Annotated in this window: 46 protein-coding genes (1 of these 46 running past the window's edge); 29 read left to right on the forward strand and 17 right to left on the reverse strand. The window is 35.2% G+C overall.

Annotated elements, in window-relative coordinates:
• Positions 1-590: 590 nt before the first annotated feature.
• Positions 591-998: a GNAT family N-acetyltransferase gene (locus RT228_RS05020; protein ID WP_006258392.1), complete on the reverse strand. Its 408-nt coding sequence runs from the start codon at positions 996-998 to the stop codon at positions 591-593.
• A 172-nt stretch (positions 999-1,170) separates the two neighbouring features.
• Here RT228_RS05020 and RT228_RS05025 point away from each other — a divergent pair, with 172 nt between their 5' ends.
• The 4 genes from RT228_RS05025 (at position 1,171) to RT228_RS05040 (ending at position 4,640) form a co-directional block, all read left to right on the forward strand.
• On the forward strand, positions 1,171-1,848 hold the full coding sequence (locus RT228_RS05025) for a response regulator transcription factor (RefSeq protein ID WP_006265733.1): 678 nt from the start codon (positions 1,171-1,173) through the stop codon (positions 1,846-1,848).
• A gap of 3 nt (positions 1,849-1,851) precedes the next feature.
• Complete coding sequence (locus RT228_RS05030; protein ID WP_058699793.1) at positions 1,852-3,144, forward strand: sensor histidine kinase; 1,293 nt, start codon at positions 1,852-1,854, stop codon at positions 3,142-3,144.
• Between the two features lie 144 nt (positions 3,145-3,288).
• Positions 3,289-3,738 carry a PepSY-like domain-containing protein gene (locus RT228_RS05035; RefSeq protein ID WP_006258389.1) on the forward strand — a complete coding sequence of 150 codons (450 nt, stop codon included), beginning with the start codon at positions 3,289-3,291 and terminating at the stop codon, positions 3,736-3,738.
• A 20-nt stretch (positions 3,739-3,758) separates the two neighbouring features.
• Positions 3,759-4,640, forward strand: a complete 882-nt coding sequence (locus RT228_RS05040; RefSeq protein ID WP_006265731.1) for a PepSY-like domain-containing protein — start codon at positions 3,759-3,761, stop codon at positions 4,638-4,640.
• Positions 4,641-4,684: 44 nt separating this feature from the next.
• Here RT228_RS05040 and RT228_RS05045 read toward each other — a convergent pair whose 3' ends face one another.
• The gene (locus tag RT228_RS05045; protein WP_313138484.1) at positions 4,685-6,142 is read right to left on the reverse strand and encodes a LuxR C-terminal-related transcriptional regulator; all 1,458 of its coding nucleotides are present in this window, start codon (positions 6,140-6,142) and stop codon (positions 4,685-4,687) included.
• Positions 6,143-7,050: 908 nt separating this feature from the next.
• On the opposite strand from RT228_RS05045, the gene RT228_RS05050 reads away from it, so the two are divergent.
• Together RT228_RS05050 and RT228_RS05055 are read left to right on the forward strand one after the other, a co-directional pair.
• Positions 7,051-7,485, forward strand: a complete 435-nt coding sequence (locus RT228_RS05050; RefSeq protein WP_006258385.1) for an adenylyltransferase/cytidyltransferase family protein — start codon at positions 7,051-7,053, stop codon at positions 7,483-7,485.
• Positions 7,486-7,727: 242 nt separating this feature from the next.
• Entirely contained in the window at positions 7,728-8,216 is a 489-nt protein-coding gene (locus tag RT228_RS05055; protein ID WP_313138485.1) for an ecotin family protein, read from the forward strand.
• 104 nt (positions 8,217-8,320) lie between these two features.
• Here the strand turns inward: RT228_RS05055 and RT228_RS05060 are convergent, their stop codons facing one another.
• Both RT228_RS05060 and RT228_RS05065 read right to left on the reverse strand, forming a co-directional pair.
• Complete coding sequence (locus RT228_RS05060; protein WP_039330127.1) at positions 8,321-9,253, reverse strand: siderophore ABC transporter substrate-binding protein; 933 nt, start codon at positions 9,251-9,253, stop codon at positions 8,321-8,323.
• A gap of 8 nt (positions 9,254-9,261) precedes the next feature.
• Positions 9,262-10,407 (reverse strand): PepSY-associated TM helix domain-containing protein, encoded by a 1,146-nt coding sequence (locus tag RT228_RS05065; RefSeq protein WP_313138486.1) that lies wholly within the window; start codon positions 10,405-10,407, stop codon positions 9,262-9,264.
• A 166-nt stretch (positions 10,408-10,573) separates the two neighbouring features.
• Here RT228_RS05065 and RT228_RS05070 point away from each other — a divergent pair, with 166 nt between their 5' ends.
• Positions 10,574-11,548: a helix-turn-helix transcriptional regulator gene (locus tag RT228_RS05070; RefSeq protein ID WP_006265728.1), complete on the forward strand. Its 975-nt coding sequence runs from the start codon at positions 10,574-10,576 to the stop codon at positions 11,546-11,548.
• A gap of 139 nt (positions 11,549-11,687) precedes the next feature.
• Complete coding sequence (locus RT228_RS05075; protein ID WP_006261634.1) at positions 11,688-12,620, forward strand: helix-turn-helix transcriptional regulator; 933 nt, start codon at positions 11,688-11,690, stop codon at positions 12,618-12,620.
• A gap of 122 nt (positions 12,621-12,742) precedes the next feature.
• Here the strand turns inward: RT228_RS05075 and RT228_RS05080 are convergent, their stop codons facing one another.
• Entirely contained in the window at positions 12,743-13,633 is an 891-nt protein-coding gene (locus RT228_RS05080) for a DMT family transporter (protein ID WP_313138487.1), read from the reverse strand.
• A 95-nt stretch (positions 13,634-13,728) separates the two neighbouring features.
• Here RT228_RS05080 and RT228_RS05085 point away from each other — a divergent pair, with 95 nt between their 5' ends.
• Positions 13,729-15,150, forward strand: a complete 1,422-nt coding sequence (locus RT228_RS05085) for a PLP-dependent aminotransferase family protein (RefSeq protein ID WP_039330123.1) — start codon at positions 13,729-13,731, stop codon at positions 15,148-15,150.
• Positions 15,151-15,307: 157 nt separating this feature from the next.
• Positions 15,308-16,309 (forward strand): UDP-3-O-(3-hydroxymyristoyl)glucosamine N-acyltransferase, encoded by a 1,002-nt coding sequence (gene lpxD, locus RT228_RS05090; RefSeq protein ID WP_006261631.1) that lies wholly within the window; start codon positions 15,308-15,310, stop codon positions 16,307-16,309.
• 223 nt (positions 16,310-16,532) lie between these two features.
• Here the strand turns inward: lpxD and RT228_RS05095 are convergent, their stop codons facing one another.
• Positions 16,533-17,378, reverse strand: coding sequence for an aminoglycoside 6-adenylyltransferase (locus tag RT228_RS05095; protein ID WP_006261630.1), 846 nt, complete (start codon positions 17,376-17,378; stop codon positions 16,533-16,535).
• Positions 17,379-17,988: 610 nt separating this feature from the next.
• On the opposite strand from RT228_RS05095, the gene RT228_RS05100 reads away from it, so the two are divergent.
• The 6 genes from RT228_RS05100 (at position 17,989) to RT228_RS05125 (ending at position 28,991) form a co-directional block, all read left to right on the forward strand.
• The gene (locus tag RT228_RS05100; protein ID WP_006261629.1) at positions 17,989-20,148 is read left to right on the forward strand and encodes a TonB-dependent receptor; all 2,160 of its coding nucleotides are present in this window, start codon (positions 17,989-17,991) and stop codon (positions 20,146-20,148) included.
• Positions 20,149-20,206: 58 nt separating this feature from the next.
• A complete protein-coding gene (locus tag RT228_RS05105) occupies positions 20,207-21,466 on the forward strand; it encodes a hypothetical protein (protein WP_006261628.1) in 1,260 nt (419 codons plus the stop codon).
• Between the two features lie 433 nt (positions 21,467-21,899).
• On the forward strand, positions 21,900-23,645 hold the full coding sequence (locus tag RT228_RS05110) for an ABC transporter ATP-binding protein (protein WP_006261627.1): 1,746 nt from the start codon (positions 21,900-21,902) through the stop codon (positions 23,643-23,645).
• A 5-nt stretch (positions 23,646-23,650) separates the two neighbouring features.
• On the forward strand, positions 23,651-25,414 hold the full coding sequence (locus RT228_RS05115; RefSeq protein ID WP_006261626.1) for an ABC transporter ATP-binding protein: 1,764 nt from the start codon (positions 23,651-23,653) through the stop codon (positions 25,412-25,414).
• 357 nt (positions 25,415-25,771) lie between these two features.
• Entirely contained in the window at positions 25,772-27,331 is a 1,560-nt protein-coding gene (locus tag RT228_RS05120) for an NAD(P)/FAD-dependent oxidoreductase (RefSeq protein ID WP_006261625.1), read from the forward strand.
• A gap of 766 nt (positions 27,332-28,097) precedes the next feature.
• Positions 28,098-28,991, forward strand: coding sequence for an AbiJ-NTD4 domain-containing protein (locus tag RT228_RS05125; RefSeq protein ID WP_006261624.1), 894 nt, complete (start codon positions 28,098-28,100; stop codon positions 28,989-28,991).
• Between the two features lie 114 nt (positions 28,992-29,105).
• Here the strand turns inward: RT228_RS05125 and RT228_RS05130 are convergent, their stop codons facing one another.
• Positions 29,106-29,996: a DMT family transporter gene (locus RT228_RS05130; RefSeq protein ID WP_006261623.1), complete on the reverse strand. Its 891-nt coding sequence runs from the start codon at positions 29,994-29,996 to the stop codon at positions 29,106-29,108.
• 88 nt (positions 29,997-30,084) lie between these two features.
• On the opposite strand from RT228_RS05130, the gene RT228_RS05135 reads away from it, so the two are divergent.
• The 11 genes from RT228_RS05135 (at position 30,085) to RT228_RS05185 (ending at position 42,759) form a co-directional block, all read left to right on the forward strand.
• Positions 30,085-31,530, forward strand: coding sequence for a PLP-dependent aminotransferase family protein (locus RT228_RS05135; RefSeq protein WP_006261622.1), 1,446 nt, complete (start codon positions 30,085-30,087; stop codon positions 31,528-31,530).
• A gap of 123 nt (positions 31,531-31,653) precedes the next feature.
• Positions 31,654-32,289: a LysE family translocator gene (locus RT228_RS05140; RefSeq protein ID WP_006261621.1), complete on the forward strand. Its 636-nt coding sequence runs from the start codon at positions 31,654-31,656 to the stop codon at positions 32,287-32,289.
• 58 nt (positions 32,290-32,347) lie between these two features.
• On the forward strand, positions 32,348-32,836 hold the full coding sequence (locus RT228_RS05145; RefSeq protein ID WP_006258348.1) for a PaaI family thioesterase: 489 nt from the start codon (positions 32,348-32,350) through the stop codon (positions 32,834-32,836).
• A 108-nt stretch (positions 32,837-32,944) separates the two neighbouring features.
• Positions 32,945-33,658 carry a DNA alkylation repair protein gene (locus RT228_RS05150; RefSeq protein ID WP_006261620.1) on the forward strand — a complete coding sequence of 238 codons (714 nt, stop codon included), beginning with the start codon at positions 32,945-32,947 and terminating at the stop codon, positions 33,656-33,658.
• A 717-nt stretch (positions 33,659-34,375) separates the two neighbouring features.
• Complete coding sequence (gene ilvD, locus RT228_RS05155; RefSeq protein ID WP_006261619.1) at positions 34,376-36,079, forward strand: dihydroxy-acid dehydratase; 1,704 nt, start codon at positions 34,376-34,378, stop codon at positions 36,077-36,079.
• Between the two features lie 292 nt (positions 36,080-36,371).
• Positions 36,372-38,066, forward strand: coding sequence for a biosynthetic-type acetolactate synthase large subunit (ilvB, locus tag RT228_RS05160; RefSeq protein WP_006261618.1), 1,695 nt, complete (start codon positions 36,372-36,374; stop codon positions 38,064-38,066).
• A 12-nt stretch (positions 38,067-38,078) separates the two neighbouring features.
• Positions 38,079-38,591 (forward strand): acetolactate synthase small subunit, encoded by a 513-nt coding sequence (gene ilvN / locus RT228_RS05165; protein WP_006258343.1) that lies wholly within the window; start codon positions 38,079-38,081, stop codon positions 38,589-38,591.
• A 353-nt stretch (positions 38,592-38,944) separates the two neighbouring features.
• Positions 38,945-39,991 (forward strand): ketol-acid reductoisomerase, encoded by a 1,047-nt coding sequence (gene ilvC / locus RT228_RS05170; RefSeq protein ID WP_006258342.1) that lies wholly within the window; start codon positions 38,945-38,947, stop codon positions 39,989-39,991.
• Complete coding sequence (ilvA, locus tag RT228_RS05175) at positions 39,988-41,232, forward strand: threonine ammonia-lyase IlvA (protein WP_006261617.1); 1,245 nt, start codon at positions 39,988-39,990, stop codon at positions 41,230-41,232. The genes ilvC and ilvA overlap by 4 nt, the downstream gene beginning before the upstream one ends.
• Positions 41,233-41,478: 246 nt before the next feature.
• The gene (locus tag RT228_RS05180; protein ID WP_006261616.1) at positions 41,479-42,039 is read left to right on the forward strand and encodes a methylated-DNA--[protein]-cysteine S-methyltransferase; all 561 of its coding nucleotides are present in this window, start codon (positions 41,479-41,481) and stop codon (positions 42,037-42,039) included.
• Between the two features lie 111 nt (positions 42,040-42,150).
• Positions 42,151-42,759 (forward strand): Type 1 glutamine amidotransferase-like domain-containing protein, encoded by a 609-nt coding sequence (locus RT228_RS05185; RefSeq protein WP_006261615.1) that lies wholly within the window; start codon positions 42,151-42,153, stop codon positions 42,757-42,759.
• Between the two features lie 745 nt (positions 42,760-43,504).
• Here the strand turns inward: RT228_RS05185 and RT228_RS05190 are convergent.
• On the reverse strand, positions 43,505-44,215 hold the full coding sequence (locus tag RT228_RS05190) for a LytR/AlgR family response regulator transcription factor (RefSeq protein WP_006261614.1): 711 nt from the start codon (positions 44,213-44,215) through the stop codon (positions 43,505-43,507).
• Positions 44,212-45,252, reverse strand: coding sequence for a sensor histidine kinase (locus RT228_RS05195; RefSeq protein WP_039330111.1), 1,041 nt, complete (start codon positions 45,250-45,252; stop codon positions 44,212-44,214). Before RT228_RS05195 ends, RT228_RS05190 begins: the two co-directional genes overlap by 4 nt.
• A gap of 253 nt (positions 45,253-45,505) precedes the next feature.
• Between RT228_RS05195 and RT228_RS05200 the strand changes: the two genes are divergently transcribed.
• Complete coding sequence (locus RT228_RS05200) at positions 45,506-46,333, forward strand: DUF5694 domain-containing protein (protein WP_059051177.1); 828 nt, start codon at positions 45,506-45,508, stop codon at positions 46,331-46,333.
• Positions 46,334-46,670: 337 nt separating this feature from the next.
• Here RT228_RS05200 and RT228_RS05205 read toward each other — a convergent pair whose 3' ends face one another.
• From RT228_RS05205 to RT228_RS05230, 6 genes are read right to left on the reverse strand one after another with little or no spacing between them, the layout of a single operon-like run.
• Entirely contained in the window at positions 46,671-48,377 is a 1,707-nt protein-coding gene (locus tag RT228_RS05205; RefSeq protein WP_059051181.1) for a bifunctional alpha/beta hydrolase/class I SAM-dependent methyltransferase, read from the reverse strand.
• 23 nt (positions 48,378-48,400) lie between these two features.
• Complete coding sequence (locus tag RT228_RS05210) at positions 48,401-49,690, reverse strand: phosphatase PAP2 family protein (RefSeq protein WP_059051183.1); 1,290 nt, start codon at positions 49,688-49,690, stop codon at positions 48,401-48,403.
• Positions 49,672-50,427, reverse strand: coding sequence for an SDR family NAD(P)-dependent oxidoreductase (locus tag RT228_RS05215; protein ID WP_059051185.1), 756 nt, complete (start codon positions 50,425-50,427; stop codon positions 49,672-49,674). The genes RT228_RS05210 and RT228_RS05215 overlap by 19 nt, the downstream gene beginning before the upstream one ends.
• Entirely contained in the window at positions 50,424-51,458 is a 1,035-nt protein-coding gene (locus RT228_RS05220) for a patatin-like phospholipase family protein (protein ID WP_059051187.1), read from the reverse strand. Before RT228_RS05220 ends, RT228_RS05215 begins: the two co-directional genes overlap by 4 nt.
• Positions 51,446-52,237, reverse strand: a complete 792-nt coding sequence (locus tag RT228_RS05225; protein ID WP_059051189.1) for a phosphatidate cytidylyltransferase — start codon at positions 52,235-52,237, stop codon at positions 51,446-51,448. The genes RT228_RS05220 and RT228_RS05225 overlap by 13 nt, the downstream gene beginning before the upstream one ends.
• Positions 52,238-52,843 (reverse strand): CDP-alcohol phosphatidyltransferase family protein, encoded by a 606-nt coding sequence (locus RT228_RS05230; protein ID WP_059051191.1) that lies wholly within the window; start codon positions 52,841-52,843, stop codon positions 52,238-52,240. It abuts the gene before it with no gap.
• Between the two features lie 380 nt (positions 52,844-53,223).
• Here RT228_RS05230 and RT228_RS05235 point away from each other — a divergent pair, with 380 nt between their 5' ends.
• A complete protein-coding gene (locus tag RT228_RS05235) occupies positions 53,224-54,699 on the forward strand; it encodes a DASS family sodium-coupled anion symporter (protein WP_059051193.1) in 1,476 nt (491 codons plus the stop codon).
• A 99-nt stretch (positions 54,700-54,798) separates the two neighbouring features.
• On the opposite strand, the gene RT228_RS05240 is transcribed toward RT228_RS05235, so the two are convergent.
• Positions 54,799-56,922, reverse strand: a complete 2,124-nt coding sequence (locus RT228_RS05240; protein ID WP_059051196.1) for an outer membrane beta-barrel family protein — start codon at positions 56,920-56,922, stop codon at positions 54,799-54,801.
• A gap of 11 nt (positions 56,923-56,933) precedes the next feature.
• Positions 56,934-57,671 carry the 3' portion of a PepSY-associated TM helix domain-containing protein gene (locus RT228_RS05245; RefSeq protein WP_016649070.1) on the reverse strand. The gene runs 471 nt beyond the window's last position, so 738 of the gene's 1,209 nt are visible here — the last part of the coding sequence; its start codon lies beyond the right edge, outside the window; the stop codon is at positions 56,934-56,936.

Below are 57,671 nucleotides of genomic sequence, written 5' to 3' on the forward strand. Positions count from 1 at the left end.
TTACAGAAAAATTAAACCTAATGGTTACTGTTGCATTTAATACTTGAATCCACCATTGAAAGACAAAAAAAGGCAATATTTATCTAGTTAATATTTAAACTTTTATAAAAAGGCATAGAATTAGCGTGGTTACTGGTTTTGATTTACGCATTTAGCGACTTTTAAATTGAATAATTGTACTTAATGTTAGAATAAATTAGCATTATAATATGTTAATTTATGTGATTCTATAGTGAAAAGTGAATTGTTGATGAAGTGGTTAATAATTATTTGTTATCATAGTGAATACTCTTACAAAAATATATAATTTTGTCACCGTATGAAGGAATTGTGGGGACTTAGTACTTCATGCGATTTTATTCCCTTTCCTAATAAACGCGTTTGCTTTTGGCTAAGTATTGTATGAATAAAAGTCTATAAACGAAATGTTCTTTTGCGTTAATACATTACGGAAAGGGATTTTTTTTAATTATATATTTAAGTATATTTTAATGTACCTACTATCAATAATTTTAAACACTATATTTTAAATAAGTTGAGTACCTCCTCATGAGGTTTTATTGTTTCTATAAAAGTAAATCCTAATCTTGTTAGCAGTTTAATAGAACTCTTGTTATCGGAAGGGTTGTCGCATATAAAGTACTGTATTTAGCATCTTCTCTTATTATCTTGATGATAAAGCTTGTAGCTTCGTAGGCATATCCTAGCCCAATGTAAGTGGGTATGAAGGCAAAACCTATATCGTGATGCTCTAGGTAGTCTCGCTTAATCAGGGAGATTAATCCTATTGGTTTCCCATCCTCTTTTCTATTGACCACCCAGTATTGATACTGTGGGTTATCTAATATACTCTGTATATACATCTGTGCATCCATTGCCGTATAGACATTTCTATTTCCTATATATTTAAGCCATCCAGGAGTATTGACTAATTCTATGATAAAGGAATTGTCAGCATGAGAGAGTGGAGATATCTGTAGTCTATCGGTACTATACATAAGCTAAATCAGTTAAGTGTAAGGCATAACTAAAATAAGATTATTTCTTTAATATAGACAGAGATAATTTGCGTTTAAAAGCTTTATTATTCGTATTTCATTATTTAATCTGATAGAAAGGAAAAACATTAATTAGATAACTTGTATATTCGTAAGTACTAATTGGAGGGATATGAAAATTTTAGTTATTGAAGACGAACAGGAGTTAAGAGATATCATCCGAGAATCTTTAGAAAAAGAGCTTTACTTGGTCGAGGTGGCTAGTAATTATAAGGTAGGGATAGAGAAGTTAGCAGGGTATGACTATGATTGTATTTTGTTAGATATTATGCTTCCCGATGGTAATGGAATAGACTTGTTACGTGAGATCAAATCGATGGGTAAAGCCGACTCGGTTATTATTATATCGGCTAAAGATTCTATAGATGATAAAGTATTAGGCTTAGAGTTAGGAGCAGATGATTATCTCACTAAACCTTTTCATCTATCGGAGCTATTAGCTCGAATAAAGTCAGTGTTGAGAAGAAAGAATCAACAGGGGTTCCAGAGTGTAAAATGGAATAATATAGAGATTTTTATAGATGAGAGAACGGTAGTCGTGCAGGGAAGTACGATGTTGCTTAATAATAAAGAGTTTGAACTATTGTATTATTTTGTAGTGAATGCGAATAGATTAGTGACTAAATCTTCTATTGCAGAGCATATATGGGGAGATAATATGGATGAGGCAGATAGTTACGATTTTGTGTACTCTCAGGTGAAGAACTTGCGCAAAAAACTAAAGAGTCATCACGCGGAAGTAAATATTCAGTCTGTGTATGGAATGGGGTATAAATTAGTGAATGAATAGGGGATGAAACTACATAATTATACACTTAGGTATTTATCCATTGGCATAGTGATAGTTCTTACTGTATGGGTGCTTATCTTCTACGCATTCATGACAGAAGAGGTCTATGATAATATAGATGATGGACTGAAAAACACTAAAAGTGAGATAGTCAAAAAAGCATATAATAATCCTAGTATCACTAGTATACAGTCATTCGGAGCAAGTGGATTCAGAATTACTCCATTAGCGCCAGGAGAATACTCTAGAAAGAATGTATTCACTACAGAAATGATCTATATGGATGTGGATGATAATGAGGAACCTGTGCGTATGCTCACCACTACTTTTGAAGATAAGAATGGAGATAATTTTTTATTAGAGATACGTACCTCTACTATAGAAGCAGATGATTTATTAGGAGATTTTGGTATTGCCGTTGGGGCGTTGTACTTGATGTTGATAATCAGTATATTCTTGATTAACTATTTTATTTTAAGGAAAGTAGTTTGGGGTTCATTTTATAAATTACTAGGTAACCTGAAGAACTATACTATAGGTAAAGAGGTGGTGACGGAAGAGACGAAGACTCCTATCCGAGAATTTACAGATCTACAGCTAGAGATTAATAAGATGATAAGACGTATAGAAAGTACTTTTGAACAGCAAAAAGCCTTTGTGTCTAATGCTGCTCATGAATCTCAGACTCCTCTAGCTATTATGAGTAATAAGTTAGAATTAATGGCTGAAAAAGAAGAGTTGAATGAAGAACAGATGTTACAAATACAATCTATTCATCAGACGCTGAGAAGACTCATTAAGCTGAACAAATCCTTGTTGATGTTGGCTAAAATAGAGAATAATCAATTCGTTAATTATCAAGACGTTAGTTTTAATGATGTCATTAGAGAGATGATAGAAGACTTTGAAGAGTTCTTTGAGTATAAGGCGGTTAGTATAACGGTTAAAGAGGATGAGCAACCTTTTATAGTCAATATGGATAAAGGGCTTTCTATTACGCTAGTGCAGAATTTACTAAAGAACGCATTAACACATAATGTACAAGGAGGAGAGGTAGAGGTAGAGATCGCAAATCATTACTTCAGAATTGGTAATACGAGTTTAATTCCTACTCCATTAGACGAGAACTTAATATACAATAGGTTCTTTAGAAGTACAACGAACGAACAATCTACAGGACTCGGGCTTGCTCTAGTACAGACTATTATAAAAGTAACAGATAATCTGTCTATCAAATATCATTTTGATAACAAGCATTATTTTACAGTATATCACACTGACTATGATTTGAAGTAATAAAGTGCTGTGAATTATAAAGGGGACAATCTATTAGGTTGTCCCTTTGCACTCAATCTATTTCTTTTTAAAAATGTAATTATTCCCAATTCTTTCCAGAATGTGTTTCTAAGTTTGTCATGTAAAACTAAAAAGAGAATTACTATGAAGAGTTTAAAAACATTGTTTGCAGGACTATTTATGTCAGTAGCTTTATTAGCTTCACAATCGACATTAGCGAAAGATGTAATCATCACTAAGAGTGAATTACCTCAGAAAGCAAGTAGTTTTATAGATACTTACTTTAAAGATAAAGAAGTGAGTAAGGTAGAGAAGGATACAGACTTCTTATCTGTGTCATATAAAGTGACATTTACAGATAATGTAGAGGTAGAGTTTGATAAATCTGGTGAATGGGATGAAGTAGATGGTAACACAACTACATTACCTACAGGCTTTATGCTTGCTCCAATCGTGACTTACGTTTCTGATCATTATAAAGGAGAGACGATTACTAAAATAGAGAAAGAAACTCGAAAATATGAAGTGAAATTAAGTAATGGAGTAGAATTAGAGTTTTCAAAAGATGGGAAGTTTAAAAGAATAGATCAATAAATAATTAAAAGAAAAAGAAAATGAAGAAAAGAAAAATTGCTTTAGCCTTAATGTTAGCTGTAGCGCTAGGATTCACAGCATGTAGTAGTGATGATAATGGAAATGACCACAAAGTAGAAAAAATCACAGAAGAGCAATTACCTGCTAATTCTAAGAGCTTTTTAAAGACAGTGTTTCCAAATTCATCTCTTAGACATGCTACTAAAGTAACTACTCCTAATTATTATGGTTCTCTATACACTACACGATTAGACAATAGAGTAGAAATAGATTTTGATAAAGCAGGAAATTGGACAGAGGTAGAAATGGAAGATGACTCTGCTATACCAGTTGAGTTTTTAAAGAGTGAAGTGCCTCATATCTATGACTATATAGTTAAGAATTATAAAGGATTCTCTATTACTGAGATAGATAGAGACATGAAAAGAGGTTATGAAGTAAAGCTTAGTTCAGGTTTAGAGTTGATTTTTAATACTAAACAAGAGTTTGTAGGTGTTGACTTAGATTTAGATAGAGATGAGGAGTTAATCGCAGGTACAGATTTACCACAGAAAGCACAGGATTTCTTAAAAACTCATTTTACAGGAGTAGAGCTTGTCTTAGTGAAGAAAGAATTAGATAGAGCAGGAGATGAGTATAAAGTATATTTAGCGAATGGTGTAAAGGTAGAATTTACTACTACAGGGGATTGGAAAGAGATAGAAACGAAGAGAAATGTAGCAATCCCATCTACGATTATACCTAGTGCTATTAATACTTATATTGTTAAGAACTATAATAAATTCCATATTGAAAGTATAGAGAAAGAGCACAATACTTATCAAGTAGAATTAGTAAACGGAGCACAAGAAATAGAGTTAGTATTCGATCTAGAAGGAAATTTCTTACGAATAGACAATTAATTGATACAGTAATACAGAAAGAGCTACCTTGAAGTAGCTCTTTTTTATTTTCCCGAAAGTAAGGTCTCTTTTAAAAGTAATGCTTGACTCCTAGTTTTTACATCTAGCTTTGTATAGGCATTGCTTACATGATGCTTGGTTGTACTAAGAGATATAGAGAGTTTTTCTGCGATTTCTTGGTTGGACAGACCATCCCATATCCCCATAATAACGTCTATTTCTCGATCAGTACATAGATACTTTTCTTTTAAGACATCTTGAATCGATTGTTCTTTGAAAGTACTTTTTTCTGTGTAATGATTAGGTGTTTTTTCTTTATGTTCTAAATCTTTGTGTGCTTTTTGTGATTGATTAGCCTTAAGGGATTCTAATTCATTTTTAAGAGATTCATGATCTGCTTTAAGCTTCTTTGCTTTGATCCATAAGGAATAACTTGCCAAAGTAAATGCGATACTATAGATTATACGAATCTTATCCTTATCTACAAATGAGAGATAGTAATTACCTGGAAATATAGAAAGATAATACGTCATCGAAGTTAACGCGATTACACTAAATGAATAAGTAATAAAACGAACAGACATATCCTCTTTATAATACTTTAAGACAAGTGCTAAAGTGATTATAGTTGATACTAGCGTACTACATACTATGATGATGAAGTACAGTGAATTATTAGTTTGATAAAGTACTATGCCTAATACAATATACAATAGCACTTGGAAGGAGTAAAAATATTTCAGTTTTGATGGTAATCTCTGGATATCTAAAAAGTAGTATATAAATAATGAGAAAATCAGACAGCTAATAGGTATAGATATTGCTAATATCAGTAACTCATTACACTGTTTGTTATATAAAAAATAGAGTAACCCATCTTCTACTAAATAAATAATAAAGACAGATACGATATATATACAATAAATAAGGATAACTTTCTCTTTAAATAGTGAATATAAGCCAAAGGTTAGCGCTATAGAAAGTAAAAATAAACTATAAAAAACCTCTATCTTGATCATTGTATTAAGCATAATACTTCTATACTCTGCACGCTCAACAAGTATAAAATTCCCATAATGAACATAAGAAGATTTTGACTTAAAATATATTGTATTATGACCAGTGATAAAATGGTTCTCTTGATATTGCGGACTTATTTTTCCACCTTCTAAGTCAGTATTTATGGTTGTTTTTTCCCATAGGCCATTCTGTTTCGCATAAATATTATAATTATTTACGTGAATGGTAGGAAATTGTAATATAAGTGGTTTGTTTAATAAATCTTGAGGGATAGTTATTTTTAACCAAGTGTTTCCTTCTTTATCCTTAGAATATTGTGTAGTTGAGTCATGATCTAGTGCCTCGAATTTTAAGTGGTTTACTATAAAATTAAATTGCTCATTGTTAGTTTGGCTTAAACAATAAGTCGTAGGTGTGAATAGTAGTAAAATTAGTAATATCTGTAATATATTCTTTCTTTTACAACTGTGTAAGGCATTCATGTTTTGTTAGTCAGTGATTTAAGGGGCAAAAATAGTTATTTTTCAAGAATAAAAGTTCACGTCTTGAAGTTTTATGGCAAAGTGAGTTTTTTTTTGAGTAAATCTATCATATTTGTCTTTTTTTCTAAAAAAAAAGATATAGTACTTTAGTACTACAACTATGTTATATTGTTTATTATTAATGTGTTAAATGGTGTTTTTTAGAGATAATTTGGTACTTTAGTATGAAGTGATTATTAGAACCTTTTCCTATATTTGTAATTCAAAACAACAAATTTTTAATTCGGAAAGCTTTACATTTAGCTAGCTCAGTGTAGAGTATTTTGCAAAGATTTTTTCTGAGCAATTGTATTTTCCCCACCTGCAGCACAATCAATTCTTTTCCCTAAGAATTTGTGCTGCAGTCTTTTTTTACCCCCTTTAATGAAAAGGTATATTGGTTAGTGATTGTAGAGAAAATGTTCTAAATACAGGAGTGATTTTTTTGTGATTACTTAGCCAGATACTCTACCTATATTAGCCCTTCCCTAAAAAATATAGCTGTTTTACGGAATTCCTTATTTAAAAAGAGGTAGGACTATTTATCTTTGTGATTGAAGAATCAAAATCAATTGTGGCATTCTGTAGAAAAAAGGTACACTATATGAATAATGTGCTACGTTAAATATTTTGTTATTCTATCATTTTTATAATGTTAGAACTATTTTCTATAAAAAAAACAATATTTAAATTGTTTTAGAATTGTAATATTTGATATTTTTTAATCTTGATTTAACATAAATAGAATATAATTAGTAAATTTGTATCCTAATTTAGGAAAATAAAAAAGGGTACAAGATATAATCTAGTTTATAAATGGTTAATAAATTGTTTTATTACTGTTTAAAAACTAGGCAAAAAAGATAAGTATGAAAATTGGAATAACTTTTAGTGCATTTGACTTATTGCACGCAGGGCATGTGAAGATGTTAGAAGATGCAAAACGTCAATGTGATTTTTTAATTGTAGGATTACAAACTGATCCTACTTTAGATAGACCAGAGAAAAATAAGCCAACTCAGTCTGTAGTTGAGAGATATATTCAACTAAAGGGGTGTAAGTTTGTTGATGAGATTGTTCCTTATGCTACAGAACAGGATTTAGAGGATATCTTAAGATCATTTAAGATAGATGTTCGTATTTTAGGTGATGAGTATCAAGATAAGAATTTTACAGGACGTAAATACTGTGAAGAAAAAGGAATAGAGCTTTACTTTAACAGTAGAGATCACCGTTTCTCAAGTAGCTTATTGAGAAAAGAAGTTGCAGAAAAAGAAAACAGTAAACTAGTGAAGATAGGATAACACTATCCAACTATAAGTTATAAAAAGCACAATTGTTAATTCAGTTGTGCTTTCTTTTTTAAAATAATATGGTAAATCTTTTTAAACGTTGTTTTATTTGAATCAGTTTCTAGATTTAACTATAAATAATACATTATTTAACACGTTGGCTTGTGTTTTTTTTGTAATTTGCTATTAACTAATAACGACAATAACTTTTGTTTTGATATGAAATAAGAGTTGTCAATTAAAAAGAAAAAGAAATGAAAAAAGTTTTAAGTTTAATCGTTGTATTTTTTGGTTTAATGACTGTAACTATGGCACAGACAATCGCAAGAACAGATGTATCTATTTTCCCTGCTCCAGAGAAAGGATATAAGCAAGTAGTAATTGAAGTACCTCACTCTTCTAAAGATGATAGTAAGAAGATCGAGTTTACAGTTGGTAAAATGATGGAGGTAGACGGGTGTAATCATTTTAACTTAATGGGGACATTAGAAGAGAAAGATCTTCAAGGTTGGGGATATAGCTATTTTGTATTCACAACGAAAGGAGATGTAGCTTCTACGATGATGGGATGCCCTGACGCAGCTAAGAGAAACTTATTTGTAAGTGGACAACCTCATTTAACACGTTATAATGGTAAATTGCCTATCGTAGTATACGTTCCAGAAGAATATGAAGTAAGATTTAAAATTTACACTACTGATGGTGATGAGTACCAAGCAAGTGAAGTAAGAAGAAAAAAATAAAACTAATATAAGAGAGAGAATACCTCTTTTATAGAAGAATACAAAAGAATAAAGCCTCTTAAGTAATTTTAAGAGGCTTTCTTTGTAGAATTATTATGGTGGTGTTAATGATAACCTTTGGCAATATCTTCTAAGAAGATTTTAAATGAAGTAGCTCCAGAACCAGATAAGAACCAAGCATCTGGATCTAGATAGATAACTTTATTTTGTTTATAAGCAGTTACTTTTTCTAGTAATGCATTAGTTATTTGAGTAGGTTTATCTGTGTTTTGTACGATGGCGTCTCTATCTATAATAAATAAGATATCAGGATTGTGTTCTAAGATAAACTCACTATTAATCATTTGTCCATGATTATTGGCAATCTCCGTAGTGATATTGGTTGCACTTCTTACACCGAAGTCTTTAAATATAAATCCATAACGCGTATTTTCGTCAAATAAGCGGAAGTTTCCTTCCGAATGGATGATTACCATTGCTTTAGCTTCACTTTTAGCAATAAGGGCTTTTAAATCACTTAAACGAGTGTCTAAATCCTTTGATAACGCTTCTGCTTTTGATTCTACTTGATATATTTTGCCAAGTAGAAGAATATTGTCCTGTATATACTTTAGATAGTTATCTCCTTTATTAGGGATGCCTAACATTAAGGTAGGCGCTATTTTTACCATTTCATCATAATCTGCAGGAAAGGCATTATCCATGAATACAAGGTCTGGACTTAGATTAGCTACTACGTCAAAATTAGGTTTAAATACAGCACCTAAATCTACGATACTCTTATCCTTTTCAAGATGTGATAAATACTTAGGAGTGAACTCTTTTGCCATTCCCTGAAACGGAATTTGCAATTCGTTCATATTCTCCATAATACCTCTTTCTAAGACTGCTACAGTTTTGGGTTGTATAGGTACTTGTACCGTTGTTCCATTGTTTTCTACTTCTATAAAATTAGAAGTTTCTGTTTCTTTTTGACTTTCTTTACAGCCTGTGATGGTTAAGGCTAGTAAAGCAAAAGTTATTAATTGCTTTCTCATAACGATTACTATTTTTTAGATTTTGATTTTTTGTTTCGGCGTCCCCACCATACTAAGAATCCAGTGATAGGAAGACTAGTTGCAATAATACCAGCTATAAACGTAGAGAACTTACCTAGCTGTCCACACCATTGACCCATGTGTATTTGCCAGACTAGATTGTCTACTTTATCGTAGATCTTTTGTTCTTTGCTATCATTGACCATTTCTCCACTGAATTTGTCAAAGTAAATAGCTTCTTTCCCTTCTTCACTTTTTAGACCAGCATTGGTTCCTAAAAAGAAAGGGTATATGCTTACATTGTCATAATTATAAGTCCAGATTCTGATGATTGTTTTATCTGGGTGTAAGTCAAATGCTTTTTGGATTAGAACATTCGTATCATAGAACGCTAAATCTTTAGTCGCTTCATGGTCTCTAGGATAGTCTTGTAAGGTATAGAACCACATTTTACCTTCTCCTCCGAATAGACTTACAGTTCCTTTCATTAAAGGGCTAAAGAAGATAAGTAAACCAGTCATTCCAAGTAGAAAGCAAATAATAGCACTATAGAAACCAAATACATTGTGTAGATCGTAATTCAGACGTTTAAACTTAGCTTTCCATTTAATCTTAAAGCTACTATCTCTAGTCGCTTTTGTCCATTTTTTAGGCCACCAAAGGACTAATCCAGTCAAGGTGCTTAGAACAAATATAATAGTGGAGATTGCGACTATCCAACCTCCCGTTTTACCCATTAACAGATTAGAGTGAAGTTGTGCCATAACATAGAAGAAACTGATAGAGCGATCCTGTTTTAGTACCTCCCCAGTATACGGGTTAATGTAGATAAAACTTAGCTTTCGATCCTTTAGATCAACTGAATTAATAACCCAGCTTTTAGAAGGATCTCTATCTACAACTATATAAGAAAAGCTATGTCCTGGGAATTTTTCTTTGTGTATAGCTGTGATCTCATCTATTTTTAAAGGAACTCCATTAGGCTCTATATAGCGTGCTTCTTTCCCTGCAGACCACTGCATGATTTCATCTCCATATACAATGATAGTCCCTGTAAGAGAGACAAAGACTAGTATAATACCAGCGACAATACTAGGCCATAAATGTAACCAAGCAATGATTTTGGAGAAAGTTGATTTACCTTTTTTCTTCATGAGATAAGTAGACTTATAGTAATAGTGGGGAGTTACCTATAAAGTAAAACAACTATAACTATGTTGTTTAAAAGTTATTTAGATTTAATTCAAATTGTTGTGATGCGAAAATAGTAGTAAATTTGCCTCATCATCTACGCAAAAAGTATTAATAAATCTACGAGTTATGAGTCTTTTATATCAGCAATATCAAGAGGTATTAAAGAATATTCCAAATCGCATTGAGTGGGGAAGCGGCGAACAGTACAAAGAGAGATATGGGCAGTTTACCTTTAAAGGAATTCCTATTAAACAGAAGTTTATTGATCATCCCTACTTTATTATCTCTTATGGAGAGTGGAGTGTACCTACTCCTGTAGATGTCGCTGTTATTAACGAAAAGAGTACTTTTAAACTCATGTTAGAGTTAGAGGGGTATTCCTGTTATTCTACAGCAAGAGAGACGATAGAGGTTCCGCAGGATTGCTTTAATTTGCTTTATGTACCTCGTGTAAATGGGCATTTGAAGTATAAAACAAATAGAAAGGTAGTGGAGGTTCTTTTTGATGAAGACTATTTCGCACAACTAGTTGAGACTAAAATACCTGCTTTGGCTTCTTTTTTAAATTTAGTTAAACAAGGAAAGACGACTACACTATTTGCAAAAGCGAAAACAATCCCTGTAGAGATACATCAGTTATTATTGAATATTTTACAGAGTGATGTTCATCCAGATTTGAAACTAGTTTATTTAGAGACTAAGGTAACAGAACTTTTACTGTTAAGTGTCCAAGAGTCTTTAGAGAGGAAGGTAGCTCCAATAGAAGAAATAAAATCTATGAATGATGCTGATAAATTATTGCATATTAAAACTTGGATAGACAATCATTTCTTGCAAGACATAACATTCTCTATGCTGAGTCAAAAATTCTATATCAATGAATATAAATTGAAGAAGTACTTTAAAAAATACTATGATTCTTCTTTGATTAGATATGTAAGAGATTTGCGTTTTGAGTATGCGTATCAGTTATTATCGTCACAGAAATTCTCAGTCAATAAAGTTGCTGAATTACTTCACTATGAGTATCCTCAGCATTTTGCTATTGCATTTAAGAAGAAGTATGGCGTTCCTCCTAGTACTTTAATTCATAGAAAATAGGAGTGAAGAAATAGGGTGTTGTCCTAATTAAATATTAATTAACGAATATTATTTAGAGTTGATTTAAATTAGGAGATCTTTTTAAGTACCTTTGTCACTTTCAATCAGTAGAATAGTAATAATTCTTTAGTTTGGTATCATGGTTAAAGAGACATTGATAAATGTAGGAGAGCGGTATGCTAGTCATGGCATAAAAGGGAATATACAGTTGTTAGATATGGAAGAGTTACATATTGATCACGTTTCTTTACAGCATAAAACTAGACAACAGAAAGAAGTGTTAAGAGATCAGAAGCACATTGAGCTTTTCTTTTTGTTTCAAGGAGAACACTTTTACCAATCCAATAAAAAACAATGCGTCAATACTTCTACAGGACGTTTTAGTTTTTTTCATCTACCTTATATTGATGGCTCCCTTGCTTTTAACCCTGTTGAAGAAAACTACAGTGCTATAGGCATAGAACTAACATTGCCTTATTTAGAGCGTATGTTTAATGGAGATCTAGAGTTGTTAGGAGACTTTGGTAAATCTTTGTACAGTGAGAGAGAAAGTGCTTTTTCTTCTAACTTAATGATTGTTCCAGAGATGAAGAAGTTACTGTATGACTTAGTCAATAATTCTTATGACGGTATGATGAAGAAGATTTATATGGAGACCAAGATTGTAGAGCTCCTTCTTTTAGTGATTAAGTATAGTGGAGATTATAAATATGAGATGGTAAGTGGTTCACTGACGAGGAGTGATGTTGATAAGCTATATTATGTCAGAGAGTTAGTGAGTAATAATCTTCAGAATCCATATTCTTTAAGAGAGCTTTCTAGATTAGCAGGAATCAATGAGTTTAAACTAAAAAGAGGGTTTAAAGAACTGTTCTCTACTACCATTTTTAATCATCTCTATGATGAGCGTATGGAATTGGGGCAGAAGCTATTGATAGAACAAGACTTGTCTATTGCAGATATCGCTCAACAAGTTGGGTATAAGAATCCAACCCATTTTACAGCTGCTTTTAAGCGAAAGTTTAATGAGTTGCCTAAAGATGTAAAGAGTGGTAATTTTGTTCAGTTTTAAGAATTAAGAGCCAATCCCTTTTTAGCTAAAAATAAACAGTGCAGAAGGAGGAAATATCAAAAGTAAGGTGATTGCTTTTAGTATTGTTCTACACTGTTTGAAGTAGCTAGTAATTGGGGTTACTAACCGAATTTTTTACTTCCAGCTACGCATAGAATAACGCCTACAGTTACTGCAATCATAGCTGTGCTTACCTGTTCGTTTAAAAGGCTTGCTGCAAGAGCTAACCCAAAGAAAGGCTGTAATAACTGTAGCTGTCCTACAGAAGCAATACCTCCTTGTGCTAATCCTTTATACCAGAATACGAACCCCACAAACATACTAAATATTCCTAGATATGATACCCCTATCCATGCTTCTGTGCTTATTAGAGAAGGTACTTCAGGAGCAGTAATCAACATAATTGGTATAGATACAGGAAGAGATAATACGACTGCCCAAGAGATAACTTGCCATCCTCCAAGAGATTTAGATAGTTTAGCTCCTTCAGCATAACTTAATCCACATAATAAGATAGCGATAAGCATTAATATATCTCCTATAGGGGAACTTGTAACTCCTTGCATAAAGGCAAACCCCACTACTAATAGACATCCAAGTATCGAGAATAACCAGAAGATAGACTTTGGTTTTTCTCCACCTCTCCATACCGCAAATACAGCAGTACACATCGGTAAGGTGCCTAAGAATACTAGTGAATGTGCTGAGGTGATATATTGTAACGCTAATGCGGATAATAAAGGAAATCCAATAACCCCGCCTATAGCGACTATAAATAAAGGCAATAACTGTTTTTTAGTAGGTCTTTTTTCTTTAAAGACAAGTAGACATAACAGTGCTAATATACCAGCAATACCTGCTCTAGCTGCGGTCACGAATATCGGATCTAGTTCTAGTACAGCTACTTTTGTAGCAGGCATAGAACCACTAAATAAAAGTACTCCTATGAATCCATTGATCCAACCACTTGTTGAAGTTTGTTGTGCTGAATCAATTACACCAGTCTGTTTCATTTTTCTTATGTTTTATTTTTTAACAAAAATATACTGTATTAGTATGTAGTACAGTATCAATTTTGTAATTTTGAAAGGACACAGTTGAGATTGTTATGGAACAGAATTATTTGTATTTGAATATAGCAGATGCTATTGCTAGTCAGATTAGAGCAGGCGTACTAAGAGAAGGAGACAGACTTCCTTCTGTAAGAATGTTGTGCACAGAACATCAAATTAGTATGAATACAGCCAAACGAGTGTATTTAGAACTAGAAACTCAGGCATTAATAGAGTCTAAGCCTCAGTCAGGCTATTTTGTAAGTAACCTATCCTATACGGATATTCCTTTGCCTCAGCCGAGTAACCCTATCTTTTTAGCAAATAATAAGGAGCCTAAGGAGATTATTCGCAAGGTATATTCTAATATGGGAAATAGAAAGCTGACTTTGTTCTCGTATAGTACATTATATGATGAGTTTTTGCCTTTGGCCAAAATGAAGAAAGAGATTATAGCAGCCTCTAGGTCGTTAGTAGATGGAGGGATAGAATATGATTCTGTACAGGGCAATCTAAATTTGAGGAGAATGATCGCACAGCGTTCTATCACTTGGGGAGGTAGTCTTAAAGAAGAAGATATTATTACGACTAATGGAAGCATGAGCGCTATTTCGTTGTGTTTATTAGCATTGGGCAAACCTGGAGACACCATTGCAATAGAAAGCCCTTGCTACCCAGGTATCTTTCAGCTAGCTATTGATTTAGGATTTAAGGTGATTGAGTTACCCACAGATCCTGTGTCAGGTATTGATGTGCAGTCTCTTAGAGATGCAGTAGAGCATATCGATATGTGTCTATTGATCTCTAATTATAATACCCCATTAGGTAGTTGTATGCCTGATGAGAATAAGAAGGAAATAGTAGAACTCTTAGAGAAACACGATATCCCATTGATAGAGGATGATGTCTATGGAGATATGTATTTTGGTAATCAGCGTCCTAAATGTTGTAAAGCTTTTGATAAGACAGGTAATGTGATCTGGTGTAGTTCTGTATCTAAGACTTTGACTCCTGGATATCGCGTAGGGTGGGTGTCTCCTGGTAAGTATAAGAATAAGATTATGCATCAAAAGTTAGTACATCTAATCTCTACGCCTCCTTTAATGCAAGAAGCTGTAGCTAGTTTTATGCGCTCAGGCAATTATGATAAGCACCTGCGAAAACTTAGAAAAGAGATCTATAGCAATTATCAGAAATATTTGAATACTATTATTACTAGTTTTCCATTGGGTACTAAGGTTAATCGTCCTCAAGGTGGATTATCACTATGGATTGAGTTTGACCCTTCTATTGAGGCGATGGATTTATATGACTTAGCTATTGCGGAGGGCATTAGTATAGCACCAGGTAGAATGTTTACGGTACAAGAACAATTCGAGAACTGTATCAGACTGTGCATAGGCCTGCCTTGGTCAGAGAATGTTGAAGCTAAACTTAAAAGAGTAGGAGAGTTGAGTAAACAATTATTGAGGAAATAAGAAGACTTTCTAGTTTTATAATTTAAGTAATTTTATTTTTTTGAATATAAATATATGTAATTGTTTGTTAAAATAAATGAATATCGTTTTGTGTTGCAATATTTTTTGATTTTATTCGTTTTAATTAAATAAAACTCAAAAACTTTATTTCGCAATTATGAAATTATACTCTTTAACTGAATTGAACGATGTTTTAAATGGCGTTGTTGTAGGAAGTACATTAAGACAGATTAGTACAGCTGAGCAGTTGGAAAAAGCCAAAGAATGTCAAGTCTCATTTATAGGTAATAAAAAATACGAACGCTTATGGGGGGAATCAAAAGCCCCTATTGCTATTGTAAATAAAGATATTTCTATTCTACCAGGTATAGATAGAGCGTTTATTAAAGTAGATAATGTTGATTTAGCATTAGCGAAGTTACTTACACTATTTGCGCCTAAGATGCCTGTATTTAAAGAAGATATTCACCCTAATGCTACGATAGATAGCACAGCAGTAATAGGTGAAGGAGCTAGAATAGCAGCTGGTTGTGTAATAGGTGAAAATGTAATAATCGGAAAAAATGTAAAGATGTATCCTAATGTCACTGTATTAGATGACAGTACGATTGGTGATAATACGATATTGTGGTCTGGTGTCATTGTGCGTGAGCGCAGTCATATCGGACATAACTGTATTTTACATCCTAACGCAGTGATTGGAGCTGATGGATTTGGTTTCTGTCCGTCTCCTGAGTTAGGGTTAGTGAAGATACCTCAGATCGGTAATGTAGTTATTGGTAATTATGTTGAGATAGGAGCGAATTCATGTGTAGATAGAGGAAAGTTTAGCGCTACCATTATTGGAGATGGTTGTAAGATTGACAATCTTGTTCAGATAGGACATAATTGTGAGTTAGGAAAATTCTGTATCATGGCTGGTAATAGTGGTTTAGCAGGTTCAGTTACACTAAAAGACTTTGTGGTGATAGGAGGTAGTGCTTCTATTAAAGATCACGTTACTATCGGGCAGGGTGCTGTAGTAGGAGCTGGATCAGGAGTGACTGGAGATGTAGAAGCAGGTAAGACAGTATTAGGATACCCTGCTCAAGAAGCAAAAACAACGTTGAGACAATGGGCTGCACTAAAGCAATTGGTAACCAATAGAACAAAGAATTAATCTTTTAACCCAAAATACGCAATAGACATATAAACGAAAAGTAATTATACGAAATAGGTCTGAATTAGTGACAAAAGTATACACTAGTATGGTTTAGAGCTAATGAAAAAGCTATGAAGTAGAATGGTTTTGCAGTATTTAGGTTTAATAATAATCTATAAGCGACTAACTGATAAGGGTTAGTCGCTTTTTTTATATACCTCTATTTGTGATGATTCATTTATTAATCTTGATAGATTCTATTGATATACTGTAAGGCATTCGTAGCTTCTTCTACATTTACTTTTAGGACAAGTCGTTTACCTAGTTCTATTTGTAGTTCTTGAAAGAAAGTAGTCATGGTGTGAAAGGCTTCCCATGTATTTTGAATATTAGCATTGCTATAGGTTCTTAATACCTTATTGTAGTCTTCATCGCTTAAGTAGTTTTTAATGAATTTACCTGATTTGCCTATAGAAACGCTAAAATGGTGTTCACTCCCTATTTTCCAAGCTAGTAATTGTAAGAACATAGGACGGACGACAGACTCCATCATATCTTTTGCATATACTCTTTCTTCTCTAGCCAGTCCCTTAGCGACATTAGTAGAACACCACCAAAACTCATTACACACTTCTGTAAACTCCCGTTGAGTAGGGCGTTGTACATGATAGTCAATATCAGAAGACTCGGGTATGTCTTTAAATATTCCATCTTTGTCTAGCCATACGATAGAGAGACTGTCTTTTTTATACTGCTTTAATTGATCTACTGGGAATAGGGTAAGGTCTAATCTACTACCATCTTCATAAATCATTAAATAAGTATACGAAATAGAAGGAATACCCTCTTCGTTACCTAAGTGCATATCATCTGGTAATTGTTGTATGGCAGGCTGTCCAAAGGTTTTGTAGACAATATCCTCTTTCTTGATACTTTCTATATCAGTCACCATATAGATGATATCATAATCTTGGTACTGATCAGGAGTAACCATCGGGTTAGCCCTTGAACCATTGAGAATAACAGCTCTAATGCGGTCATCTTGTTTGGCTAATTGAAGGATCTCTGTTTGTAATGGTGAAGCCATATAGGTGTTTTTAAGACGAATAAGCAAGATAATTAAATTAAAATGATTCACAGTGGTGTTTTTAGGAGTAGAATAAAGTTTTTTAATAGTCTAGCATTGCCACTCAAATACAATGCTATTACTCAATAACTAGAAAATCCATAGATAAGGACGTATATCTCACTTGATCTGCATAGCCATTAAGAAGGAAGTTCTACATAAGGAAGAGAGACTACGAGGAAGTAAATGCCTGTGTGCAGCTCTAATTGAAGATAGTTACTCCTCATTTTTATTCTTCAAAAACAGCAGTGGTCGCATAGTTATCGCATAGTGATGGCATACTGCTCGCATATTTTTGCCTGCTTTTTATGCGACCACTATGGAATCAAACTACGATTAGTATATCATCATAGCTATACACAGGGTATCAGGGGGATAAGTCAACGAATTCTAATGCTGAGTTCTGAAGTACAAGAAGTGTTGTCTTCCTTTTTAATGAATCTAAATAATACTCCTTCTTGCGTCTTTTATATTCCTTTTAGCGTCAGTACTCAGGCAAAGGGATGCCTACTTTTGCCCTATCAATAAGAGAGATAGTCTTCCACAGAGCTATTCTATAAGAGAGATCAAGATGAAAATACCATACCTTACTTTATCCTTAATCGCTGTTTTATCATTTAATTCTAAATCTGTTTTTGCACAGCAAGATACTTTACAAAATACAGGGTTAAATGAAGTGATTATTCAGAGAGAAACCAAAGCCGAAAAAGAAAGTCGTCAACCTATACGTGCTACTGTACTTGATGTAAAAGCGATGAAACAACAGCCGTCTAGTGTGATAGAGCTGATGAACAGAACAGTAGGTGTACGAGTGAGACAAACAGGGGGATTAGGTAATGCTACTAATTTGATGTTGAACGGTTTTGAAGGAAAGGCGATAAAGTATTTTAAGGATGGGGTTCCGATGGATTATTTAGGGAATGCCTTTAGTTATGCTATTGTACCGCCTACGATGATTGATCGCATTGAGATCTATAAAGGGGTGGTACCTGTAGCCTTAGGGGCAGATGCATTAGGAGGAGCAGTTAATATCGTAACGAAAGAGCCTGAAAGTAATCAATCTGTAGATGTATCTTATCAGATAGGTTCTTATAACACTCATAGAGGTACCGTAAACGCTTATTTTCAAGATAAAAAGACAGGCTTATTCGGAGGAGTAAATGCTTTTATTAATTACTCTGATAACAATTATAAGGTCAATGTGCCTTACACTGATCCAGAAACGGCACAGGTAAGTAGAGAAAAACACAAACTGTTTCACAACCGTTTCTCTAATGGATTTGTAGAAGGGTTTGTGGGAGTGAAGAACAAGACTTGGGCAGATGAGTTGCGTTTGACTGTAAGTAGCTTTTACATTAATAAACAGCACAATTACGGGATGACGATGAACTATCCATTCGGAGGAGTGACGAGTAATATGAATTCTGTAGTGCCAACACTTCGCTATCGCAAGGCTTTTTTAGATAAAGACTTGAAGTTAGATCAATTCCTTGTCTATAATACACTGCATTCTAGTTATACAGATACGATTAAAGGGTTTTACGACTGGAGAGGGAAGTTCACTCCAGTACCTAGTAAGAATGGAGAAGCGACTACTAGTGGAAGCATCAAAAAGTTACGTTATTATAACTTCGTATCTCGTACTAATCTATCTTACCGATTAGACAATGGGTTTATAGAGTTAAACTCTGTTTACAATACCTCTACTCGTCGTGGTTCTGACCCTTACGGAGAGAAATTTCCTTTCTCTAAGATAGATATGTTACAGCGTTCTGTAGTATTCCAAAAGTGGATTACAGGGCTAAACTGGAGGTTATACGCCTTAGATGATCGTCTGACGAATGACTTATCGGCGAAGTATTACTATTTGCGTACAGAAGGGTATGAGAGTGCGCATGGAGACACTTCGATGGAGCAGAAAAGATCTAAAACAAAAGGGAACTGGGGAGTATCAGAGTCGTTAAAATATCAGATTAACGATCGTATGTATGCTAGATTCTCAGGAGAAGTAGCCGTACGTCTACCAGAGCAAGAAGAGTTCTTCGGAGATGGAACATTCACGCGTACCAATTTTGCTTTAAAACCAGAAAAGAGTTGGAACTATAATCTAGGATTTAACTATAACAATCAAACCAACTTCATGACAGAGGTCAATGTGTTCTACAGAAGAACACATGATATGATCATGCTGTTAAACACGGGTATTTTTGGTAGTTACGAGAACATAGAAAAGATAAAAGGAGTTGGAGTAGAGGTAGATGCAGCATATTCTCCATTAAAGTGGTTGAGACTGTCTGGTAACGTGACATATCAAGACTTTAGATTATATGATAAAGAAGACAAGACGTATGAGGGTTCTCGTCTGAGAAATACACCTTATTTCTTTGCTAATCTTGGTCTGCGTACTTCACATGACAATGTATTCAAGGCAGGAGACAAGTTCTCGTTTTATTACAACTACAGTTTTGTAAAGGCTTATTACCTAGACTTTATTCCTAAAGAATTTGAACCTAGTGGTTTCTTAGGATTATGGGGAAAAGCACAAGTTAATGCAGAAGCTTATGTGATCCCTGATCAGAATTTACATTCTACAGGAGTGGTGTGGAGTTATTCACCTAAACTGTCTTTCGGTTTAGAAGCTAAGAACTTGTTTAACAGTGAAATATTTGACAATTACAAAATACAAAATGAAGGATTTAGTCTTCATTTTAAAGTGAATATGTCTCTTTAGGAGAGGAACAATTTAGAAATACAGAAACTTATCATTAAAACACAATAAATCTATTAAAATGAAAAAAAGCATTTTTAGTACTAAAACGATAGGAGCATTAGCAATGGCAGGGTTATTTGCTTTTGCATCATGTTCATCAGATGATAATTCAAGTTCAGAGCCAACTAAACCAGTTGAGCAAACGAAGACATCTTATGTGCTATTAACAGCTACATTAGGAGTACAGCCATTCGTAGGATACTTATCTAACTATGATAAAATGCCTGAAGGAGATTTAGACAATATCCATAAAGGTTCATTACAGATAAAAGGGAATGGAATGAAAGCGTATGGAGAATGGGTATTCCAACGTCTTCAATTAGGACGCGTTTCTTCTCCTGATGACGGTATCTTGAGATATTCTATTAACGCAGATGGTTCTTTATCAGAGACAGGTAGAATCACAGGAATGTCTTCTAACTTTTATGTACATGATAAAACGACTGGATATTATGCTGATATAGGAAGAGGATTGTTAAAGATACAAGTATTCAATCCTTCTACGATGCAGCGTACAGGAGAAATAGACCTTTCTATTGTAGAAGATAAAAAAGCAGAATACCAAGCTGTGGGATCTCGCTTTATCGCGTCTAAAGATGGAAAATTATATGTAGATATCATCACAGGTTCTAAAGATGGACAAGGTAGTCAGATGAAAGACCCTGCTCCAGGATATATCAAACTAGCAGTGATCGACATCGCTACTGGTAAATATGAAAAAACGATTCAAGATAACCGTATCAGCTATGTAGGATATGGTGGTAACGCGAATCAAATGTGGACTATGGGAGATGATGGAGCGTTATATATGTGTTCTCATGGGTTCGGAGTAAATGGAGCGACTAATGGTTCTGCTATTGTTAGAATTAAAAAAGGAGCAACAGAAATAGATAAAGATTGGATCATTAAGATTGATGATTATGTAAAGAATACTACAGTAGGTTCAGTAGGTGTAAAAAATGGTAAACTATATACTGCATGGAGTGATAAAGCATTCTCATACACAGATATTTTGCCAAACCCTAATTTTACATACTATGCTTTTGATAAAGAGAATATTGCTGCAGGACCAAAAGCTGTAGAGGGAGCACCTAAATCTACTTATGCCTTCCAAGATGCTCAAGCGATTACTACAATAGATGGTAAAGTGTACTTCAGAGTAGTGAATAACAAAGATTACAACGGATACTATGTATTAGGATCTGATAATGTAGCTAAACCTGCGTTTAACATCGGTAAAGGTGGTCAAGTATGGGGATTAGTGAAATTAGAAAAATAATAAGTTTAATTATTTAGAACTCTCCATAGAGTTTGAATGCAATAGTAGAGGAGTTTTCTTCTCTACTATTATTTTTTATGGTTTTTTAGGAAACAGGAACAGGAAACGGGAAACGGGGAACAGGAAACAGGGGACAGGGGACGGGAAACGGAAAACAGGAAACTGGGAACTGGGAACAGGGAACAGGGAACGGGGAACGGGAAACGGGAAACGGGAAACGGGAAACAGGGAACAGGGAACAGGGAACGGGGAACGGGAAATGGGAAACAGGGAACAGGAAACAGGGAACGGGAAATGGGAAACAGGAAACGGGGAACAGATGGCATGGTAGCTCAAAGTAGGGAGACTTTGTAGCGAGAACAGAACAAAAAACGATTTCACAGTTTCACGATTTCACAAAACAACAAAATCACAAAACAACAAAAACAATAATATGGCAACAGATAATGTGCTATGGCGTATCGTAAAACCAGTCAAGAAGAAGCTAAACTTTGCAATGGCTCTTTCTGTGGGTTCTACTTTATTGACAATAGCCAATTTAATAATATTAAGTTACCTAATTAATGCACTGTATCACGGAAATACAACACAATTGTTGTATCTATTCGGAGCGATGATCTTATGTGTAGTAGTTAGTTATGTATTACGTCTAAAGTCATTTGACGTATCCCATTACGCAGCTTTTGATTTAGAAGCTATTTTGCGTAAGAATATCAGTCACCATTTGGCGAAGTTACCATTAGGGTTCTTGACTGAGACAGGTTCAGGAGCATTGACTAAAATCTTAAATGAAGATGTTCGTTTATTACATGGATTTGCGGCAGATAGTACCCCTTTATTTGTGCGTACGTATGCTTTTCCAGTAGTTACTTTGGTTGCATTATTTTGGTTTGATTATAGAGTAGCATTAGTTTGTCTAGCTATTCTTATCGTAGGGCTTGGGTTTTTAGCATTAGCGATGAAGAATAAGACAGAAGTAACACATCAATTTAATAAAGCAAAAGAAGATATTAATGTAGCTGTGATAGAGTATGTACAGGCAATGCCGGTAGTACGTGTATTCGATGGAGGAGAGAAATCATTTGTGCGTTATGAGAATGCCTTACAACGTTATTTATCTATTATCACTTTGTGGTTTAAGGAAAACGGATTGAATGCTAAGTTGTCCATGTTTATTTTAAACCCGCTACCTACATTTATTATATTACTTGTGCTAGGGACCTATTGGTTCCAAGAGGGGTCTTTGAGTTTTGTGTCTTTTGTAGCCTCTTTATTATTGGGGACAGGAATGATAGAGTCTATTTTGCCTTACCGCAGTTTGACTAATGTGATCTCTAGAGCTGCAATCAGTGCAAAACGTATAGAAGAATTACTAGAAGTAGAACCTTTAACTTCTACAGGAGAACAAACTTCTGTAAATGATACAACCATTGAGTTTGACAAGGTGTCTTTTACTTACCCTGGTAGAGAGGACAAGGCATTAAATAATATCAGCTTTACGGTGAAGCCAGGTACTTTTACTGCTATTACAGGAGCATCAGGAGCAGGGAAGTCTACTGTAGCTCGTTTGTTACCTCGTTTTTGGGATGTTAGTGATGGAGAGATAAAATTGGGTGGAACAGATATCCGCCAATTAAAACCTGAGGTATTATTAGATACGATATCATTTGTGTTTCAAGACAATTTTATTTTCTCTGATACGATTGCTAACAATATCAGAATGGGCGCAGAGGAAGCTACATTAGAAGAAGTAATGGAAGCAGCTAAGGCTGCCCAAATACACGATTTTATTATGCAACTTCCTAATGGGTATGAGACCTTAGTAAAAGAAAGGGGAAATAACTTCTCAGGTGGACAGAAGCAACGTCTAGCGATTGCTAGAGCGATCTTGAGAAATAAACCAATATTGATACTTGATGAGGTAACTTCATTCTCAGATACAGAAAACGAACTATTACTGATGCGTGCTTTCCGCAATTTGATGAAGGACAAAACTGTCATTATGATCGCTCATAGATTAGAGACAATCAAGAATGCGGATCAGATTATTGTGATGGATAAGGGAAGTATTAGCGAGATAGGAACACATGAACAATTAGCCGCTAATCAAGGAATATACCAAGCGATGTGGCAATCGTATACACAAGCGAGAAATTGGCATATTAAATCAGATAAGTAATAGAGATGAGTAAAGTACAAACAAATAAGAGCAGTTCTTTTATCGGTATATTATCTAACCTGATTAAAGCAGCAGGTCCAATGGGTGGACGACTGCGAATGAGTTTAATATTGATATTGTTGTCTTCTGTTTTTCAAGGAGCAGCTTATACTTGCTTTTACCCTATTTTTATGAATATAGGGAAGGGAAAGCCTGAGCAAGTATGGTTTTACATCTGGATAGCATTAGGCTTCGTCGTGATTAGTGCTATCTGTAGATGGATAGGGCAAGACTATGACTACGGAGGTTTTTCTTCACAGGCACAGTATGACCTTCGCAAGAGACAAGGGGAGAAACTGAGAGAGATGCCTTTAGAATTTTTATCTAATAAACGCTCTGGAAAGTGGAGTGCCGTGATTAGTAATAATGTAGATGAGGTAATTTCTTACACCATTACAGTGTCGAGTTTGATGATGTATGGAGTGATTACACCTATATCAGTAGGGCTGATGACTTTCTTCTTTGACTGGAAGATAGCGATCGTTATCTTGATTTTATTCCCTGTGATCATCCCGTTATATCGCTGGAGAAAACCCGCTTATGACCGTGGAATGTATTATCTAAATGAAGTACACTCTGAGCTAAATGCAGAGTCTATAGAGTTTATCCAAGGCTTACCTGTGCTTAAAGCAAGTAATGGTATAGAGCGTATCGTAGCTCGTTTAAACAAAAGCATTGATAAAGTAAGAGAAGTGCAAATCTTCGGGCATGGCAAAGGGAGTACTCCTAATCTGATTATTACTTCTGCTTTAGAAGTAGGGATGTTAGTATCCTTGGGATTGGGAATATTGTTTGTGCTAAAAGCAGATAGCAATATGATGGTCATGACAGCCTTAATGATTATTGTGATTCGCTTCTCAGAGTTGATCTCTAGCTTTGTACCCATGACCATGATATTTAGTCTGATGGAAGCAGGATATAAGCAAATCACAGCGATGTTAACTGCTCCTGTCTTAGAAGTAAAGACACCTCAAGCGAAACCTACCTCTTATGGTATAGAGTTTAAAGAAGTAGACTTTTATTATGAAGATGCTCAAGAAAAAACTTTGTCTAATATCAACTTATCTATTGCACCGAAGTCTATTGTAGCTTTAGTAGGGCCTTCAGGTTCGGGTAAGACTACGCTGGCAAGAATGATTATGCGTTATGCAGATTGTCAGAAGGGGAGCATTAGTATAGGAGGAGTTGATATTACTAATTTGAGTCAGAATGATTTGTTGAGTATGATATCTGTGGTATTCCAAGAGGTTTATTTATTTGATGATACCATAGGTAACAATATCCGTATGGCGAAACCTACTGCTACTCAAGAAGAAATAATAGACGCGGCTAGGCGTGCTCAATGTCACGATTTTATCAGCCAATTGCCTAAAGGGTATGATACGCCTATAGGAGATATGGGAAATACCTTATCAGGTGGAGAACGTCAGCGTATCTCTATTGCGAGAGCACTGCTTAAGAACAGTCCAATAGTCATTCTAGATGAACCAACGTCTTCTCTAGACTCTTTAAGTGAACTTGCCGTACAGCGTGCTATCGATGAGTTAGTGAAAGAGAAGATTGTGATTATCATTGCACATAGGTTATCTACAGTCAGAGGTGCGGATAAGATATGTGTCTTAGAAAAAGGTCAGATAGTAGAAGAAGGAACACATGAAGCCTTAATGATAAAACAAGGTAAATACTGTGATCTATGGGAAGCAGAGAAGCAAATAGAAGCTTTGTTTTAAGAAGAAATAGTAATTGTATTCTATAGATTAGAAGGGCTAAGGACAGATAGTAGACTCATTTGATAAGCTTACCCCAAGTTCGCTTTTCTTTAGTTCCTTTTATGTAAAAGCTTGTGATATTGTATCACAGGCTTTTTTGTTTTAATGGTGGTAGAGATAAGAAGGTATTACTTTATAATCAGAATAAATAGTATGGGCTTAATATAGTAAATAACTAATAATTAGTTTTTTAGTGTTGTTTTCTGTATTTTGTGTACGGGATGTCAAAAAAATACTGAATGACTATAAAATAGTAAAAAAAACTAAGTGATTTTAGTTTATTTTTGCGCCTTTAATTTTTATTTGCTTTATAAAAAAATGCCACAAGAATTACAGTTACAAGTTCTTCCTGAAGTTGCAGGTACAGCGGATTTATTAACGCAGTACGTTGCAAACCATGTGAAGTGTTCTCCAAAGGACATTAAGCATATCACGATCTTAAAGAGATCTATTGATGCGAGACAACGCACCGTAAAGATCAATTTAAAGGTTGCTGTTTTTTTTGCCGATGAGGATGTCGTGCACAGACATATTGATTTTCCAGAGTATAAAAATGTAAAGGATGCTCCACGTGTTATCGTGGTAGGAGCAGGGCCTGCAGGTTATTTTGCAGCCTTACAACTAATCGAGCTAGGGGTAAAACCTATTGTAGTCGAAAGAGGAAAAGATGTGCGAGGTCGTCGTCGTGATTTGAAAGCAATAAATATCGATCATATCGTTGATCCAGATTCGAACTACTGTTTCGGAGAAGGAGGAGCGGGAACTTACTCAGATGGTAAGTTGTATACACGTTCTAAAAAGCGTGGTGATGTCAATCGTATACTAGAGCTATTAGTAGCCTTCGGAGCATCACAAGATATATTAGTAGAAGCACATCCACATATCGGAACGAATAAACTTCCGAAGATTATGCAGGATATGCGTGCTAAGATTGAGGAGTTTGGTGGAGAAGTGTTATTTGAGAAAAGAGTAGTAGACTTTGTGATCAAAGGAAATGAAATAGAAGGAGTAAAACTACACAATGGAGACCTAATCGAAGCAAAGAAAATAATCTTAGCTACAGGACACTCTGCTCGCGATATCTATGAATTACTAGACCGTAAGAAAGTCTTGATAGAAGCAAAGCCTTTTGCCCTAGGAGTACGTGCAGAGCACCCACAGACGCTGATAGATAAGATACAGTACTCATGTGATTACAGAGGAGAGTTTCTTCCACCAGCACCTTATTCTATCGTGAAGCAGGTCAATGGAAGAGGAATGTATTCATTCTGTATGTGTCCAGGAGGGGTTATCGCGCCTTGTGCTACAGCACCAGGAGAGGTAGTAACCAACGGATGGTCACCGTCTAAACGAGATCAAGCAACAGCCAATTCAGGTATCGTAGTAGAGTTGCGTCTAGAAGACTTTAAACCTTTTGAAAAGTTCGGAGCTTTAGCAGGTATGGAATTCCAAAAATCGATAGAACAACAAGCTTATAGGGTAGCTGGAGAGACACAGCGTGTACCTGCACAGCGTATGGTAGACTTCTCTCAGTCTAAAGTATCTGAGTCTATCCCTAAGACGTCTTATCTACCTGGTACGACTTCTATAGAGTTAGGACAGGTATTCCCAGGTTTCTTGACGCAAATCATGAGACAGGGATTCCAAGAGTTCGGTAAGTCGATGAAAGGGTACTTCACGAATGAGGCTATCTTACACGCTCCAGAGAGTAGAACATCCTCTCCAGTGCGTATCCCTCGTGAGGATTATACCTTAGAGCATCCTCAGATCAAAGGACTTTATCCATGTGGTGAAGGAGCAGGGTATGCAGGGGGTATTGTATCTGCTGCCATCGATGGTGAGAAATGTGCGATTATGTGTGTCGAGAGCATGCAGTGATGAATATGGTTAACGGTTCTCAGTTAACAGTTAACAGTATTGCCTGCGGTATTTAATGGTTAACGGTTTTCAGTTGACAGTTAACAGTATTGCCTACGGCATTTGGCATGTATATCACGCAATCGTAGAGATGATCATATACACCCGCCACCTAGTAACCACAGTCTATATAAGGTAGAGGCGCAATATCTCGCGTCTCACACAACGTATATCCATACCGTATACCACGCAATCGTAGGAATGATTACATACATCCGACACATAATAAATAAAGAAATAAAATTTAATATACGAGCCTAATTACGAGAGTAGTTAGGCTTTTTTATGCTATAAACGTATCAACAAGATATAATCAATACTTTTCAAGTTATCATTATACTAGCTACATACTCATTCTTTGTCGACTTCTTCATGTATTCTAGGAGGGGGTAGAGACTAAATTGTTAATGTTCTCAATGTGTCATTCTTTGTCTAGGAAAGGAATAGGGAGTTCGGTAGCTTTATGAGGAGAGATTATTCTTGTAAAAGAATAATTATTTCGTATGTTTTTAATATAACTAGATTAGTGGATGTATTAATCATAAAAAGAGTATAATTTTAGGAAATGTATTTTTTATTTAGATAGTATGTAAATAAGAATTAACGTAATTACTAAGGTAGTTAGTTAATTGTTTATTCAAAGTTTTAAGAGAGTAAATATGTCTTAGAATATTTGATTAATTTTGAGATTAAATAATTAATTTTGAGATTAAATAATTAATAAAATATGAAATTTTCACAAAGGATAGGTGTAAAACCAATAAGAGAAATTTTACAAATAGAATCTATAGATGAAGTTTTACAAAATAAATTATGGAATGTTATTAGTAATGAGTTTCTTAATAAAATTAGTTCAATAGAACTTCTTGAAATTCTAGAACATATATGGGTTGACTATTTCGAGAATTTAAGAGATGAATACCCTGCTAGTATGGGATTTAATAGTACTCTTAAAGATGATTATTATAATTATATTAAAAGAGAGTTTTTTAATTGTTATTGGTATGAGGTATATGATTTTATAGAGTATCTAGTTGCATTTGAATTAGGAAGTAGTAGGTTTAAATATCTTGATTTTAACTTTATCTCAAATTTTAATGATGTACTGAGTAGTGAAATGGCTGGATATAGAATAGTTAATGGATTAATCATTCAAATAACAACAGAAGAGGAGATATTAACAATTGAAGAGTCTATAACTTCAACAGGGAATAGAGCTGTAGTAGAGCATTTAGAAAAGGCTTTATTATATCTATCAGATAAAATGTCTCCAGATTATAGAAACTCGGTAAAAGAATCTATTTCAGCAGTTGAAGCCTATTGTTGTTTTTTAATAAATGAACCTAATATTAGTTTAGGGAAAGCATTGAAAAAATTAGATGATATACATCCTTTGCATCCATCATATAAATCTGCTTTTGAGAAATTATATGGTTATACAAGTGATAGTGGAGGAATTAGACATGCTCTTGTTGAAGATGGAATTCTTGTAAAACAAGAAGATGCTAAATTTATGATAGTGGTTTGTTCTGCTTTTATAAATTATTTAAAAACAAAAGAAGAGTTGTTTAAAAATTCAAATTACAAGAAATCAATCAATTCTATTTCTAGAAGTAGATAAAGTAGTAGATAGTGTAAAAAAGAAATATGAAGGAATATTATAAGAACAAAAAAACGCACTATATAAGTGCGTTTTTCGTTAGTAAAAGGGTAATAATTGAAGAGAAAAAAATATCTATTTAGCAAACTTCTTACTTGCAGCTACACAAAGAATCACTCCGAAAGTGACGTATAGCATTGTAGGGCTTACTTTTTCGTTTAATACTGTTGCCGCTAATATCATCCCTAATAGCGGTTGTAATAATTGGATTTGACCTACTGTTGCGATTCCTCCTTGTGCTAATCCTTTATACCAAAAGATATACGCTAAAAACATACTGACAACAGAAATATAGAAGAGTCCAAACCAAGATTCTCCACTTACTAGAACTAAGTCTGTAGGTACCATATAAATCATAATCGGCACTGTAAGAGGTAGTGAGATAATACACGCCCAAGAGATTACTTGATATCCTCCTAGTGTTTTAGATAGTTTAGCTCCCTCTGCATAGCTCTGTCCACATAGGATGATAGCTAAGATCATTAGGATATCCCCGATAGGGTTAGAACTTACTCCCTGTGAGAATGCAAATCCAATCACTAAGGCACTCCCTATTAGAGAGAATAACCAGAAGATAGGTTTAGGCTTCTCTTTACCAATGAATACAGCGAATATAGCTGTAGACAGGGGTAACATTCCCATAAATACCAATGAATGTGCTGAGGTGATGTACTCTAATGCCATCGCTGTCAATAGAGGGAAACCAATAACTCCTCCAATGGCAACTTTAATTAGTGGCCACATCTGTTCTTTGGTAGGGCGTTTTTCGCGAAGAGCTATTACGCAAGCTAGCGCTAATAAAGCTGCGATAACTGCTCTTGCTGCAGTGGCGAAGATAGGGTCTAGGTCTTTAACCGCCATCTTAGTAGCAGGCATCGAACCTGCGAATAGAAGTACTCCAATAAATCCATTTAACCATCCGTTAGATGATTTTGTTGTTGCATTTAAAATGCCTGATTGTTCCATTATTCTGTTTTATTTGGGACAAAATTACCTCTATGTATAGGATTCACACAGTATCAGTTTTGTATATTTGCATGGGCACAGTTAGTAGATGAATATGAGCAAAACCTTTTTGTATAGTGAGATTGCAGAGAATATAGCTTCTCAGATTAGAAGTGGAAATATTAGAGAAGGAGAGAAGTTACCTTCCTTGCGTGGGTTATGCGCAGAATATGAGATCAGTATGAATACGGCAAGACGTGTTTTCTTAGAGTTAGAATCTCTGTCTTTGATTTATTCGAAACCTCAGAGTGGTTATTTTGTGAGTAAATTAAGTTATAAGAACTTACCTCTTCCAGAGGAGAGTAATCCCATTTTATTAGCTAATCACTGTGAACCTAATGATATTCTTCAAAAAGTATACGCTAATATAGGTAGGGAAGACCTCTTATTATTGTCTTATACCGTGGCGTATGGAGATATGTTGCCTATTGCTAAATTAAAGAAAGAAATAGTACAAGCTACTAGAGACTTGCCTACTGGTGGGGTACAATACGAACGATTAGAAGGCAACGCCAATCTGAGGAGAATGATTGCTTTGCGATCTTCGGGTTGGGGCGCTAATCTTCACGAAGAAGATTTGATCACCACAAATGGAGGGATGAACGCAGTAGCTCTTTGTCTAACAGCATTGAGTAAACCTGGAGATACTGTTGCCATAGAAAGTCCTTGTTATCCTGGTATTCTACAATTAGCTCTAGGATTGGGGCTAAAGGTATTTGAATTACCGACTAATCCTAATACAGGGATAAAAGTAGAAGCGCTAAGAGAGGTGGTCTCAGAAATAGATATTTGTATTTTAATCTCAAATTACAATACTCCTGTAGGGAGCTGTATGCCTGATGAGAATAAAAAAGAGGTGGTAGAGTTATTGGCACAGCACGATATTCCTTTGATAGAAGATGATGTATATGGTGATCTATGTTTTGAAGGCCATCGACCTACTTGCTGTAAGACATTCGATAAGACAGGAAATGTGCTTTGGTGTAGTTCTATCTCTAAGACACTAGCCCCTGGGTTTAGAGTAGGATGGGTAGCCCCTGGCAAGTATAAAGATAAAGTGCAAAATATCAAACTGATACAGTCTATCTCTTCCTCTTCCTTAGAACAAGAGGCTGTAGCTAATTTCTTAAGGTCAGGGAAATACGATAAGCACTTGCGAAAACTAAGAAGAAAACTATATCAGAATTATCAGAACTATGCTAGAGTTATTCAGCAGAGTTTTCCTAAGAATATTAAGATTAGTCAGCCCCAGGGAGGGTTGTCTTTGTGGATAGAGTTTAGTGAAGAGATTGATACTATAGAGTTGTATGATTTGGCGATGAAGAAAGGAATAAGTATAGCTCCTGGACGGATGTTCACTTTGCAAAATCAGTATAACAACTCCATGCGATTGTGCTTTGGCTTGCCTTGGGATGTACAATTAGAAAGCAAGATTAAACAGATAGGTTTATTAGCTAGACAATTGCAAAACTTAAAGACTGTTAATACAGAATAGGAATAGCTGAAAGGAAAAGGGAGTTGCAAATACACGTTGAAATAAAAGAGAAAAAGTAATTTGAAAAACTTATCTATCAAGAGAAAAAAATTACATTTGACTTGACTAAACCAATGATTATTTATGATTCCACTACACGATTTAATGCTGTTTGCGATAGCGGCAGTAGTCTTGGCTATTACTCCTGGGCCAAATATGTTATATCTTATAACGAGAACATTATCACAAGGAAAAAAGGCTGGATTTATCTCTCTGATGGGAGTGATTTGCGGTTTTCTATTTCATATTGTATTAGTGTCTTTTGGGCTGACGGCTATATTATTTACCATACCTTATGCCTATGCTATACTGAAGTGGACAGGTGCACTGTACCTAGTGTATTTGGCGTTTCAAGCGTTAAAACCTAATGCAAAGAATATATTTGATGTAGAACAAAGCGTTAAAGTAGATTCTCCAAGTAAGTTGTTCTCAATAGGTTTTTTAACGAATGTCTTGAATCCCAAAGTAGCAGTTTTTTATCTTTCTTTGTTTCCCCAGTTTATTAAGCCAGCTTATGGATCTGTATTGTTACAGAGTTTAACATTAGGAACTACTCAATTATTAGTTAGTTTTATCAATAATTTCATAATCGTATTATTTGCAGCTAAGATGGCTTCTTTCTTTCAGAGACAACCTCTATGGGTGAAAGTACAGAAGTGGTTTATGGGGAGCGTATTGTTGTTTTTAGCTTTTAAAATGGCTATTTCAAAGGGAAAATAGTGTTTCTGTTTTTAGGATTTAGTACTTTTAGCTCTAAACTAATCTAAAAACTAAAATTATGAGCATCAATAGAACGCGTACTTTCTCTTGGGAAGACCCTAATAAAACTTTAGAAGAGGCAAAGAAGTTAAATGGATATGAGTTTTTAATGCAGGTATTAGAAGGGAATTTACCTATGGCTCCTATACAAGAAACAATCTCCTCTAGAGTAGTTTCTGTAGAAAAAGGACAGGTCATATTCGAACTAAAAGGAGAAGAGTTCCATTATAACCCAATAGGAAGTGTACATGGAGGTATCATTAGTACGGTATTAGATTCGGCAATAGGATGTTCTTTATTGAGTACCCTAGAGATTGGAGAAAGCTTTACCTCATTAGATTTAAAAGTGAATTTCTTGAGAAGAATAACTGCGGATACTCCTCCTTTAACTACGAAGACGAAGATTATCCATAAAGGACGTACTACAGCTTACTTAGAATGTGAATTACTAGATGCAGAAGGCAAATTATATGCACATGCTGTGTCCAACTGTATGATCTTTAGATAATATATTAGTCCACTAAATAAGTGGGCTTTTTTTGTGCTAATATTTCGCAGTGTAAAATCAAGATTAGTTTTTGAAAATAGAATATCTTTCGTTTATAAATAATCTGTAATGAAAGAGTTATTATCTGATATACGTCAAACACTACAAGACTATGTAGACCCACAAAACATAGTGGTCTCTTCTCGTTTCTTTAAAGGAGATGAACAGCCTAAAGAGTATGGTGTGTCCAAAGAGATCTTAAGTAAGATAGGAAAAGAACTATTTAATGACCTTAAAGCAAAGCCTAAAGAAGAAATATACTTGCTATGTCAAGAATTGTGGAAATCGCTTTATTTTGAAGAGGCTTATATCGCTTGTATAATAACGAAGCGATTACATCGTCAATACGAAGATACAGATATGAAGTACTTTGGTCTGTGGTTGAATAAGTATGTTCAAAGCTGGGCAGATTGTGATACGCTCTGCTGTTCTACTATTGGGCCTTTATTCATAAAATATCCTTTAGAGATAGAGCAGTTAACCTTATGGGCGACTTCACCTAATCGTTGGATGCGCAGAGGTGCGGCTGTAAGTCTAGTAGTACCTGCTAGGAAGGGATTGTACTTAGAGAAAGTATTTGAATTAGCAATCTTGTTAATGAAAGATGAGGATGACCTAGTACAGAAAGGAACAGGTTGGATGCTAAAAGAGGCTAGTAAGTCACATCAGGTTGAAGTATATGAATTCATTATGCAGTATAAGGTAGTAATGTCTAGAACGACATTGCGCTATGCTATCGAAAAAATGCCTTTAGATTTAAAAGCAGAAGCGATGAAGAAATAACTTAGAAATAGAATAATCTGACAGAATAAGAAGAAAAAGGGCACTTTCACAGGTGTCCTTTTTGCTTTTTTGGGGTATTTATAGGGCTAAAAATAGTATTAATTAAAACTTTTATGAAGTTTTTTTTAGTAAAAAATGAGATGACTTCAATTATTCGATTTTTGAACATAATAGAGTCTTTTAGGGTGTTTTTGGAGTCACAAATGAATAAAATACATCTTTTTTAAGCAAAAAAACACTTTTAGAGATGAAGCTAGTCGTAGCAAGACTTGACCTTGTTTATAGAAACTGTTTTTGACAGATTAAATACTATTATTTGTTAAATAATTTTAGAGGTGATGTTGAAGGTAGTGGTTTTTTTATATTTTATACTGAATTTGTTTGTTTTTTACACTGTAAAACTGCCTATTTTTTGATTAAAATATTAAGTAAGTTGTTTTTTATTGTTTGGTTGTGTTAAATCAATTTATATCTTTGACCTATAGATCAGAAACAAAAAAGATGAAAAATTTAGTAAACATTCTAGTGGTTCTAATTATTGTGATTGTGGTAAACACATTTGCACGGGAGTCGCTATGCTGATTTTTTCTATCTAGAGATAAAGAATATTTGAAGCCTCCCGTTATCGGGAGGCTTTTTTTGTTTATAGCATTTTGCAATTAGACTTCTCTAATCGTTTCGCTATCAAGGATATATAATCAACCAAAAAACACAGTTATGAATGTATTGAACAAGTACAGTAGAGTAATCACACAAGACCAAACACAGCCAGCGGCACAGGCTATGCTCTATGGAATCGGACTAAGTGAAGAAGACTTAGATAAGGCACAGGTAGGTGTTGTAAGCATGGGCTATGAAGGCAATACCTGTAATATGCACTTAAACGATCTGGCGAAGTATGTAAAACAAGGCGTCAAACAAAGTGGACTAGTAGGGTTAATCTTCAACACAATCGGTGTGAGTGATGGTATTTCGAATGGGACAGAAGGTATGAAGTATTCTCTTGTATCTCGAGATATTATAGCAGATTCTATTGAGACAGTGGTTAATGCACAATGGTATGACTCTGTCATTGCTATCCCAGGTTGTGATAAGAATATGCCAGGTGCAATTATCGCGATGGGGCGACTAAATAGACCAGCTATTATGGTATATGGCGGTACTATACACTCGGGGAAATACAAGGACGAATCACTAAATATCGTCTCTGCTTTTGAGGCATTGGGCAAGAAGTTTAGCAACTCTATTTCAGAAGAAGATTACAAAGGGGTGATTAAGAATGCTTGCCCTGGAGCAGGAGCCTGTGGAGGGATGTACACAGCCAATACAATGGCATCAGCCATAGAAGCTCTGGGGATGAGTTTACCACATAGTTCTTCCTATCCTGCTCTAAGTAGTGAGAAGAAACAGGAGTGTTTAGAAGTGGGACAGGCTTTGAGAAATCTATTAGAGAAAGACATTAAGCCATCAGATATTATGACTAAAGAAGCTTTTGAGAATGCGATGACAATGGTGATTACACTAGGAGGATCTACGAATGCTGTACTTCACTTAATTGCGATGGCACATGCTGTAGACATTGAGATTACACTAAAGGACTTTCAGGAGATTAGCGATAGAGTACCTGTCTTAGCAGATCTAAAACCTAGTGGAAAGTACCTTATGGAAGATTTGCACAAAATAGGAGGGGTACCTGCTATTATGAAACATCTGTTGGATCAGGGATTATTGCATGGAGATTGTCTTACAGTAACAGGAAAGACAGTAAGAGAAAACTTAAGTCTAGCAAAAGACTTGGCTAAGGACCAAGATATTATTGTGGATATAACTACTCCTATTAAGGAAAGTGGACACTTACAATTTCTCTATGGAAATCTAGCAGAGAAAGGAAGTGTAGCCAAGATCAGCGGTAAGGAAGGAACGTTCTTTAAGGGGAAAGCAAGAGTATTCAATGATGAGTATGCAGTTATTGCAAGTGTATCGGCTCAAGAAGTTCAGCCAGGGGAAGTAATCGTTATTCGATATTGTGGACCTAAAGGAGGTCCAGGAATGCCAGAGATGCTTAAGCCTACTTCTGCAATTATGGGAGCAGGATTGGGCAAGAGTGTAGCTCTTATCACGGATGGTCGTTTCTCAGGAGGAACACATGGTTTTGTAGTAGGGCATATTACTCCTGAAGCGTATGATGGAGGTACAATTGCATTAGTAGAGAATGGAGATATCATCAGCATTGATGTAGAGAATAGAAAGCTAGAGCTATTAGTTGATCAGAAGGTATTAGAAGCCCGTAGAGAAAAGTGGCAAAAGCCAGCACTAAAGTTTAAAAAAGGAGTATTGTATAAATACTCAAACTGTGTGGCAGATGCATCAGAGGGATGTATTACGGATAGAATTAAGAATGTTTACCCTTCGGGGAATTAAGAATTTAAAATTAGGAATTAGGAATGTTTGCCTAGGGCATTTATTATTTGATTCTGTATGTCATGTAGAGACGCATTATCATGCGTGTCACAGAAAATAGGAAAGTCAGGAGAATACACGTCACGGATTAAAAATCCGCACCATCACAACATCACGTCCTATCGGCACACAACGGTAGGGGCGAATTGCAATTCGCCCTACAAAACAACATCACGATATCACGTCATCACAAAAAGACGGTTTCACAACCTTACAACATCACAAAAAAAACGATTTCAAAAAAACACAAAATATGCAACAAGAACAAATAACAGGAGCACAAGCAGTAATATCTTCTTTGTTGTGTGAAGGAGTAGAGACAATATTCGGGTACCCAGGTGGGGCCATAATGCCCATCTATGACGCTCTTTATGACAAAATGGATGAGCTAGAACACATTTTAGTGCGCCATGAACAAGGAGCAATACACGCAGCACAAGGATTTGCACGAGCTTCTGGAAAAGTAGGAGTAGTCTTTGCTACTTCAGGACCAGGAGCAACTAATTTGATTACAGGGTTAGCAGATGCCTATATTGATTCAACACCTGTGGTGTGCATTATAGGACAGGTAACATCTCAATTATTGGGGACAGATGCGTTTCAGGAGACAGATGTAATAGGTATTTCGATGCCGATTACGAAGTGGAACTACCAAGTGACTAAGGCTTCAGAGATAGCACCTACTATTGCCAAAGCATTTTATCTAGCGAAGGCTGGAAGACCTGGACCTGTTGTGATTGATATCACAAAGGATGCTCAGTTCGGAATGACTGCTTTTGAATATAAACCATGTTCTGAGGTGAGAAGTTATGCTCCAGAACCTCCAGTCGATTTAGAACGCTTTCACCAAGCAGCTGATTTAATTAATAAGGCAAAAAAACCTTATTTGTTAGTAGGACAAGGGGTATTATTAAGTCATGCAGAACAAGAGTTAAAAGCCTTTGTAGAAAAGACAGATATACCTACTGCTTCCACGCTTTTAGGTTTAGGAGCATTGCCTAGTAATCATAGTCATTTCTGTGGAATGCTTGGAATGCATGGTGATTATGCAGCGAATGTAAAGACGAATGAGTGTGATGTATTAATCGCTATAGGAATGCGCTTTGACGATAGGGTAACTGGAGATGTATCTCGATATGCAAAGCAAGCTAAGGTTATTCATATTGATATAGATGCAGCAGAGTTAAATAAAATTATTAAGGCAGATATCGGAATACGAAGTGATGCTAAAAAGGCATTAAATACTTTGATTGAACTAGTAGAACAGCGTACTCATAAGGATTGGCTTTCTGAGTTTAAACAAGGCAAAGCATATGAAGTAGAACAGTTGAGAGTTCACAAACAGCAAGTCAATACAGACAAGATTATGATGGAGGATGCTGTTAAGTTATTGACAGAATTGACAAAAGGGGAAGTTGTCATTGTAACGGATGTAGGACAACATCAGATGATAACAGCCCGTCATTATCAGTACAATTCACCTAAGACAAATATCACTTCTGGAGGATTGGGGACAATGGGGTTTGCTCTTCCTGCGGCTGTAGGTGCTAAGCTAGGCAATCCTCAACAAACGGTAGTTGCGATAGCAGGGGACGCAGGTTTTCAGATGAATATTCAAGAACTAGGTACAATTATGCAAAGTAATATAGGGGTGAAAATGATTATTCTAAACAACAGTTTTTTAGGAATGGTAAGACAGTGGCAGCAGATGTTCTTTGAGAAGAGGTATAGTTTTACGGAGATGAACAACCCTAATTTCGTAGGTATTGCTCAATCGTATAATATCAAAGGCAATAAAGTAGAACATGCAACTGACTTAAGACATGCATTAGAAGAGATGCTTGTTCATCCGGGAGCTTATCTATTAGAAATAGTAGTAGAGAAGGAAGAAAATGTATATCCAATGATTCCAACAGGAGCAAGTGTTTCTGATGTATTATTAAATTAAAAGACAAGGAGTATGAAAGAGGAATTCACATTGTCGGTTTTTACTGAAAATAGTATTGGGATGCTGACGAGAATAACCAATGTTTTTACGCGTAGACATATTAATCTAGATAGTCTTACAGTGTCAGAATCTGAGATAAAACAGGTTTTTAAATACACCGTAGTATTTAAAAGTACACAAGAGCAAGTTGATAAATTGATTGGTCAGTTAGAGCGATTAGTAGAGGTGTTTAAGGTATTTGCACATAAGAATAGTGATATTATTTACCAAGAGCTAGCACTTTATAAAGTAAAGACAAATTTATTGTCTAATACCCAAGTAGAACAAATCATTAGAGCGAATCAAGCTAGAATATTATCAGTAGATAAAGATTTTATAGCGATAGAGAAAACAGGGTATATAGAAGAAATAGAGAATCTTTTTACTCAGTTGTCTAGTTATGGTGTACTAGAGTTTACTCGTTCTGGCAGAGTAGCGATTACGAAGCCTATGAACTATGAAGAGCTTTATTTGATTAAGAACTAAGAATGTTTACCCTTCGGGGAATTAAGAATCTAAAATTAAGAATTAAGAATGTATGGCTACGCCTTAAGGAAGTTGCCTTCGGCTAGGGAGTCACCGCTTTGTCGCACTACTCTTACTAGGTAGGCGCTACGTTAGAAAATAGAAAATAGGAAACAGGAAACAGGAAACAGAAAACAGAAAACTGGGAACAGGGAACAGGGAACAGGGAACAGGGAACAGGGAAGTCAAGAGAGCTTTAAACGAGATATATGTCACGGATTACAAATCCGCGCCAACATCACAACATCACAACATCACAAAAAAACGATTTCACGAAATCACAAAAAAAACAAAATCACAAAAAACTATAAAAAATGGGACAAATTAATTTTGGAGGAACACTAGAGAATGTAGTGACTAGAGAAGAATTTACATTAGATAAAGCAAGAGAAGTATTAAAGAATGAAGTGTTGGCTGTTATTGGTTATGGAGTACAAGGACCAGGACAGGCACAGAATTTAAGAGATAATAAGATCAATGTGATCGTAGGGCAACGCAAGAATTCTACTAGTTGGGATAAGGCAGTAGCGGATGGATGGGTAGAAGGAGAAACGCTATTTGATATTGAAGAAGCTTGCCAACGTGGTACAATTATCATGAACCTACTATCAGATGCAGGACAAATCCATACATGGGAGACAGTTAAAGGTAATCTATCAGCAGGTAAAGCATTGTATTTTTCTCATGGCTTTGGAGTAGCTTTTCATCAGAAAACGAATATTATTCCACCAGCAGGAATAGATGTGTTTTTAGTAGCACCGAAAGGGTCAGGAACATCATTGCGTACATTGTTTTTAGAAGGATGTGGACTAAACTCAAGCTATGCTATTTTCCAAGATGCTACAGGTAGAGCACAGGAGAGAGCTTTAGCCGTAGGTATTGCTATTGGTTCAGGTTATTTGTTTGAAACAACATTTGAGCGAGAAGCTTATAGTGATTTGACTGGAGAACGAGGAGTGTTAATGGGAGCTATCGCAGGTATTTTTGAAGCGCAGTATAATGTATTAAGAGCAAAGGGACATACACCTAGCGAAGCATTTAATGAGACAGTAGAGGAGTTGACACAGAGTTTAATGCCTTTAGTAGCAGATCGAGGAATGGACTGGATGTATGCTAATTGTTCTACTACAGCACAGCGAGGAGCACTAGATTGGAAAGATAAGTTTAGAGATGCTACTACTCCTGTATTTAAAGAGTTATATGAGAGTGTAGCGTCAGGAAGAGAGGCAGAGATTGTGATTAAGGCAAATAGCGAGAAAGATTACAGAGCTAAGCTAGAAGAAGAATTAAAAGAATTAAGAGAAAGCGAACTTTGGCAAACAGGTGCTGAGGTGAGAAAACTAAGACCATCCCAATCATGAACTTATTGACAAAAGTATATCAAGCACAACAGAATATTGCACGAGTCGTCGTCCAGACTCCTTTAATGAAAAATCTAAACCTAAGTACAGTATATCAGGCAGATATCTATTTGAAAAGAGAAGATTTACAACCTGTCCGTTCTTATAAGTTGAGAGGAGCATATAATAAGGTCACTACACTTACTCCAGACGAGCAGTCTGGAGGTGTAGTATGTGCTAGTGCAGGTAATCATGCGCAGGGAGTCGCTTTTGCTTGTCATCACCTAGATATTCACGCAACGATATTTATGCCGATTACTACTCCTAAACAGAAGATAGATCAAGTCAAACTATTCGGCAGGGACAAGGTAAACATCGTTTTGAAAGGAGATACATTTGACGCCTGTTATGCAGAAGCAAGCTTATATTGTAAAGAGAATAAAGCGGTGTTTATTCATCCTTTTGATGATGAAGAGGTAATCGCAGGTCAGGGTACTGTAGCATTAGAAGTATTACAGGCTATGAAAGAGCCTATTGATTATGTATTTGTCCCTATTGGAGGAGGAGGTTTAGCAGCCGGAGTTAGTACTGTATTTAAGCACCTAAGCCCACATACTCAGATAGTAGGAGTAGAACCAGTAGGGGCAGCATCTATGCAGACTTCTATTCAAGAGAATGTGAATACGGCATTAAATACAGTAGATACCTTTGTAGATGGGGCTGCTGTTAAGCGAGTTGGAGATTTAAACTTTGCTATTTGTAAAGAGAGTTTGCACGATGTAATAACAGTAGCCGAAGGAAAGGTATGTACTACTATTCTCAAGCTTTATAATGAAGAAGCACTTGTGGTAGAGCCAGCTGGAGCTTTGAGTATAGCCGCTCTTGATTTGTATAAAGATAAATTGGTGGGCAAAAAGGTAGTCTGTATAGTAAGTGGAAGTAATAACGATATTACGCGTACAGAAGAGATAAAAGAACGCTCACTCTTATATGAAGGGTTAAAGCATTATTTCATCGTTAATTTTCCACAACGCCCAGGAGCGTTAAAGGAGTTTGTCAATGAAGTACTCGGAAAAGATGATGATATCACTTATTTTCAGTTTTCCAAAAAGAATAATAGAGAGAGAGGCCCTGCAGTAGTGGGGATAGAATTAGCCAACAGACTCGATTATGATCATCTGATTAAACAATTAGAGAAACATAATTTTAATTATCAGTATTTAAATGATAATGAAGCACTATTTACTCATTTAGTTGGCTAGTAGATTTCTTTATAAATGACTTGATTAGTAAGTCAGCATTGAATAGGTTCCGATTGTTTCTCGGAACCTATTTTATTTTAGAATAGAGTTGTTGTCAAGAGTAATTATATAGGACAGATAGTCCTAAGTGATTTAAGTATAGCTATAGAATGAATGAAAGATTTCAGGAGTAGAATTGTTTTGTAGTATTTGGTCGATGTGTATTCTAGTTTTAAATTAGTAGACTGAAAATAAGCTCTATTCGTTATGGGACAAAGTACAGAACAATGTATTATAGATTTACAACAACTAGAAACTCCTATCGGTACTATCGTGGTCTGTGCTACAGATAAGGGAATTTGTTTATTAGAGTTTGCTGATATTGAGGGAATACAGAAGGAGTATGATCATCTTAGTAAAGAGAAGAATGCCGTGATTGTATCTGGAGAGAACAAACATATTACCCAGTTGAAAGAGGAGTTAAAGAAGTACTTTGAAGGAGAGCTGATTACTTTTAGTGTTGCATTAGATCTAATAGGAACAGCATTCCAACAACAGGTGTGGAATGGACTTCTCCATATCCCTTATGGAGAAACAAAGTCTTATAAAGAACAGTCGGAGTATCTACAGATTCCAAAAAGTATTAGAGCTGTAGCGAATGCGAATGGGATGAATAGAATAGCTATTGTGATTCCATGCCACCGAATTATAGGTACTGATGGTAGTCTAACAGGCTACAGAGGAGGGATTTGGAGAAAGAAATTCTTATTAGAATTAGAGAATAAAGAGAGATTCTCTTCTTCTCAGTTAACATTGAGTTTATACTGAGGTCAATATAGTAAATTGTGGTTTGAAAATAGCTATAATTAATCGCAAAAGCGTATTAGTAAGAATTGTACTTTAGTTTTATCAATTTTAAGAATTTGTATCGTGATAAAGATGTTTTTAAGTTCTTCATTCTGTGATGTAGTTAGCTTATTTAGTGACTTTGCTGGTGAAGAAGTAAAAGGAAAAAGGGTGACCTTTATTCCCACAGCCAGTGTAGTAGAAGAGTATGTGGGACATGTAGAAAATGACAAAAGAGCTTTCGAAAGTTTAGGAATCATTGTAGATGTATTAGAACTGAGTACAGCAAGTAATGAAGAAATCAGAGAGAAAGTAAGTACTAATGATTACATTTTTGTATCAGGCGGAAATTCTTTTTACCTACTCCAAACTTTAAAAGAAATGGGTGCTGATTACTTAATAAAAGCAGAGGTGTCTAAAGGGAAGCTGTATATAGGGACTTCGGCAGGAAGTGTTGTGATGTGTCCTGACATTCGATATATAGAGGCAATGGATGACAAATCATTTGCCCCTAAGTTGACAGAATACAAGGCAATGGGAATGATAGATCAATATCCTTTAGTACATTATGGATGTGAACCTTTTACAGAAGTAGCTGAACAAGTATATCAAGAATATAAGGATAAATTGCCTTTAGTGTTGTTAAATAATTACCAAGTTCTGACTGTCCAAAACCAAGAAATAGAGGTGTTGTCACTATAATTCAAAGTGTAAAAGTGGAATAGGGGGGATAATGTTTGAAATTGGTCAGCTTTTATAGTTTGTTCTTCTTATCAAATGTAATAGCTTGCAGTAACCAAACAAATTAAAAACGATGAGAGATTGATAGAGTAGAATTGCCCTTATCTTTTTATCAATCTTTCGTTATTATTTTTCTTTCCTTAGAAAAGGAAACAATTACAATTAAAGTGTTAAGAAATTTTTAGAAGGTTACAGTGATGTAGCCTTTTTTTAATTCTTATTTGTCTGAATATACTTCATTAGATATAAAACATTGAAATGAGTTAGTATTCTTCTAATTACATTTGATATCTATATTTATTTTGAATTGGAATCAAGTAATTTTACCTCACATAGTTCATTATTGTTGTTTTAAGATTAACTCAACACTTAGAAGGTGATCCGAAAGATCACCTTCTTTTTTTTGTATCCAGAGTGTTCTTATAGTAAAGAGTTATACGGTATTTAATTGGTATGAGTTCGTAGTGAGTCCGTTATGAGTCCGTAGTGAGTCCGTTATTTTGGATGTTTTAACGGAGTCACGAAGGATGGATATTAGATTTAGTATTGAAATATGTCAAAGCAAGTAGAATTGGGAGTACAACAAGAGTAAAATCTACTTACAGTTGATTAGATAAATCCAACATTGTAAATAAGGTAATAGGTGTATTTAAACTATATATCAGAGTAATAATTAATCGATTATGTTTAAATAATAGAAGAGAACTTATTCCTTTAATAATTGACCTAATACCAATTTTTTATAAGTTTCTCCTATAGGGATGATGGCCTTATCTATATATAGTCTATTGCGCTCTATAGTATCTAAGTGTTGTTTGTTGATAATAAAGGATTTATGTACACGGATAAATTGATGACTAGGTAGTTTATCTTCCATCTCCTTTAAAGTGCATAGCGTGATAAGACGTTCATTCACTAGATGTAATACCAAATAATCTTTTAACCCTTCTATATACTTTAAATCATTAAAGAGTACTTTGATATGCTTACCATCTGTTTTGATAAATAAGTGATTCTCTTGATCTATTTTTGGAGGAGTTGTCACTATATTATTTTGCTGTATAATGGGAGAAGCCTTCTGTATGCTTTTAAAAAAACGCTCATAGGTAATCGGTTTTAATAGATAATCGATTACATTATGTTCATATCCTTCTAATGCATATTGGTTATACGCTGAGGTGATGATGAAGTAAGCCTTTCTCCCCAGTAGATTCATGATTTGCAGTCCTGTTAGTTCAGGCATTTGTATATCGATGAAGCACAGGTTTATGTCTAGTTGTTGTAATTCAGTTAAAGCTGTTAATGCAGAGGTAGAGCTTCCTACTAGCTCTAGCTGAGGAGACTTCTGTACATAATCGCTTAGTAAGGCTACCGCTAAGGGTTCGTCATCTAGTATATAGCATCGGATAGGATTCATAATTCAATGGATAGTTGGCAAGTAAAGATATTCGCTTCTTCTGTAATTTTCAAAGTATGTTTATTCTGAAATTGTAAATCTAAGCGTTTGTGGATATTGGCTAGACCTATTCCACTAGTCTTATCCTTGTTATAATTGTTAGTCCTGTTTTGAGTATGTATTTCAAGTAGGTTATTATGCTGTTTAATCGCAATTGTAAAAGGATGTTCTTGATCTGTTAATATTCCATGTTTAAAACCATTCTCTATGAAAGGAAGTAACAATAAAGGAGGAATGAGTAGACTAGGATTTTCTATATCTATGTCTAGGATGATATGTGTTTGTCCTGCGATACGCATTTTCTCTAGGTCAATGAAGTCCTGTATATAGTTGATTTCTTTTTGAAGTTCTATATGATCTGTATCCGTTTCATAAGTCATATACCTCATGAGTTGACTTAGTTTATCTATAGCAGGGAGCGCCTGTTCAGACTTCTGATAGACTAAAGAATAGATATTGTTTAGTGTATTAAAGACGAAATGAGGATTTATCTGTGATTTTAAAAAGCGCAATTCTACTTCATTCTTTTCTTGTTTTATAATTTGATTTAATTGTAGACTTCGAATCAAATAGATGATAATAAAAGTGATAGTAGAAGAAAGAATAGGAATTAGACTAAAGTATAAGTTGTCAAAGATGTAAAATAATACTGGAGTACCAGGGTAATAATTCTGTACGCCCCATATCCACAATATGACGCCTTGTTCTATAAAAGCTCTTATTACCAAGAAAAAGAGATAAGAAGATAGCCATCCTAGAAAAACTTTTTTCCAAGTGAACGACTTCATCACTTGAGGCATAATGTAAAGGTAATGAAAGTAAAAAACGCTAACGAAGATGATAGCAGTGGTATTATTTAGAATAGAGAAATCAGTAAATCTAATTAAATATGGAGCATTATAATCTAAGTGAACATAGTAAATATAGATGATGAATAGCCATAAGAGTAAGTGTAATTTTCTTTCTTTTTGGATGGATAAAACCTCTACTGTCTTCATAAGTATTGTTTTTTGTAAAGCTATAAAAACTTAGTTTTTAAATAAAGAGTGTTCATCGGATAAAATAGAGTGTTGGTCGAAAAAGTAAAAAGAGAAAGTGCTTACTATTTCATCTTTGTCCTATAATCAAAAGAATATTTAAAGAAGTTTAAGGAAACTGGAAACTGGAAATTGGAAATAGGGAAGTCGGGAGAATACACGTTACGACATCACCAAAAAACAAAAAAATAGAACTATAAAAAAATAAACAATTATGAGAACTAAATTATTCAGTTTATTTGCGATGTGTTTAATGGGAGGGCAAATAGCCAATGCTCAAGTAAACGATAATCTAAAATCAGAACACCCTATCCCAGTACTGAATATGGGAACGTTTCACATGGGGTATACATCTGATGCGAGTACTACAGAGTTCGATGAACACAATTCCAAAAACAAGGAGATGATACACGAGGTAGCTAGAGCTTTAGCGGCCTTTAAACCAACTGTGATTATCGTAGAGCAATTACCAGAATCTAACGAGAGTTTAAACAAGTCTTATCAGGAGTACTTGACAAATCCCAATAAGGTATTTAAAAACCCTAATGAAATAACTTTATTAGCTTTTGAATTAGGACGATTAACTAATGTAGATAAACTATATGGTATAGATTATTCTGAAGGATATAACTATATGATAGCACAGAAAGTAGGAAGATACAATGATAAGCAATTATATGATGATTATATGGCGGCTTGTTTTAAAGTATTAGATGAAGGAGAAAAAAAGATGAGGGATGTGAAGCAAATGCTTTACTTCAATAATAAAAAAGAGGTATTCGATGCTTTGATTAATCTGAATGCTGATATGCTGACTCATGTGTCTTCTCCAGGCAAGTCTGAAGGAGCTGATGAAGGAGCTAAATTCTATCACCGTAACTTAGTGATGTATTCTAACCTAAACCAAATACCACTGACGAAAGATGATCGTGTATTTATATTAATGGGGGGAACGCATACTGCATTCTTTAATATGTGGTTAGAACGCAGCCCTAAGTATGAGTTAGTAAACACACTAGACTACCTAGAGAAGTTTAAGTAATTAGTTAAGAGTTTTGTACATCCGTCACATCATGTAGAGACGATTACTATGCGTGTCACAGGAAACAGGAAACAGGGAACGGGAAACAGGGAAACAGGGAACGGAAAACATGGAACGGGAAACAGGGAACAGAAAATAGGAAAGTCGGGAGAGTTTGCGCAAGGAGGAACATCTGTCACATCATGTAGAGACGCATTATTATGCGTGTCACGGAAAACAGGGAACGGGGAACAGAAAACAGCGATTTCACACCTTCACACCTTCACAAAATTAGGCTACTTAGAGCAATCTGAGTGGTAATAAAAAAGCCCTCAATGATGATGAGGGCTTTTGTTATTTATGATTTGACAATCTTACCTACGGATACTGTGAATATACCATAGTTATCGATTAACATATTCTGTTTAAATACGCTGTTATAAACGAATAGTTTATCAAGTTCATACTGAGAACGACGACGCATTACCCAGTCTGTATCTCTGTGACTCTTTAGTACAAAGGCAATTGTTTTTAACTGTGGGTGCCATGGCTGTCCTGTGTACACAATCACGCTGTTGTTAGTCGCTATACTACTTATTCCTTTGATGGTATTGCAAATCATATCGTTATCATCAAATAATTCAAAAATACCTGAAATGATAGTAATATTTGGCTCAAAGTTGAATAGCGGATAAGTGTTTAGATCAAAACAATCATAGTTCGTAAAACGAATACCAGTTAGATTGTGCTGTTTGATATAAGCTTCTCCGACTTCAATATTCGAACGTTTAAAGTCATTGACTACTATTTCTGCATCAGGGTATTTTGCTTTGATGTCGAATAAATAATTACCAGTACCTCCCGCTACGTCTAGTATCTTGATAGGTTTTCCTTGTTCTTGTAACAGCGTTATCTGTTTGTCTATTTGTTGTAATAGATGAACTTTTCGTTGGCGAATACCTGCCCATCCGATAGCGTTAAGGTAGTTCTTATCCATTATTTTACCGAAGCCTAACTTCCCTTGAGGAGTGTTTTTATACACATAGTCAAGAGAGATACCAGAGTCAAAACCATATAACAGTCCTAATCGCATTCCTTCTGATAGAGGACCTATTATACCTAATAGTTTCTTCTGGATTTTATAAGATAGCAATTCGACAGATGGCAATAGACCAAATAACATTTGGTAGTACTCATCAGTAGTAAACTTATCCGCTTTTAGGTTGATTTTTACTTTAGGAGCAGCGAAGCTCTTCTCCATAAACTTAGCAATGTCTTTATACACTTGTTCACGTCCTTTTTCAAATAAGATACCGTGGAAGCTGTCTTTAAGTGTTTTAAACTCTCTTAGGTCACTGCTTAGATTGTGAAAGAAGCGTTGTTGCCATTTGTTCTTGACTACGTAATCTTTCCCAGCTGAGAAGACAATCGTAGGTACAGTAATAGCCGCTGCATCATCTACAATGCGTTTTCCTGCATCCAATAAGTCTACAAGCATACGCCCATTGATAAACTTCGTGATTAACGGGTCGCTATCGTAAGCTACTTGTTGATCTTTTTCATGAGTTAATACCTTAGACTTTACATAGCTTGTCACAATCATATCTGGTTTAAACTTAGTACCCAGTGCTATCATTTCTTTAGCCAAAGGAACGTATAGTTTAATAGAGAATGCTGGAGCAAGTAATGCCATACCTGCGATAGGAACAGCGTAATCGTGTACCCAAGCACTTGCTATAACCCCAGCAATACTATTGGCTACTACGAAAGTGTCGTGATAGTGTATCTGATAGGTATGGTTTAGGTAATGAGCGAAGGCATCTAGGTCTCGCACATAGTCCATAAAGTTAGGAGATACTTCCTGTTCTGTATATCCATGCCCTCTAAAGTCAAAACTAAATACGTTATAATTAGCAAATGGAGCACTCTGTGCAAACTCTGCTAAACGAGCAGAATGCTCATGTCCACGATGTAGGACAATCATTGTTTTTTGTCCTTCTTTGTAACTCCAAGCTCTATAAAATATAGCTGCATTATCAAAGCTAGTGAATGTTCCTTCTATCATATATTAGTGTTTTTTATAGCAATTTATAATTTAAAGATAGCGTTTTGATTAATAGATTGTATATATGCCTGCGCATCTTTTTGTGTGCAACCTGTATAATAAGCGTAAACTAAAGCCGCTATAGTCATGCTTCTAGACAGTCCCATAGCGCAGTGTATATAGATTACAGTATTGTTTTTTTTGTTTTGATACGCGTTAATAATATGTGTTACGATATGCTGAATATATTCTTGATTGGCCTGTCCTACATCTAAAAGCGGATAAAAGTGATAGGCAGAATGATGTAATAAATAACTGTTCTCCTTCATCTCAGCAGATAGGTCATAGGTTATTACTTCACTTGAATCAAAATGAGCTGAAGCTTCTTTAGAAGAAAGTAAAGATCCGATATAGAGCTGAGGGATCATCTCCTTGACCTCTACTGGGTAATAGACTTTGTTTAGTCTTCTCAGGATATAATAAGTTGTAATATAAGGCAGTAGAACAAGGTATTTCCACAAGTTAATTTGTCCTTGTTTATCTTTGATGAAATAAATGTTATTCTGTATATAAGCAATGCCAATATAGATAAGGTTAGTCGCTATCCAAAGCAATAAAATAGAGGTATAGCACTCAAGTGAATAACAAGCAACACCCAATAACATAGTCGCTAAAACAAAGTATATCAATCCTTTTTTTATATTGAGGTATAGGGCTTTCTCTTTGTTTGGTAGAAAGATAAAAGTACCTAAACAAACTAGAATGGCTGTGATCAAATCAATGGTGTGATGTTGATAGACAAATAGTGTAGAGAGCGCTACTAGGGCAAGCCAGATATGTAAGAAGACTTTGGTAAATACCTTAAATCTTCTAGTGTGTTCTACAACAGTCATAAACACAACTGCATAGGCTACATGTAGTGATGGAGCTTGATTATAATGGGTATCCCATGTCGTGATAAAGTCAAAAAGGGGGATAAACAAAGCCACTGTATGCAAAGGTCTCTCTACTGTAAACTGAATAGGGAATACAATAAACCCAATAAAGGCGATTATAGTGACTGCTAACATACGCTTAGTCAGTAATCTCAATTGATAAATAGAATCTACCCAATAAAAAACGAGTAAGAAGAATAGTCCACTAGTACTATAGGGAATAATCATCCACTCTATAAATGGGATATAGGGATCTATCGCTAAGGTCACAGACCAATCCAATGCTCTATATACAGCGTAATACTGTGCTGCCATATATAAAATAATGAAGACAGCATAACAGAGTAGCATTGTTTTGGTTCGTTGTTTAAAAGTAGGAGTTATTTCTTCTTTTGCCATTTTGCTTTTTTGTGCATAATACGTTGTAATATTCCTTTAGGGAATAGCTGTAAACAGCGAATTAGTCGATACATCTTTTTAGGAAAGACTATCAGTTCTTTGCCTTGTGTAATATCAGTATAGATGATATCAGCTGCTTCTGTAGGAGTGATAACATATTGTTTTTTAGACAAATCATCACTATTGAGTTCTAGTAGTCTAGGTGTAGCGACATAACCAGGGTGCACACTGATGACTTTAATCCCTTTATCTCTATAGGCGCGTTGATACGCTTTGGTAAGTGCTACTACTGCTTGCTTACACCTTGTGTAGATTGTTGCTTCATTATAGTCTAAAAAGGTTGATATCGAAGCGATACAGACAATAGTTCCTCCGTTGTCCTGCATACAGTCTCTCGCTACTTCTAATGCATTTAGGGTTGCTTTGATATTATTGTCTATCATGGCATTGGTATCTTCCCATGAGATATGCTCTAAGGCACTATCCGTATAATTACCTGCTCCTGCTATCAGTATATCAAGCTTAGTTTGACTAAATGTGTTTATAACATCTCGTAGTTGAGGTAGGTCTGTTGCATCTACTGTATAGACAGTTAGATTAGGATGTACAGAGAAGTCATGTCCTTCTTTGTGAGGATTTCGACTGCCAATACCTACACGATAGCCCTCTTGTAAATAACGCTGAGCTAATGCCCATCCTATACCTGATGTACCTCCTGTGATAAAGACATTTTTCATTGTTTTAATGCATTAAGGACTACTTGATATCCATAGTCAAATTGTCTAAATATCTGTTCTTTACAGTCTTCTTTAGAAATGGGTAATTGTATTTCTAAAGCAAACTTTCTCCAATTAATCTTACGGCTTAGATAGCCCCCAGAGAGTTTTTGTCTCATATCACTGGTGTCTAATCTATTGGCTGTGATAGCTGCTGCTTGTTGAAGTCGTTCATTCCCACTGTAGCCAAATACAGCTCTTACTAAGCCTTCTTCCATGGCTGAATAAGGAGCTTTGTGTTCTAGCCATATTTCGTTACCTAATGTAGTGGCTAGTTCAAAAGGGATAAGGTCTATCGCTCCTCCCAAATACTGTTTGCCTCTATACTGAGCAGGTGCCATATAGAACATATCAGAGGTACTAATACGCATCGCTCTTAAAGATTCTACCCCTAGAAGTAATTCCGTATCTCTCTCTACTGCACTATTTGTGTCAAATTTATATTGATCAATATATTGATATAATGAATCAAGAGGAACATTAGCAGTAGGAATGAGTATTTTCTTAAAGGCTTTCTCGCCCTTTCTCTTTTTGTTCACTCGATTAGGTGTATATAATATCTCAGAACCAAGGGTAATGACCTCTGGCGCATCAGTATGTGTAGTTAGTAGAGAAGGGAATTTCTCATCTAGGTTTTGAGGCTGATCAACAAAATACTTGCTAAACAGGTCTAATAGATAGGGAGCATTCTCTTTTTTCTTACTGTGCTTGATACAGTAGTACGGAAGGCGGTCTAGTCTCGTCTGATTAGTCAAAAAGGTATTCATCGCAGCAGTCAGAAATTCGTCTGACGCTAGATATTCTTTAATGGCCGCGGGTGTATTAAAGGTGCGTATAATCGATGTAGAGATAGTCGCTCCACAGGTTGAGATGATCAAGTCAGGTCGAATATTGTGTTCGACCATCGCGACATACATACCACAGTACATCACAAAGCGACTTCCGCCACCAGAGAACACCGCTACGCGATTATAAGGTTTTATTTGATCCATAACATGACAATATAAAATAGGGGAGTGGTGTATAATAAACTATCTACACGGTCTAGTAGTCCTCCATGTCCAGGAAGGAGTGTACCTGTGTCTTTGACATTTGCTCTTCGTTTGACTAAGGAGAAGGTTAGGTCTCCTAAAAAACCTAAAACACTCAATGCCATCGCCAGTAGAATAGTCTTTAGCGTAATGGCTTCCCCGAATAGTAAATAGTACATCAGGTTAAATATACCTGTAGTCATCACAATACCACCTATAACGCCTTCTAGTGTTTTATTTGGGCTGATATGAGGAGTTATCTTAGTCTTGCCAAATAGTTTGCCAGCCATATATTGACTCACATCGTTTAGCTCCATTGGGACAACTAATAGAATGAGATATTTATAACCTTCTTTTGCCAATCCGATATAGAATAATATCGCAGTAGATAGCAGGTAAATGGTCATGATCACTAAGAAGAAAGCATAGTTTCTATATTTTAGGTATATACCAGCAGAAACAATCATACTTAAGCCAAGTATAGTAAGTAAACTCTCTTCAATAGGTAGCAGTAATAAACAAATAGTGATAATCAAGGTAGTCAATACAGCTACTCCTAACTTTAGGGATCCTATAGGGATGGCAAAAGTAAATAACTCTAGTTGTCCCCAATAGATTAGGAACATAATGAACATTAATAAACTCAACGGATGTAGTAGCGCTAGGCCAAACACTACAACGATATAACACCATGTCCTAACGCGTAGGGGTACATCTGCAAACTTTCCTTCCTTTGTCATCTATTGTGCGTTTTTAAGTGCTTTGCGGCATCTTGTGATTGTGCTTAATAGTAATAGTAAATTGATAACGATAAAGATATAGAAAGACGCTCCACTAAGATTAATATCTAAGAATAGCAGTAATCCATATATTCCCAATACTAATGCTCTATCGCTTTTGCCCATAGGACCATCATATCTTCTCTCTCCACCTAATATCTTTCCCATTAGCCCTGCGAACTCATTGATAATACTCAAGCCTATAAATAAGACAATCAAATAGGTGCTCTCTGGTTGAAACTTTAATAAAGGAATAAATAAGATAAAGTCAGATAAAATATCACCTACCTCGTTGAGTAATTCGCCTTTCTTAGAAGTCTGATTATACAACCTAGCCATCATGCCATCTAATGCATTTAATGCCATGCGAATAACCAATCCGATAGGTAAACAAAGAAAGAAGAAGTGGTAGCTATCTGCATACCAAAATAACACAGCTAATACAAAAGAGAAGACAATAGCGAATACAGTAATCTGATTAGCTGTGATTTTCTTTTTGTGTAATGCATTTAGTATTGGCATTAGCGATTTCTGAAAATAGGGCTTTATCTTATATACGGATATCATAGTTTACGATTTTATTAATAAAGGATTAACGGAATTATAATATTAAAAAACGTTAATGAATGTGTTTTTTTAATTATTTTATAGTGTTAAGGTTGTAGTTAATTCGATTTTTGTAGTTAAAAATTGATTGGAAACTAAAAATATTATATAATAAAGTGTTATCTTTAATAGTGAAAAATAGAAATAACAAACATACTATTATAACAGTTAAGTGTGCTTATTTGTTATAAAAAAACTAAAAAAATATTGTACAAAATGTGTGTTTGGCATTTTTGTTGATTTTAGATTATAAATAAAAGTAGTGAAAAATATCCCTTTTATACTAAGATTGTATTTACTCATTTGGGGATTATAACTTACTACAGAAATCAATTACTCGTATGGCAAGTAAATTAGAACCTATCAAACCCGTACCAGCGTTAATCGCGGTCGCTATCACTTTAATTATTTGGTTTGTTATCCCTGTTCCAGAAGGCGTTAGTCCTAATGCGTGGCAGTTGTTAGCATTATTCGTTGGAACTATCGCAGCTATTATTGGAAAGGCGCTACCTATCGGAGCAGTGTCTATTGTAGCGATAGCCTTAGTAGCCATAACAGGTGTAACTAATCCAGATAACTCTAAAGCAGCTTTAGCAGATGCTTTAAGTGGTTTTTCAAATGATTTAATTTGGCTTATTGGAGTAGCAGTGATGATCTCTATAAGTTTAAAGAAAACAGGCTTAGGTGCTAGAATAGGATATTTCCTTATTTCCTTGTTTGGTAAAAGAACACTAGGGATTGCGTATGCACTGTCTTTTGCCGAAACAATCTTAGCTCCTGTAACACCAAGTAATACCGCAAGGGGAGGAGGAATTATACACCCTATTATGCGTTCTATCGCAGTGAGTTTTGGCTCTAGACCAGAGAAAGGGTCTGCTGAAAAGATAGGACGTTATTTAGCACTAGTGAACTATAATGCCAATCCTATTACTTCAGCGATGTTTATTACCGCTACAGCTCCTAATCCATTAATTGTTAGTTTGGTGCTAGCAGGTACTACTGCTGGAATCACTATAACATGGGGAATGTGGGCACTAGCAGCTTTAGTACCAGGTTTAGTAGCTTTAATCGTGATGCCTTTAGTGATTTATATGATTTATCCACCAGAGATAAAGAAAACACCTGATGCTCCAGTATTTGCTAAAAAGCAATTAGATGAGTTAGGGCCTATTTCTTTACCTGAGTATATTACAATGGGAGTGTTTACCACCTTGTTATTGTTATGGGCAGGAGTTCCGGCAATGATTTTTGGAGATACTTTTGCTGTTCAACCAACAGCGGCAGCTTTCTTAGGATTGGGAATTCTTATTGTCACAGGTGTATTAACTTGGGAAGATATATTAAAAAATACAGGGGCTTGGGATACGATAGTATGGTTTGCAGCTTTAGTAATGATGGCAGGTTTCTTAGGTAAACTAGGTCTAGTAGGATGGCTCGCTACAACAGTAGGAAAAGGTATTGCAGGATTAGGATTATCGTGGATACCAGCTACGCTTATACTGCTTCTAGTATATGTATATTCTCACTATTTCTTTGCAAGTACTACAGCGCATATTACAGCGATGTTTGCAGCCTTTTTCGCAGCAGGTATAGCTCTTGGAGCACCTGAGATGTTATGGGCATTAGTACTAGGATTCTCATCATCTATAATGATGTCACTTACACATTATGGTACAGGTACAGCCCCGATTATCTTCGGAACAGGATATACAACATTAGGAGAATGGTGGAAAGTAGGTTTTGTAACTAGTGTGGTTAACCTAATTATATTTATTCTAGTAGGAGGCCTATGGTGGAAAGCACTAGGGTATTGGTAAGAGAATAAGACTTATTATATAAGCAAAAGCCAGTCGAGATTGACTGGCTTTTGTGTATAAATCAATGAAGTATAATGAGATAGAATCTCCTTAATTAGATTAAAACTTATAGTTAAATGATAAAGTAGCTATTCGACTATCTAGATCATATTTCTTGCGAATATTAGAATTGAAGTTATCTCCTATTACATTATAGTTCACAGTATTTAGAACATCTGTTACAGCTAGTTTAATAGTTGCTTTGTCTTCTAATAGGGCTTTAGATAAACCGATTGTTAAGTCAAAGTAACTGTCTCTTTTGTATAGACCTAAGTTTGACTTAGAGAAATACTGTGCATTGACATCGGCTTTTAATCCTTTAATAATGGTAAAGTTGTTTTGAGAGTTAAAAGTGAAAGCTACTTGTGAACTGTTGATTTCTGTTCCTTGATAGTTTCCTTCATATTTGTTGTTAAACAAATTAAACATATTACTCATAGACCACCATTCTGTAGGGCTTACTGTACCTGTTACATTCGCACCATAGTGATAAGATTTGTTTAAGTTTTCTTGAGTACTTACTAAGATACCTGTATCTGCTTGGTAATTATACACATTGGTCATCACATCGTTCGTCACACTGAAGTACACATTTGCGATAAGGTACTTACTCCATGTATATCCTACTTCAGAAGCGTGTGTTATCTCAGGTTTTAACTTAGGATTCCCTTGCCAATAGTTAAAAGGATCATCGTAAAAACGGAATGGATTTAAGTCAAAGTGACTCGGTCTATTAATACGTTTACTATACGAAGCATAGAAGCCATGTGCGTTATCTGTTTCGTACTTGATAGAGGCACTAGGGAATAGTTTAGTATAATCGTTTTTACTGTATTCTTTAGTTGTTTTTTGGTCTATTTCGGTTTGTGTAAACTCTGAACGCAATCCTACCTGAAAACTCCAATGCTCTAAACTAAGCTTGTAGTTAGCATAAGCAGCGTGTATCTGTTCATTGTATTTATAGTGATTTGTTGAAGCAGGATCTACTTCCCACCCTGAGTTATTTTGGAATTCATAAACAGATGGGTTGTCATTTGATTTGACAATTGACTTCCATCCTGTCTCTAAAGCGTGCTTATCATCAAGAGGTAAGGTAAAGTCTAATTTACCATTAAATACCTTAAACTGTGAAGGAATATATCCGCGTCTATTTCTATATGAAGCATTTGAGTTATTTAATAAAACGTCAGCTAATTGAGATTGTTCAGATCTAAACTTAGAAGTCTCATATTCTAAATCTACATCTACTTTACTACCCTTATCATTGAATAAATGAGTGGCAGTTAAGTTAAATGTGTAATCATACCAATGCTCTTTATTTCCGTTGTCTGTATTAACATGTGAATTCAATGTTTCTACAGGAGCATATATCATATTATATCCTTTAGAATAATCTTCATATCTCCCGATTTTAGCATCGAATAAGAAGCCCACAGTTGTTTTAGAAGATAGAGCGTAATCCACTCCAAATTTGAAGTTATTAGAAGTAAGAGGCTCATTACTAGTGAAGCGTTGTTCACTGTGTCGGTCTATCACAGAAGGATTAGTAGTGTTGTAGAAGTCTTGAAGATAATGCTTGTGTTCTTCTTCCCCTCTAAAAGTATAGCTATAGTCTCCAAATAGACTTAGTTTCTCATGCGTATACCCTAGATTAAATCCTGCATTAAGGCGGTTTTTACGTCCTCGACCTGCATTGACAAAAGAGCTTCCTTTCAGCCCTTCCATTTTATACTTTTTTAATACAATATTGATAATACCAGCATTACCAGCAGCATCATATTTAGCAGATGGGTTAGCGATAATCTCTATATTTTTAACTTGAGAAGAGTTGGTTGATCTCAAGAGGTTAGCTAGTTCTTTTGCAGATAGAGAACTCAGTTTTCCATTTAGCATTACACTAACTCCTTTTTTACCTCTCAGAGACAATTCACCTTCTTGAGATACAACCACTCCTGGAGCTCTTCCAAGAACTTCAAGTACTGTACTTCCATCTGATAAAGCACTATTCTCTACACTAAACACCATTTTGTCAGCTTTCTGTTGGAATACAGGAGCTTTAGTAGTGATTAATACTTCGCCAAGGTTTGTATTAAATGCGTTGAGTATACTGTCTAATTGTGCTTCTGTTTGGGCATAGGTACCCAGGCTGCATAGTGATAGCAGCCATATATATGGTCTTTTCATTGTTTTAAAAATTATTTAGTAGTCTTTTTTTTATTGCGTCTTCCCCAGTAGATAACAAAACCTGTAATAGGAAGAGAGGCACAGAATAAGCTAAGGATAAAAGCAATTATTTTTCCAGGCATACCAAAGAAAGCTCCTACGTGCAAATCATAAGTAGCACCAGTAGCTCGTTCTGCTAATAATCGTTCTCCATGAGATCTATTGAACAATAGCTCTCCAGAGTGTTCGTCAAATATCATGGTATGTGAGTCATTATATTTGAATTCGTGATCTTTAACGCGAATGGTCATATTATCGTGATGATGATCAGCGTTCTCATGATCTTCTAAGTCAATACCAAAGGAGAAAGCATTAGGGTAGTGCTCTTTTACAGTTGCAGCTATGCGATCTACTGTTGTTGGAGTTTCCATAGACTCAGGAGCTGTAGTCTTATAATGACTAAAGTCTGGTGCATACATAGAAAACCCGTTGATTAAGAAGTAGACCCAACTCATAGTAATACGGAAAGAGTACATAATCCCTGTAATAGCCACTATTAAAGCTAGAGCCGAAGAGTAAAATCCAAGTATATTGTGAACGTCATAATTTTTACGGCGCCAACCTTTTACTTTCTTCCATCTAAACCAAAAGCGTTGTTTACGCATATTCTTATTCTTAGGCCACCATAGTATAATCCCTGTGATTAGCATAATCACAAAGATTATAGTAGCTACACCTACTATAGTACCTCCTACAGCATTACTCAAAAG

The sequence above is a fragment of the Myroides sp. genome, assembly GCF_032073645.1.
GTDB lineage: Bacteria > Bacteroidota > Bacteroidia > Flavobacteriales > Flavobacteriaceae > Flavobacterium > Flavobacterium odoratimimum.

Coding starts and splice junctions, on each gene's coding strand:
- RT228_RS05220 (WP_059051187.1), bottom strand. CDS start 51,458: ATGGATCAAATAAAACCTTATAATCGCGTAGCGGTGTTCTCTGGTGGC.
- RT228_RS05050 (WP_006258385.1), top strand. CDS start 7,051: ATGAAAATTGGAATAACTTTTAGTGCATTTGACTTATTGCACGCAGGG.
- RT228_RS05080 (WP_313138487.1), bottom strand. CDS start 13,633: ATGAAACAGACTGGTGTAATTGATTCAGCACAACAAACTTCAACAAGT.
- RT228_RS05105 (WP_006261628.1), top strand. CDS start 20,207: ATGAAAAAAAGCATTTTTAGTACTAAAACGATAGGAGCATTAGCAATG.
- RT228_RS05235 (WP_059051193.1), top strand. CDS start 53,224: ATGGCAAGTAAATTAGAACCTATCAAACCCGTACCAGCGTTAATCGCG.
- RT228_RS05055 (WP_313138485.1), top strand. CDS start 7,728: ATGAAAAAAGTTTTAAGTTTAATCGTTGTATTTTTTGGTTTAATGACT.
- RT228_RS05240 (WP_059051196.1), bottom strand. CDS start 56,922: ATGAAAAGACCATATATATGGCTGCTATCACTATGCAGCCTGGGTACC.
- lpxD (WP_006261631.1), top strand. CDS start 15,308: ATGAAATTATACTCTTTAACTGAATTGAACGATGTTTTAAATGGCGTT.
- RT228_RS05180 (WP_006261616.1), top strand. CDS start 41,479: ATGGGACAAAGTACAGAACAATGTATTATAGATTTACAACAACTAGAA.
- RT228_RS05030 (WP_058699793.1), top strand. CDS start 1,852: ATGAAACTACATAATTATACACTTAGGTATTTATCCATTGGCATAGTG.
- ilvN (WP_006258343.1), top strand. CDS start 38,079: ATGAAAGAGGAATTCACATTGTCGGTTTTTACTGAAAATAGTATTGGG.
- RT228_RS05025 (WP_006265733.1), top strand. CDS start 1,171: ATGAAAATTTTAGTTATTGAAGACGAACAGGAGTTAAGAGATATCATC.
- RT228_RS05205 (WP_059051181.1), bottom strand. CDS start 48,377: ATGATAGAAGGAACATTCACTAGCTTTGATAATGCAGCTATATTTTAT.
- RT228_RS05190 (WP_006261614.1), bottom strand. CDS start 44,215: ATGAATCCTATCCGATGCTATATACTAGATGACGAACCCTTAGCGGTA.
- RT228_RS05120 (WP_006261625.1), top strand. CDS start 25,772: ATGCCACAAGAATTACAGTTACAAGTTCTTCCTGAAGTTGCAGGTACA.
- RT228_RS05150 (WP_006261620.1), top strand. CDS start 32,945: ATGAAAGAGTTATTATCTGATATACGTCAAACACTACAAGACTATGTA.
- ilvC (WP_006258342.1), top strand. CDS start 38,945: ATGGGACAAATTAATTTTGGAGGAACACTAGAGAATGTAGTGACTAGA.
- RT228_RS05225 (WP_059051189.1), bottom strand. CDS start 52,237: ATGACAAAGGAAGGAAAGTTTGCAGATGTACCCCTACGCGTTAGGACA.
- RT228_RS05045 (WP_313138484.1), bottom strand. CDS start 6,142: ATGAATGCCTTACACAGTTGTAAAAGAAAGAATATATTACAGATATTA.
- RT228_RS05070 (WP_006265728.1), top strand. CDS start 10,574: ATGAGTCTTTTATATCAGCAATATCAAGAGGTATTAAAGAATATTCCA.
- RT228_RS05060 (WP_039330127.1), bottom strand. CDS start 9,253: ATGAGAAAGCAATTAATAACTTTTGCTTTACTAGCCTTAACCATCACA.
- RT228_RS05140 (WP_006261621.1), top strand. CDS start 31,654: ATGATTCCACTACACGATTTAATGCTGTTTGCGATAGCGGCAGTAGTC.
- RT228_RS05020 (WP_006258392.1), bottom strand. CDS start 998: ATGTATAGTACCGATAGACTACAGATATCTCCACTCTCTCATGCTGAC.
- RT228_RS05185 (WP_006261615.1), top strand. CDS start 42,151: ATGTTTTTAAGTTCTTCATTCTGTGATGTAGTTAGCTTATTTAGTGAC.
- RT228_RS05135 (WP_006261622.1), top strand. CDS start 30,085: ATGAATATGAGCAAAACCTTTTTGTATAGTGAGATTGCAGAGAATATA.
- RT228_RS05130 (WP_006261623.1), bottom strand. CDS start 29,996: ATGGAACAATCAGGCATTTTAAATGCAACAACAAAATCATCTAACGGA.
- RT228_RS05035 (WP_006258389.1), top strand. CDS start 3,289: ATGAAGAGTTTAAAAACATTGTTTGCAGGACTATTTATGTCAGTAGCT.
- RT228_RS05215 (WP_059051185.1), bottom strand. CDS start 50,427: ATGAAAAATGTCTTTATCACAGGAGGTACATCAGGTATAGGATGGGCA.
- RT228_RS05100 (WP_006261629.1), top strand. CDS start 17,989: ATGAAAATACCATACCTTACTTTATCCTTAATCGCTGTTTTATCATTT.
- RT228_RS05110 (WP_006261627.1), top strand. CDS start 21,900: ATGGCAACAGATAATGTGCTATGGCGTATCGTAAAACCAGTCAAGAAG.
- RT228_RS05210 (WP_059051183.1), bottom strand. CDS start 49,690: ATGGCAAAAGAAGAAATAACTCCTACTTTTAAACAACGAACCAAAACA.
- RT228_RS05085 (WP_039330123.1), top strand. CDS start 13,729: ATGGAACAGAATTATTTGTATTTGAATATAGCAGATGCTATTGCTAGT.
- RT228_RS05115 (WP_006261626.1), top strand. CDS start 23,651: ATGAGTAAAGTACAAACAAATAAGAGCAGTTCTTTTATCGGTATATTA.
- RT228_RS05195 (WP_039330111.1), bottom strand. CDS start 45,252: ATGAAGACAGTAGAGGTTTTATCCATCCAAAAAGAAAGAAAATTACAC.
- ilvB (WP_006261618.1), top strand. CDS start 36,372: ATGCAACAAGAACAAATAACAGGAGCACAAGCAGTAATATCTTCTTTG.
- RT228_RS05125 (WP_006261624.1), top strand. CDS start 28,098: ATGAAATTTTCACAAAGGATAGGTGTAAAACCAATAAGAGAAATTTTA.
- RT228_RS05230 (WP_059051191.1), bottom strand. CDS start 52,843: ATGATATCCGTATATAAGATAAAGCCCTATTTTCAGAAATCGCTAATG.
- ilvA (WP_006261617.1), top strand. CDS start 39,988: ATGAACTTATTGACAAAAGTATATCAAGCACAACAGAATATTGCACGA.
- ilvD (WP_006261619.1), top strand. CDS start 34,376: ATGAATGTATTGAACAAGTACAGTAGAGTAATCACACAAGACCAAACA.
- RT228_RS05065 (WP_313138486.1), bottom strand. CDS start 10,407: ATGAAGAAAAAAGGTAAATCAACTTTCTCCAAAATCATTGCTTGGTTA.
- RT228_RS05075 (WP_006261634.1), top strand. CDS start 11,688: ATGGTTAAAGAGACATTGATAAATGTAGGAGAGCGGTATGCTAGTCAT.
- RT228_RS05095 (WP_006261630.1), bottom strand. CDS start 17,378: ATGGCTTCACCATTACAAACAGAGATCCTTCAATTAGCCAAACAAGAT.
- RT228_RS05040 (WP_006265731.1), top strand. CDS start 3,759: ATGAAGAAAAGAAAAATTGCTTTAGCCTTAATGTTAGCTGTAGCGCTA.
- RT228_RS05200 (WP_059051177.1), top strand. CDS start 45,506: ATGAGAACTAAATTATTCAGTTTATTTGCGATGTGTTTAATGGGAGGG.
- RT228_RS05145 (WP_006258348.1), top strand. CDS start 32,348: ATGAGCATCAATAGAACGCGTACTTTCTCTTGGGAAGACCCTAATAAA.